Source organism: Microbacterium yannicii PS01 (assembly GCF_000304335.1).
Lineage (GTDB): Bacteria > Actinomycetota > Actinomycetes > Actinomycetales > Microbacteriaceae > Microbacterium > Microbacterium yannicii_A.
Genome location: NZ_CAJF01000010.1, coordinates 1 through 55,869 on the forward strand (window position 1 = coordinate 1; position 55,869 = coordinate 55,869).

Below are 55,869 nucleotides of genomic sequence, written 5' to 3' on the forward strand. Positions count from 1 at the left end.
CCGCCCGCGGGGCCGGCCTGGCTCTGGGCCTACGGCGCGTCGGCCGCGGGGCTCGCGCTGCTGCCGACGGCGGCGTTCGCGGCCGGCGGCGTCGTGCTGGCTCAGGGGATGCGGGGAGCGGCCGATCTCGGCGCCGCTCTGGCGGCCGCGCTCGCGTGGCTGATCCCGGCGACCCTCACGGTCGGCCTCGTCTTCGCCGGTGCGGTGGTGATCCTGGTGAGGCTGCTCTCGCTGCGGCTGCCCGCGGGAACGCACCCTGTGCGCAGCCGAGTCGGATGGCAGGCCTGGACCATCGAGCGCCTGCTCGACTCGGCGCGGACCGTGCTGTTCCCGCTCTACTCGAGCCTCTTCACGCCGGTCTGGCTGCGTCTGCTCGGAGCCCGCGTCGGCACGGATGTCGAGGCATCCACCGTCCTGCTCATCCCGTCGATGACCCACATCGAGGACGGCGCCTTCCTCGCCGACGACACCATGGTGGCCTCATACGAGCTTCGCGGCGGCTGGCTGCGCATCGGAGAGGTGCGGATCGGCAAGCGGGCCTTCCTCGGCAACTCCGGCATGGCCCCTCCCGGGCACAAGGTGCCGCGCGACGGGCTGGTCGCAGTGCTCTCCGCGGCGCCGGTCAAGGCCAAGCCCGGCTCGTCATGGCTGGGCTCGCCCGCCGTGCGGCTGCGGCGTCAATCGAACGGCGGCGATCAGACCCGCACCTATGCACCGCCGATGCGCCTGCGCGTCGCGCGGGCGCTGTGGGAGATCTGCCGCATCGTCCCCGTCTTCATCACGTGCGGGATCGGCCTGCTGGTGCTGTTCGCGCTCGCGGCGCTCGTGCAGACGGCCGGAGTCGTCGTCGCCCTGCTCCTGTCGGGCGTCGTGCTGCTCGTGGCCGGCGCCGTGGGCGCGAGCATCTCGACGGCGGCGAAATGGCTGATCGTCGGCCCCATCCGCGCCGGCGAGCAGCCGCTGTGGTCGAGCTTCGTGTGGCGCACCGAGGTGTCGGACACGTTCACCGAGATGGTGGCGGCACCCTGGTTCGCTCGCGCAGCAGCGGGCACGCCGGCGCTCGCGGTCTGGCTCCGCTCGCTCGGCTCTCGAATCGGGCGCGGCGTCTGGTGCGAGAGCTATTGGCTGCCCGAGCCCGACCTGGTGACCCTCGGCGACGGATCGACGGTCAACCGGGGATGCGTCGTGCAGACGCACCTGTTCCATGATCGAATCATGAGCATGGACACCGTCGAACTCGAGGCCGGTGCGACGCTCGGTCCGCACAGTGTGATCCTGCCCGCGGCGAGCATCGGCGCGCACGCGACGGTCGGTCCCGCCTCACTCGTCATGCGTGGGGAGAGCGTTCCGGTCGGCTCGCGATGGAGTGGCAACCCGATCGGACCGTGGCGCGTCGTCAAGGTGCGCGCCTATCAGTCGACATCGTGAGCGGCCACGATCCGTACGCCCCGCAGAGCGGCGACCCCACCTTCGATGTCCTCTCGTACGACCTCGACCTCGACTACCGCGTTCGCACCAACCGGCTGGACGGCAGGGCCGTGATCAACGCCGTCGCAGCCGAGCGGGTCCGGACGGTCGCACTCGACCTGATCGCTCTGCGGGCGACCCGCGTCCGCGTCGACGGAAACCCGCGGACGACCTTCCGCCAGGGTCCTCGCACGCTCCGGGTCACGCTTCCGCAGCCGGTCGACGCGGGCGAGGAGTTCTCGATCGAGGTCGCCTATGCCGGTGCGCCGGCACCGCGCCGATCGCAGTGGGGGACCATCGGCTGGGAAGAGCTCGAGGACGGCTCGCTCGTCGCGGCGCAGCCCACCGGGGCTCCGACGTGGTTCCCGTGCAACGACCGCCCCGACGACCGGGCGCGGTATCGCATCGCCGTGACGACCGAGTCGGACTACACCGTCGCCGCCACCGGGGTGCCGAGACCTCCGGTCACCGTCGGCGGGCGCCTGCGCTGGGAGTTCGTTTCGGAGGTGCCCACCGCGACGTATCTCGCCGCGGTCCATATCGGCCGGTATCGCGAGCAGCGGATCGGCGCCGCCCGATTCATGCAGCCCGCCACGCTGAGAGCCGAGGTCAAGCGCGCGTTCTCGGACGTGCCCCGCATGCGGGCGTGCTTCGAGGCGGCGTTCGGTCCCTACCCCCAGGAGGAGTGCACATTCGTGGTGACGGCCGATGCGCTCGAGATCCCGCTCGAGGCCCAGGGCCTCATGGTGTTCGGCGCGAATCACCTCGACGACGAGTCGGCCCGGCTGATCCCGCACGAACTGGCTCATCAGTGGTTCGGCAACAGCGTCGGCGTGGGCGTGTGGCGCGACATCTGGCTCAATGAAGGTTTCGCGTGCTTCGCAGAATGGGTCTGGTCGGAGGCGTCGGGAGGACCGACGATCGCCCAGCTCGCGGCTCTGCACCACTCCCGGCTGAGCGGGCTGCCGCAAGACCTCGTGCTCTCGGATCCGGGCTCGGCCATGATGTTCGACGACCGTGTCTACAAACGCGGAGCGCTCCTGCTCGAGGCGCTGCGGCGCACTCTCGGAGGCGACACGTTCGGTGAGCTTGTGCGTCGCTGGGCGCGCATCCATCGCCACTCAGTGGTCTCGACCGAGGACTTCCGTGCGTGCGTCGAGCTGGTGACGGGCGAGACCCATGCGGCGCTCCTCGACGCCTGGCTGGATCAGCCCGCGCTCCCGTCGCTGCCTCCGGCGGGGCCCGGAGACTCGGTCAGGGGCTGACGCCGGAAACGCCGCCTCGACGCACCGCGACACTGATCGTCACGCCCGCGGGTGCCGCGGCATCCCATCCGTCGATCTCTCCGCCCCCGGGCACGCGAGCCGTCCACCCTCGGGACCCGTCCTGGACCTGCACCCGCGCCGGATCGACGCGCAGCCCGCGCCCGTCGGCCTTGAGCGCTGCTTCGACGCGCGTCCATTCGCGTACCGTCGCATCGCCGTCGCCGCCGAGCACGCCGCGCAGCCCTGCCGCGTCGCGACGCCGATCGACGTCGGGCTCGGCGTCCACACCGATCGCGCTGATCTCCTCGGTGCGAGGCGATACCGCGACGACCGCGAGGTCGCCGGCGTACGACACGCTCGCCACGAAGGGCGCGTTCTCGACGATGATCGCGCCGTGCCGGCCGCCGCATCGCACGCACGGGTTGTCCAGTCGTGCACCGGAGGGAAGCATCTCGTACAGCAGCGCCCACGCGACGTGGCGTCGCGGAATGTCCGGCGGTATGCGTCGCCACGCGATATGTACGCCCGGGGGCGGATTCGAGTGGTCCAGCTCAGACCTTGGGTTGATGCGTCTCGATGGCCACGATGCCGGAGCCGGGATTGTCGACCGAGAGGTGCACGACCGAGAACGCCGCCGGATCCAGAGCCGACGCGCTGCCGAGGTAGGAGCCGCGCAGCGTGCCGGTCGCCAGCGCGATCTCGGTGAGGATCTCGGGGAGCACCGGGCCATGGCTGCACAGCACGGCGGCCTTGCGGGCGCGCACGCGCTCACCGACCACGGCGCGGGCGTCCGAGGTGCCGGTCTCCCAGGCGTCCTGACTGATCCGCTTCGTGGTGTGGATCTTGCGTCCGAGGTTGGCCGACAGCGGCTCCAGCGTCTTCACGCACCTGACCGCCGGGCTCGAGATCAGCTTGCGCGCGCCGAAGGCCAGGAGCGGGCCGACGATCGATTGCGACTGCTTCCTGCCCCGCGGGGCGAGGGGCCTGTCGGCATCCTCTCCGTCCCACTCCTCCCTGCCCAGCGCCTTGCCGTGCCGCAGCACGATGAGCGGGAAGGTGCTGAGCACCCCCTCCTCGACGATCCGGACGAAGTTCTCGAGGATCTCCACGTCCACGGGGTAGCTGAGCCGGGCGAGCGCCTTCTTGGGCGTCATCCACTCCAGCGCGGCGATCTCTCTGTTCGGCAGGAACGTCGAGGCGCGGATGGCGTCGTCGGTCGCCTCGGCGGCCCAGTAGTGCACGATCTTCGTGCGCTTGCTCGGCAGGCGGTAGCGCGAGACGCCGACCGGGATGCCGAGCACGACACGGATGCCGGTCTCTTCGTGGATCTCGCGCGCCGCGGTCTCGGCGAGCATCTCGCCGGGATCGACCTTGCCCTTGGGCAGCGTCACGTCGCGGTACTTGGTGCGGTGGATCAGGAGCACGCGGAGCTTGCCGTCGACGAGACGCCAGACAACCCCTCCCGCCGCGTAGACCGCGGTCTCGGTCATCGCACCGCCCGGGCGCGACGCCGCCTCTGGACGTTCGTCATGGTGCGATCCTGCAGGTCGACGAGGAGCTTCCCGTCCTCGCCGACGTTGTGACGCACCCACTCGCCCTCGGGTCCGAGGTGCCACGAGCTGGTCGTGTCGCTCATCGCGAGCGTGAAGAGGTCGTCGAGCTCCTTCAGGTGCGGCGGCGAGACCACGCGCACCAGCGCTTCGACTCGGCGGTCGAGGTTGCGGTGCATCATGTCCGCGCTGCCGATGTAGATCTGTGGGTCGCCGTCGCTGTGGAACGCGAAGATCCGCGAATGCTCCAGATAGCGGCCCAGGATGCTGCGGACGGTGATGTTCTCGCTCAGTCCGGGCACCCCCGGCTTGAGCGAGCAGATCCCGCGCACCCACACCTCGACCTTCACGCCGGCCTGGCTGGCCCGGTACAGCGCGTCGATGATCTGCTCGTCGACCATCGAGTTGACCTTGATGCGCACCCGTGCGGTCTTGCCCGCGAGCGCATTGCGGCGCTCTTTCTCGATGAGGCGGAGAAGTCCCTTGCGCAGGTGCAGCGGGGCGACGAGGAGCCGCTTGAACTTCTTCTCGATGGCGTAGCCGCTGAGCTCGTTGAACAGGCGCGTCAGGTCGCGTCCGACGAGGTCGTCGGCGGTGAACAGCCCGAAGTCCTCGTAGATGCGGCTGGTCTTGGGGTTGTAGTTGCCGGTGCCGATATGGCTGTAGCTGCGCAGCACGCCGCCTTCCTCGCGGATGACGAGTGCGAGCTTGCAGTGGGTCTTGAGGCCGACGAGGCCATAGACGACGTGGACGCCGGCCTTCTCGAGCTTGCGCGCCCAGACGATGTTGTTCGCCTCGTCGAAGCGTGCCTTGATCTCGACCAGGGCCAGCACCTGCTTGCCGGCCTCGGCGGCGTCGATGAGCGCCTCTACGATCGGGCTGTCGCCCGACGTGCGGTACAGCGTCTGCTTGATGGCGAGCACGTGCGGATCCTTCGCAGCCTGCTCGAGGAACGCCTGCACGCTCGTGGCGAAAGACTCGTACGGGTGGTGGACCAGCACGTCGCCCTTGCGGATCGAGGCGAAGATGTCGGCGCGCTCGTTGTTGTCGCCGGGCTGGAAGGCGAGCGCCGTGGTCGGCACGTGCGGCTTGTACTTCAGATCCGGACGGTTGATGCGGGCGAGGTCGAAGAGACCCCGCAGGTCGAGCGGCCCGGGGAGCCGGTAGACCTCCTGCTGAGTGATGTCGAGCTCCTTGAGCAGGAGGTCGAGCGTCACGTCGTCCATGTCGTCGGTGATCTCGAGGCGGATCGGCGGGCCGAAGCGGCGGCGAAGCAGCTCGGCTTCGAGGGCCTGGATGAGGTTCTCGGTCTCGTCCTCCTCGATCACGACGTCCTCGTTGCGCGTCAGGCGGAACGCATGGTGGTCGAGGACCTCCATGCCCGGGAAGAGGTCGTCGAGGTGGTTCGAGATCAGGTCCTCGAGCGGGAGGTAGCGCACCACGCCGTCGACGGGCGGCAGCTCCACGAACCGCGGCAGCATCGGCGGCACCTTCAGGCGCGCGAACTCCTGGCGGCCGGTGCGCGCATTGCGGATGCGGATGGCGAGGTTCAGCGAAAGGCCCGAGATATAGGGGAACGGGTGGGCCGGGTCGACCGCGAGCGGCATCAGGACCGGGAACACCTGCTTCTGGAAGTACTCGTAGAGGTCGGTGCGCTCGTCGCCGTCCAGCGCGTCGTACGAGACGATGCGGATGCCGGCGTCGGCCATCGCCGGCTTGACCATGGTGGTCCAGGCCGCCGCGTGGCGCACCTGCAGCCGGTGGGCTTCGGCCGAGATGTCGCCGAGGACGTCGCCCGGGGTACGGCCCACGTTCGTCGGAACGGCGAGCCCGGTGACGATGCGGCGCTTGAGGCCCGCCACCCGCACCATGAAGAACTCGTCGAGGTTGCTGGCGAAGATCGCAAGGAAGTTGGCCCGCTCCAGGACCGGCAGGTTCGGGTCCTCGGCGAGCTCGAGCACTCGCTGGTTGAACGAGAGCCAACTGACCTCGCGGTCGAGATAGCGGTGGTCGGGCAGCTGCGAGTCGAACGCCTCCGTCACATCGAAGTCGTCGTCATCGGCGTCGCCCAGACCGGCGTCGAGCACCTCGGGTTCGATCATCCCCTCATCATTGCAGGGTCACGTGACGAGAGTGTGAACGAGGGAGCTCAGGCCTGGCTGCGGTCGCGCGGGGCGGGCACCTGATCGTCTTCGTAGACGTTGAACCGGTAGCCCACGTTGCGGACGGTGCCGATGAGCTGCTCGAGGTCGCCGAGCTTGGCGCGCAGGCGCCGCACGTGGACGTCGACGGTGCGGGTGCCGCCGAAGTAGTCGTAGCCCCACACCTCGCTGAGCAGCTGCTCGCGGGTGAAGACGCGCGACGGGTGCGTCGCGAAGAAGTGCAGGAGCTGGAACTCCTTGTAGGTGAGGTCGAGCGGCTTGCCGTGCACCTTCGCCGAGTAGGACGATTCGTCGATCGTGATGCCGGAGGTCTGGATGCGGGTCGAGACCTGCTCGGCCGTCTGACGCCCGATGGCGAGGCGGATGCGCGCGTCCACCTCGGCGGGGCCGGCGGTCACGAGAATGACGTCGTCGACGCCCCAGTCCGTCGACACCGCGGTGAGGCCGCCCTCGGTGACCACGAGCACCAGGGGTGCGTCCAGTCCGGTGGTGTTGAGGATCTTGCACAGCGACTTGGCGCCGACGAGGTCCACGCGCGCATCGACGAAGATGACGTCGGCGCTCGGGGCGTTCACCAGCTGCGCCGGCTCGGCCGGGATCTGGCGCACGCGATGACTCAGCAACTCGAGCGAGGGCACGACGGGGCCTCCGCCCTGCGTCGAGCTCAGTACCAGGAGCTGTGCCAATGCATCGCCTTCCCGCGCGTGAGGGTGCGCGTCGTGACCCCAGTGTAGGGCGTGCGCGCCCGGCGTTCCGTGCCCCGGACGCCCCACGAGACGGCGGTCCGTGCATCGGGGGCGGCATTGCGAGAGGATGGGGGAGTGGCCGTGCCCGAACTCGCTCCTCGTCGCACCATCGGCGGCGTCATCGCCGTGTGGGTGATCGCAGCGCTCATCGGCGTCGTCGTCGGGATCTTCGCGAGCGCCGAGTGGCGGGGTGCGTGGCTGGGTGTCGGGCTCGGCGGATGCCTCATCGCGGCGTTCGCGATCCAGCTCTGGTCGGGGAGGTCGCAGGGGTTCACCGAGCGCGTCGCGGCCAGCGTCCTGGGTGCCGCGGTGGTGATGGGCATCATCAGCCTGGGTTTCGGTCTGGCCTCCATCGTTCCCGGCTAGACTTCCTCTCATGGATCTCGTGGCGCTCGAACTCTTCTACGTGGGCCTGCTGGGCCTCGCTTCGCTCGCGATCGTCTTCGTCTCCGCGGTCGTCGTGAAGAACCTGTACCGCGGCCAGCGCTGACGGGTCGTCTCGTGATCGAGCTGCCGACCGACCTGCCCGCCGACCTCGTGCCGCTGTCGTGGCTTCTCGGCGTATGGGAGGGCACCGGCGTCATCGACTACGGCGACCACGCGTACACCGGTGAGTTCACTCATCGGGTGAGCTTCAGCCACGACGGCGGCGATTACCTCAACTACTCGGCCGAGGCTTGGCTGCACGGTACCGGGGACTCCTCCGAGCGCATCCGCCTGGTCGCCGAGATGGGCTACTGGCGGCTTTCGCGCTCTGCGACCGATGCCGATCCCGGACCGGGGCTCCTTCCGCCGTCGGCGCCGGCGGCCGCCCGTACCGCGGACGACGTCGAGCGTCAGCGCAACCCCGAGGGCGGGTTCGACATCGAAGCCGTGATCGTGCACTCCGACGGGGTCAGCGAGCTGTACCTCGGGCAGATCCGTGGGCCGCGCATTGACATCGCCACCGACGCGGTCGTGCGCACCGCCGGCGCGAAGACCTATGCGGCGGCGACCCGGATGTACGGCCTGGTCGAGAACCACCTGCTGTGGGCCTGGGACATCGCTGCCCTCGGTCACGAACTGGGAGCGCACGCGTCGGCGCGCCTCGCGCGGGCCGAGTGATGGATGTCGGTTCTGCCGCTCCGCCCTTCACCGGGCTTCCGGGCGCCGTCCTCGACGAGGGGGGCCTGCAGCACCTCGGCAGCCCGCTGGTGGAGCAGCGCCGGCTGAGTGCCGGTGAGGCGATCGCGCCACTCGGCGATCGCGCGATCATCGCGGTCGCGGGAGAGGACCGGCTGTCCTGGCTGGACTCGCTGTCGTCGCAGGCGCTCACCCGGCTGACGCCCGGCGTGAGCACCGAGATGCTCGTGCTCGATCCGCAGGGACACGTCGAGCACGCGGCAGCCGTCGTGGACGACGGCGAGACCGCCTGGCTCATCGCCGACCGCGCCGACGCCGAGGGACTGCTCGGCTGGCTGCGCAAGATGCGGTTCCGGCTTCGTGTCGAGCCGCGCTCCGCCGACGACGAGTACGCCGTGATCGGCGGCGCGCCGTCCGCTCTCGATCGCCTCACCCCTGCCGCGCCCGCGGGTGTGCCGCTGGTCTGGACCGACCCCTGGCCCGACGTCGCACCCGGAGGGTACGCCTACGCGGCCGTCGACCCGCATCCGGGGCTCGAGCGTGAGTGGGCCGAGGCGATCGTCACCCGTGACGAGGAGCGCAGGATCGCTGATGCCGCGGCCGCCGGCGACATCGCCCTCGCAGGCCTCGCCGCCGTCGATGCGCTGCGCATCGCGGCCTGGCGGCCTCGCTGGACCAGCGACGTCGACGAGCGGGCGCTGCCGCACGAGCTCGACTGGCTGCGCACGGCGGTGCACCTCGAGAAGGGCTGCTACCGGGGGCAGGAGACGGTGGCGAAGGTGCACAACCTCGGCCATCCGCCCCGTCGCCTCGTTGCGCTGCAGCTCGACGGAAGCGACAGCACGCTGCCCGCACGCGGCGCGGCCGTCCGGGCGGACGGCGACGACGTCGGCATGGTGACATCGGCCGCCCTGCACTACGAGGAGGGCCCGATCGCGCTGGCGATCGTGCGCCGGTCGGTCCCGGTCGACGCGCCGCTGACCGTCGACACCGGCGATGGTCCGATCGCCGCCACGCAGGAGGTCGTCGTGCCCCCCGACGCCGGCAAGGCCGCGAATGTGCCGCGCCTGACGCGGCTCTCGCGTCGCCCGGCGGCGCAGTAGGCGCGCCGTGAGCGGTGACGCCGACTCCGCTCCGGTGACCCGGGCCATCCCCACCGGCTGGCGCGCCCGCCTGGACCTGCGGCCGCCGCTTCTGCGAGCACGCGACTCGGCGATCGCGATCGTGCAGATCGTCGTCGCCGCCACCGCCGCGTGGGCCTTCGCGCACTACGTCCTCGGGCATGGGGCGCCGCTGCTCGCCGCGACCGTCACGATCTCGAGTCTCGGACTGGTGCGCGACGCCCGGCCCCGGCGGGTGATCGAGACTGTGATCGGGATGCTGGTGGGCATCCTGGTCGCGGAGGGCTTCGTGCTCGTCGTCGGACCGGGATGGTGGCAGCTCGCCCTGGCCCTCGGTGCGACCCTGTTCGTCGCCCGGTTCCTCTCGCCGTACCCGCCGTTCGCGATCATGGCTTCGATCCAGGCGGTGATCGTCATGTCGCTCCCCACGACCGAGCCGTTCGCGCGCCTCGTCGACGGGATCGTGGGCGGCGTCGCGGCGCTCGTGGTCACCGCCCTGATCCCGCGCAATCCTCGGCGCGAGGAGGTGCGCGACGGGCGCGCCGTGTTCACGGCCGCCGACGATGCGGCGCGGACGATCGCACAGGGGCTGCGCCGCGGAGACGCGCTGCGCGCCGCGCGGGGACTGGAGAAGGCGCGCGCGATCGCGCCGCACGTCGACAACTGGCGCGCTTCGCTGGACTCCAGCCTTGCGGTCGCGGCGTACTCGCCGTGGCTGCGTCCGCAGCGGGCAGAGCTGCGGCGGCACCGGGCGGTGCTCGATGCGATGGACTTCGCCACGCGCAATCTCCGCGTAGTGGCCCGGCGGGCGGCCTACCTCTCCGACGACGGGGTCCGCAGGCCGGTGCTCGCGGAGCTTCTCGCAGAGCTGATGCGAGCGGCGACGCTCGTCGAGGAGAGCCTCGACGACATCGCGCTGCAGCCCGCGGCGCGCGAGGCTGTTCGCGCGGTCGCCGCGCGGCTCGACCCGCTGGCGATCCTGCCGGACGGGTCGGTGAGTGAGCAGAACCTCATCACCGCGCTGCGTCCGCTTGCGGTCGACCTCCTCACCGCGACGGGGATGACCTCCTCCGACGCCCGCGCCGTGCTGCCGCGCGTCTAGCTGCGCCCGTGACCCTGCGGTCGAGGTGCGACGGCGTCCCACGGCACGGTCACCTCGCCCAGGCGCCAGCGCGCCCGTTCGCGCAGTGGCCAGCCGGACGCCTCGACCGCCTCCAGGGTCGTGCGCCACCGGTGCTCGGGGCCGAAGGGCGACACCGCGGCGGCGCGCTCCCACTCCAGATCGAGCGCGGCCAGGAGCGCGTGCACGCGCTCACCGGGAACATTCCGGTGGATGAGCGCCTTCGGCAGCCGCTCCGCGGCGACGGATGGCCGCTCCATCCCCGCCAGTCGAAGCGAGATCGTGAGTGTGCGCGGCTCCGCGTTCTCGCCGACCGCGACCCAGGTGACGACCCGGCCCAGCTCGTCGCACGTGCCCTCGACGAGAAGGCCGCCCGGCGCGAGCCGCGATGCCATCGCCTGCCAGGCCCCGCCGACATCATCCTCGGAGTACTGCCGCAGGACGTTCATGGCGCGGACGACCGCCGGGCGCCGTCCACCCGGCACCGGAACCTCGAATCCGCCGCGCGCGAACGACACCTTCGCGTCGGCGGCGAAGGATGTCGCACCCGCGCGCACCGCCGTGAGCTGCGCGTCCGCCCGCGCGACGCGCGCGGGGTCGATCTCGAGGCCGAGCACCTCGACGTCGGGTCGCGTCCGCGCCAGCCGCGCATGGAGCTCGAGTGCCGTGACACCGCTCGCTCCGTAGCCGAGGTCGACCACGAGGGGGTCAGGTGCGCGGCGGAGAGCAGAGTGGCGCGCGATCCAGCGATCGACCCGGCGCAGGCGGTTGGTGCCCGTCGTTCCCCGGGTGATCTGCCCCACCACCGGTGCGCGCGCCGAGCCCATCGCTCCATCGTGCCAAACGATGGGCGCGTCCGTCCGTGCACGGGCGGGCCGGCCGTCACGCGGCGGGGACCGCAGGCGCCCCGCCGATATCATGGGGCGCATGACCGCGCCCTACACGCTGATCCTCCTCCGACACGGCCAGAGCGAGTGGAACAAGACCAACCAGTTCACCGGCTGGGTCGATGTCCGCCTCACCGACCAGGGCAAGACCGAGGCCCAGCGCGGTGGCGAGCTGCTCGCCGAGTCCGGCATCCTTCCCGACGTGCTGCACACCTCGGTGCTCAGCAGAGCCATCCAGACCGCCGACATCGCCCTGGACGCGGCTGACCGCCTCTGGATCCCCGTGAAGCGCTCGTGGCGCCTCAACGAGCGTCACTACGGTGCGCTGCAGGGCAAGGACAAGGCGCAGACGCTCGAGGAGTTCGGGCAGGAGCAATTCATGCTGTGGCGCCGGTCGTTCGATGTGCCGCCCCCCGCGCTGCCCGCTGACGACCAGTACAGCCAGGTCGGCGACCCGCGCTACGACGGCATCGACGGCGAGGTGCCCGACACCGAGTCGCTCAAGATCGTGATCGATCGCATGCTGCCCTATTGGCACAGCGACATCGTGCCCGATCTCCTCGCCGGCAAGACGGTGCTGGTCACCGCTCACGGCAACTCGCTGCGCGGCCTCGTCAAGCACCTCGACGGCATCAGCGACGCCGACATCGCCGAGCTGAACATCCCCACCGGCATCCCGCTGGTGTACCGCCTCGACGAGGACCTCAAGCCCGTCCAGCCGGGCGAGTACCTCGACCCGGAGGCCGCCGCCGCCGGGGCTGCTGCGGTCGCCAATCAGGGCAAAGGCTGACAAGCTCCAGGAAACGACAAGAGAGCGGATGCCTACCCCCCGGGGGCATCCGCTCTCTTGTCGTCGGCGCAGCCGCGCCCCGAGTTCGCTAAGCCGGCGAGACGACGTCGATGGCGTCGGTCGTGGCGGTCCACTCTCCCGTCGAGAGGTAGGCCACCTTCTTCGCCACAGAGACGGCGTGGTCGGCGAAGCGCTCGTGGTAGCGGCTGGCAAGTGTTGCGTCGACCGTAGCGGAGGCCTCGCCCTGCCAGCTGTCGCTGAGGACCTTCTCGAACACCGAAAGGTGGAGCTCGTCGAGCCGGTCGTCCGCGTTGCGGATCGACTCGGCCACGGCGAGATCCTGGGTGCGCAGCAGCTCGGCGAGCTGGCGCGAGACCTCGACGTCGAGCTCGCCCATCTTGAGGAAGGTCGACTTCAGGCCCTTGGGGATCGCGCGCTCGGGGAACCTCATGCGGGTGAGCTGCGCGATGTGCTCGGCGATGTCGCCCATCCGCTCGAGCGACGCGCTCATGCGCAGGGCGCTCACCACGATGCGCAGGTCGCGGGCGACCGGCTGCTGGCGGGCGAGGATCTCGATGGCCAGCTCGTCGAGGGCGACGGCCTTCTCGTCGATGACGGCGTCGGCTTCGATGACCTCCTCGGCGAGCGACACGTCGCTCGTGCCGAAGGCCCGCGTCGCCTTGTCGATCGCCACCGTCACGAGCTCGGCGATCTCGACGAGACGTCCCTGGACGTCCTCGAGCGACTGGTGGAACACTTCGCGCATCCGATTCACCTTTCCTGATTCGGGCACGCATCTGCCCCGCGCCTCGGCGATTGTCGCCAGCGAAGGTTAACGAATGGTGCCGCCGTGGTGAATAGTAGTGGGCTTGCGGTCTCCGTCCGGGGAGCACGTTCCGACCGGCCTTCAGCCTGCCCGTACGCTGTTCCCATGAACACGACGCAGCTCGCGCTGCTCGCGCTCGCAGCGGGAATCGTCATCGGCGGCTCGATCGCGGCGGTCATCGTCGCCTCGCTCCGGGCTCGCGATCGCGCACGCGCCGAGACCTCGCTGCATGTCCCCGACGGAGTGCGCGAGGTCCTGCACGGCATGGACGACGCGGCCGTCGTCGTCGACGCGTCGTCGACCGTTCTCGCCGCCTCGGCGGCCGCCGTCCCCTTCGATCTCAGCGAGGGCAGCACCCTTCCCGCCGACGAGCTCCGGACGCTCGCCCGGCGCGTACGGACCGCCGAGACCACGGCGACCGAGACCCTGCGGCTACGCCGCGGCGCACCGCCCGCGGAGCCCCGGGTCGTCGTCGTGCGCGCGAGCCGGATCTCGCCCAGGCTGACCCTCCTCGTGCTGCGCGACATCACCGAGCGCGAGCGCGTCGAGGAGATGCGCCGCGACTTCGTCGCGAACACGAGCCACGAGCTGAAGACCCCCGTGGGTGCGGTGAGCCTTCTTGCCGAAGCCATCGAGTCGGCGGCCGACGATCCGCCGCAGGTGCGCATCTTCGCCGCCCGGCTCTCGGCCGAGGCATCCCGTCTCGCCCTTCTCACGTCGCGCATCATGAACCTTTCGCGCCTGCAGGCCTCCGACGAGCTCACGCAGCGCGACGTGTCGATCGACGAGGTCCTCGCGTCCGCGCTGGACGCCCACGCGATCCAGGCCGACGGCGCCGGTGTCGAGGTGGTGCGCGGCGGCGCGCGCGGCATCTACGTCCGTGGCGACGCGCAGGTGCTGAGCGAAGCGGTCGGAAACCTCATCGCCAACGCCATCGCCTACTCGCCGCGTGGATCGAGCGTGGGGATCGGGGTGCGAGCCGCCGACAACATCGTCGAGATCGCGGTGACCGATCGCGGCATCGGCATCGCCGAGGGCGACCAGGACCGCGTCTTCGAGCGCTTCTACCGGGCTGATCCGGCCCGCGCCCGTCGCACGGGAGGAAGCGGTCTGGGGCTGTCGATCGTGAAGCATGCGGTGCAGCGGCATGGCGGAGACGTGCGACTCTGGTCGCGTCCCGGCCGCGGTTCGACGTTCACGATCCGGCTTCCGCAGATCGAGGCGCCATCAATGACGGAGCCGATCCCCAAGCGCACCCGCAAGAAGAAACGGCCGGTGGCCGGCGCCGGCCCGCGCCCCGTGCCGACCAACCCCGCAGCCGGTATGAACGGAGACCCCGTATGACCCGCGTTCTGATCGTCGAGGACGAGCCCGATCTCGCCGACCCGCTCGCCTACCTGCTGCGGCGCGAGGGGCACGATGTCGAGATCGCCGAGGACGGCCCGGCGGCCCTGACCGCGTTCCGCGAGCGCGGCGCCGACATCGTCCTGCTCGACCTCATGCTCCCTGGGATGCCGGGGACGGAGGTGTGCCGGCAGATCCGCACCACCTCGGCCGTGCCGATCATCATGCTGACGGCGAAGGACTCCGAGGTCGACATCGTGGTGGGCCTCGAGCTCGGCGCCGACGACTACGTCACCAAGCCGTACTCCGCTCGCGAGCTTCTCGCGCGGATGCGCGCGGTCCTGCGGCGGTTCTCCCAGGTCGACGCCGATCTCGAGGATCGTGTGCTGGAGGGCGGACGCGTGGTGCTCGACATCGACCGCCACACGGTCGCGGTGGACGGCGGCGAGATCAACATGCCGCTGAAGGAATTCGAGCTCCTCGAGGTGCTCATGCGCAATGCCGGCCGCGTGCTCACCCGCGGCCAGCTCATCGACCGCGTATGGGGGAGCGACTACTTCGGCGACACCAAGACGCTCGACGTGCACATCAAGCGCATCCGCTCCCGAATCGAGACGAACCCCAGCTCTCCCGAGATGCTGGTCACGGTCCGCGGACTGGGGTACCGCTTCGAAGGCTGACCTCTTTGCGGCGACGAATGCCCCGGACGCGACGAAGGGCCGCCCTCCTGGGAGGGCGGCCCTTCGTCGCGACCGCCGTTCGCGGCTTCGGAGGTCAGGGAGCCAGCGGCGCCAGGTAGTCGAGGGTTCCGTCGAGCACCGGAACCGAGACGAGCACGCCCTCGGCGTCGCCCGATTGGAAGTAGCCGTCGATGTCGGCGCCGGGCAGGGTGTCGAGATCCTCGACGAGGATCGGGTCCTCGCCGTCCGCGCCCAGGCTCAGGGTGGTGTTCGCGGGGACGCGCACCGTCAGCGTGATGTCGGACTCCTCACCGCCGAACTCGATGTTGAGGGTCTGCGATTCGTCGGTGTCGTTGACCAGCGCGGCGACGAAGTTGCCTTCGGATCCGTCCTCGGTGGCGACGATCTGCGCGTTGCGCACGGCGACGGGGCCGGCGCCGTAGACATTCGTCCCCTCCGCCGCCGAGTACTCCAGCGTCGTCGCCTGCGGCGAGACCATGCTGCAGCCGGTGGTGGTCAGGACGAGCGCGGCTCCGATGGCGAGCGACGCGAAGAGGCGCGATTTCACAGGATCTCCCAGGACGGATGACGGCTTCCCATGCATTCTATGGGCTGGCCGTCACCCGCGTGGGACGACGCTGTGAGGCCCGCCCAGGCCTGGGGCGGAGAACCTTAGCGTATTTCTCCTGTGGTATCCTGGAGGTTGCCGAAAGGACATAACTCCATGCTTTTTGAGGTTGGCGAGACGGTCGTTTATCCCCACCACGGTGCGGCGACGATCATCGAGGTCAAAGACCGGATCATCAAGGGCGAGACGAAGAAGTACCTGAAGCTCAATGTCACGCAGGGCGACCTCATCATCGAGGTTCCCGCTGAGAACGTCGATCTCGTCGGCGTTCGCGATGTGATCGGCCAGGACGGACTCGACAGGGTTTTCGAGGTGCTGCGCGCTCCCTTCACGGAGGAGCCGACCAACTGGTCGCGCCGCTACAAGGCTAACCTCGAGAAGCTCGCCTCCGGTGATGTCATCAAGGTCAGTGAGGTCGTGCGCGACCTGTGGCGCCGCGACCAGGACCGCGGTCTGTCGGCGGGCGAGAAGCGCATGCTCGCGAAGGCCAAGCAGATTCTCATCTCCGAGCTCGCGCTCGCGGAGAAGACCGATGAAGAGAAGGCCAGCGTGATCCTCGACGAGGTTCTCGCGAGCTGACGGATCTTCCGCTCTGCAGGCCCCCGCGTCACGGACGTGGGGGCCTCGCCGGTAGCGTGGGACGGTGAGCATCACTCCCGTTCCGCGCATCGGCGTGATCGTCGTCGCCGCTGGCTCCGGCACCCGCCTCGGCGCGGGAGGGCCGAAGGCGCTCGTCGGCATCGACGATCACACGATCCTCCGTCATTCGCTGACGCGGGTCCTCGCGGGTCCTCCGGCGCAGATCGTCGTGGTGGCGCCACCCGGTCGCGAAGGAGATGTGCTCAGCGACGCCCTCGCCGCCTCTGGTGAGCGACGTGATCTGCTGTCGATCGTCACCGGGGGAGCCACGCGCCAGGCGTCTGTCGCCGCCGGCCTGGCCGCACTGTGGGCCGATATCGAGGTCGTGCTCGTCCACGATGCCGCGCGCGCCCTCACGCCTCCCGAGGTGTTCGAGCGGGTCGTCGCGGCGCTCGACGCCGGTGCCGCGGGCGTCGTCCCGGTGCTGCCGGTGATCGATACGCTCAAGCGCGTCGCGGGAGACGAGATCGTCGCCGCCGTGGATCGGTCCGAGCTCTCGGCCGCGCAGACACCGCAGGGCTTCCGGCGTGATGTGCTCGACGCGGCATACGCCGGCGCCGCAACCGACTTCACCGATGACGCCGCCCTGGTGGCGACCGCGGGGCATGCCGTATCGGCCGTGCCGGGGCATCCGCTCGCCTTCAAGATCACCACCGCCGCCGACCTCGATCGAGCCCGGCACCTCGTGGGGGACGCACCCATCCCGGCCACCCCGTCCCACCTCGAGCGGCGGCCGCCCCTTCCCCGGGTGGGAGTCGGCACGGACGTCCATGGCTTCGGCGGTGAGGGCGTGCTCTGGCTCGCCGGTCTGGAATGGCCGGGCGAGCCGGCGCTCTCGGGGCATTCCGACGGCGATGCCGTCGCCCATGCGATCGTCGACGCGCTGCTGGCCGCCGCCGGTCTCGGCGACATCGGCACCCACTTCGGCACCGACCATCCCGAGTACGCCGGCGCGCACGCCGATGTCTTCTTGGCGCACACCCTCGGCATCCTCGGCGCGGCGGGCTGGCGCGTGGGCAATGTGTCGGTGCAGGTGCAGGCGAATCGTCCGCGGTTCGCTGCCCGCCGCTCGGAGGCCGAGCAGGCGCTGTCGGCCGCACTGGGGGGAGCGCCGGTGTCGGTCTCGGCGACGACGACCGATGGCCTGGGCTTCACCGGCCGCGGCGAAGGCGTCGCAGCGTTTGCGGTCGCGCTCGTCGAGAGGGCCTGACCCGGTCGCTGCTTGCTGAGGTCAGAGCGCGCGCGTCAGGAACACCGAGAACGGGTCGAGCACGTAGTCACCGAACGGGCCGCACACCGCGAACCCTTCGCTCTCGTACAGGCGCTGCGCCGGCACGAACTCTTCGGTGTTGCCGGTCTCGAGCCACAGGCTCGTCATTCCGCTCGAGCGGGCGTGCGCCATGATGTGCCGGAGCAGTGCGCGACCGACGCCTGATCCGCGGAAGCGGTCGTCGACGCGCATCGACTTCAGTTCCCCGCGGTCGTCGTCGAGCGCCTTGAGCGCGCCGATGCCGGCCAGTTCGCCGTCGATCCACGCCGACCAGACGGCGATGGACGGATGCCGGAGCGCGTCGATACCGAGCGCGTGCACGCTCTCAGGGGGAGAGGTGTCGTGCATGCCGGCCAGATGGAAGGCCACCAGCCGTCGTGAGGCTTCGGTGGAGAGGTCGTCCGGGCGGATCTCGATGGTGCGCTGCATATCGGTGATCAGTGTTCCACGCTCGCGTTGCAACCGTGTTTCGCCGTCTTGTGCGCGCGCCGAAGAGCGCGGCTCACGCTTCGACGGCGAAGGGGGCGGGGTCGCGCGGCGTGCGTGAGCCCCAGGCCAGGAGCGCGAGGCCCGCGGCGAGCACTCCGAGACCCACGAGCGCCAGCACCGACAATCGCTCGCCGAGCACGGTGATGCCGAGGATGCTCGCCGTGAGCGGCTCGCCGAGGGTCAGGGTCGCCGCGGTGGCGGCGGTCAGGCCGCTGAGCCCCCACGTGAACATGATGTACGCGATCGAGATGGTCGCGAGCCCGAGCCACAGGGCCATGATGAGGCCGCTCGGTGTGCCGAGCCAGCCGACGTCGACGAACGGCAGCGCGAGCGCGCACAGGATCGCCGAGCTCGCTCCCATCCCGCCGACGACGGTGAAGGGGTCCCACCCCTCGTCGAGCAGCCGGCGCTGTGCGTTGGCGATCACGGCGAACGACGCGCCCGCTCCGACAGATCCCAGCAGACCCAGCGGGTCGGTGCCGCCCGAGCCGGTGGCGTCGCCTCCGAAGCCGAGCAGCACCACGCCCAGCGTCGCGAGCGCGGTCGCGCACATCCAGGTGGGCGACGGCATCCGCCGTGTGAGCGCCCACTCGAGCAGCCCGGCGAGGATGGGGGCCGACCCGAGCGCCACGACGGTGCCCACGGCCACGCCGTTGCGGGCGGTGCCGAGAAAGAACAGCGGCTGGTAGACGGCGATGCACACGCCGGTGAGGGTCATGAGCGCCAGAGGCCGGATGCCGCCCGCCGACAAGCGCAGGGACCGCAGGCCCGGAGAGCCCGGGGGCCGGGAGCGGGCGTGACGGGCGGCGAGCACGAACGCGATCGCGGCGAGGCCGGTGCCCCCGATGACCATCCGCATGACGCCGATGGACAGCGGCGTCGTGCCCTCGGGGCCGAGCGCCTGCGACGTACCCGTCGTGCCGAAGAGCACGGCGGCAGCGAGGACGGCGAGGACGTGCAGCACCCTACTGTCTTATACCAATCGGTGGCCCTCGAACTGCCTGGCCCCACTGCCTCCGCGCACCCGGGTCCTTCAGGTGCCCGCCGGTAGGCTGGTGCAGTGACGGTTCAGCTCTATGACACCAAGGCGCAGGCGATGCGCGACTTCGAGCCGCTCGACCCCGGGAACGTCACCATCTACGTCTGCGGTCCGACGGTGCAGTCCGGCCCGCACATCGGCCACCTGCGCGGTGCGCTGAGCTTCGACATCCTTCGCCGGTGGCTGATTCATCGCTTCGGGCGCGTGACCTTCGTGCGCAACGTCACCGACATCGACGACAAGGTGCTCGCCAACGCGACCGCCGCCGAGCCCTGGTGGGCCCTCGCGTACCGCATGGAGCTCGAGTTCACACGCGGCTACTCGGCGATCGGCATCCTCCCGCCCACGTACGAGCCGCGCGCGACCGCCTCCATCCCGCAGATGCTCGACATCATCGAGCGTCTCGTCGAGGCCGGTCACGCGTATGCCGCCCCCGGCGACCCTTCGACGGGCTCAGGGACCGACGGGGCCGGCGACGTGTACTTCGACGTGAGGTCCTGGCAGACCTACGGGGAGCTCACGAGGCAGACGCTCGATGCGATGGAGCCCGCCGCAGACGCGGATCCGCGCGGCAAGCGCGACCCCCGCGACTTCGCGCTGTGGAAGGGCGCAAAGCCGGATGAGCCGTCGTCGGCCACCTGGGAATCGCCGTGGGGAGCGGGCCGCCCGGGCTGGCACATCGAGTGCTCGGCGATGTCGCGCCGCTACCTCGGACCGGAGTTCGACATCCACGGCGGCGGGCTCGACCTCCGCTTCCCGCATCATGAGAATGAGCTCGCGCAGTCCACCGCGTCGGGCGACGCCTTCGCGCGGTACTGGGTGCACAACGGCCTGGTGACGGTCGGCGGCCAGAAGATGTCGAAGTCGCTGTTCAACTTCGTGCTCGCCGAGGACGTCCTCCGCGAACGCGACCCGCTCGTCGTGCGCTACGCGCTCGCCGCGGCGCACTATCGCTCGAACCTCGACATCACGGACTCGTCCTTCGACGAGGCCGAGGCGGCCATCGACCGCATCCGCACGTTCCTCGAGCGCGCGCTGCGCACGCTGCGCGAAGACGCCGAAGACGTCCGAGTGGACGCCGACGTGCCCGAGCGCTTCGCGGCCGCGATGGACGACGACCTCGGCGTGCCGCAGGCGCTCGCCGTCGTGCACGAGAGCGTGCGCGACGGCAACAGCGCCCTCGACGCCGGGGATCGCGAGGGCGCGCTGCGGGCGTTCTCGGAGATCGCGGTGATGACGGGGATCCTCGGGATCGACCCGCTCGACCCGCAGTGGAGATCGGTGGATGCCTCCGCCGAGGCATCCGCTCTGGACACCCTGGTGCAGACGATGATCGTGCAGCGCGCCGAGGCGCGCGCGGCGAAGGACTGGGCGAGCGCCGACCGCATCCGCGATGCGATCGCGGCGGCGGGCATCGCCCTCGAAGACAGCGCGGACGGGACGCACTGGACGTTGTCCGGCGATCGTCCGCAGATGAAGGAGAACTCATGACCAAGCCAGGACGCCCCGGCGCGAGCAAGGGCAAGAAGAAGGGCCCCACGAAAGGCACCGGCGGCAAGAACAAGCGCTCGCTCGAGGGTCGCGGGCCGACCCCGAAGGCCGAGGACCGCGCGTGGCACCCGGCGGGTAAGCGCAAGGCGGCCGCAGAGCGCTACGCCGCCGCCGGCGGCAAGGGAGCGCCGGGATCGGCTCCCGCGCGTTCGTCGCGTCCGGCGAAGAAGGACGACGACACCGAGACGGTCACCGGCCGCAACTCGGTGCTCGAGGCGCTGCGGGCGAAGATCCCCGCCACGGCGTTCTACATCGCACAGCGGGTCGAGATGGACGACCGCGTCAAGGAGATGCTGTCGATCGCCACCCACCGCGAGATCCCGGTGCTCGAGGTCACGCGACCCGAGCTCGATCGCATGGCGGGTTTCGACGGGGTCCACCAGGGCGTCGCCCTCAAGGTCCCGCCGTACGAGTACGCTCACCCGCAGGATCTGCTGGAGCAGATCATCGACCGCGGCCAGACGCCGCTGCTGGTGGCACTGGACGGCGTGACCGACCCGCGCAACCTCGGGGCGATCATCCGCTCCACCGCCGCCTTCGGGGGGCAGGGCGTCATCCTTCCCCAGCGCCGCTCGGCGAGCGTGAACTCCGCCGCCTGGAAGACCAGCGCCGGCGCGGCCGCGCGCGTCCCGGTCGCGATCGCCGCCAACCTCACCGCCATGCTCAAGGAGTTCAAGAAGCAGGGGGTGTTCGTCCTCGGACTCGACGGCGGGGGCGACGTCTCGCTTCCCGCCCTCGAGCTCGCCGACCGCCCCGTCGTGATCGTGGTGGGGTCGGAGGGCAAGGGCCTCTCGCGTCTGGTCACCGAGACGTGCGACCAGATCGTCTCGATCCCGATCTCGGCCTCCACCGAGTCGCTCAACGCGGGGATCGCAGCATCCGTCGCCCTCTATCAGGTCGCGACCACCCGGGCTCAGCGCACGAGCGAGGCGTGAGCCCGTCCCCCGAAGAGTATTCGGGGGAATGAACCGGCACACGCCGGGCTTGCTGTCTTCGTACGTTCGCCCCTCGAAAGGAACATCATGGCTCGCATCGCCGTCATCGGAGGAACCGGCTACGCCGGCAGCAACATCGTCGCCGAGGCGGTGCGGCGCGGTCATACGGTGGTCTCCGTCGCACGCTCAGTGCCCGCTGAGCGGATCGAGGGAGCCACGTACGTCGAGGGCACGCTGCTCGATGTGCCGAGCCTGGTGGCCGAGCTCGAGGGGGTGGACGTCGTCGTCTCGACCGTTCCCGCTCGTGGCGACATGGTCGGCCAGGTGCGGAACAACGTGGCCGAGCTGGTCGCGGAGCTTCCCGAGAACGTGCGTGTCGGCGTCATCGGCGGTGCGGGCGGCAGCCTCATCGCCCCCGATGGCGAGCGACTGATCGACCAGCCGTCTTTCACGGAGGAGTACAAGCCCGAGGCGCTCGAGGCGATCGGCATCCTGGAAGACCTGCAACAGGGCCCCGCGACGCGCGACTGGTTCTACGTGCACCCGGCCGGCGGCTTCGGAGTCTGGAATCCCGGAGAGCGCACCGGCTCGTACCGCAAGGGCGGCGACGTGCTCGTGACCGACGCCGAGGGCGAGTCGTTCATCTCCGGCGCGGATCTCGGTGTGGCGGTCCTCGACGAGATCGAGAACCCCGCGCACTCGCGCGAGCGTTTCACCGTCGGCTACTGATCACGCACCGTCTCGCGAAAGGGGAGGTCGCCGCGCGCGGAGACCTCCCCTTCCACATCGGTGAGCGGGCTGCGACGGATCGGGCTCAGACCAGGTCGCGCCAGTCGATGTCGTCATCCTCGTCGTCGACGACGGGGGTGCTCGCGGTGATGACCGAGAGCGACACGGTCTCGGTGGGCGGTCCCATCAGCGTGGCCTCGTCGCGCCGGTGGCGTAGCACGTCGTCGATGTAGCCCGACAGTGCCTCGGCGAGCGGCACCGACTTGCCCTTCGCCTGCGACAGATACCAGCGGTGCTCGAGCACCTGGTGGAAGACCTCGGCGGGTTCGAGCTTGGCGCGCAGATCCCACGGGATCGCCTTCACCACCGGCTCGAACACCCGGGTGAGCCACTCGTGCGCCACCATCTCTTCGTCGTCGCCGAGCCGTGAGATGCGGGCGCGGAACTCGTCGAGGTCGTTGAGGAGCCGCCGGGCCTGGTTCTCCTCGACGTCGAGCCCGGTGAGACGGAGCAGGCGGCGCTGGTGGTGGCCTGCATCGACGACCTTGGGCTGGATCGACACCTTGGCGCCGTCGGAGGTGGTCTGGATCGACATCTCGCCGATGTCGAAGCCGAGCTCGTTGAGCCGCTGCACGCGCTCGGTGAGGCGCCACGCCTCGTCGGTGCGGAACGTCTCGGTGTCGGTGAGTGCTGCCCACAGCGAGTGGTACGACGAGACGATGCCGTCGGCGACCGCGACGGCGTCGATGCCGCCCTCCAGACGGCCGCCCGCCTCGAGGTCCATGATCTCGCCCGCGATATTCGTGCGCGCGACATCGAGGTCGTGCGCGCGCTGACCGGGTGTGAGCCCGCTCTCGTGCAGCTCGCCCGTCTCGGCGTCGACCAGGTACGCGGCGAAGGCGCCGGCGTCTCGGCGGAAGAGCGTGTTCGACAGCGACACATCTCCCCAGAAGAAGCCGACGTTGTGCAGGCGCACGAGAAGGACCGCGAGGGCGTCGACCAGGCGGGTGGCGGTATTCGGCCGGAGCACCTGCGTGAACAGCGCACGGTAGGGGAGTGAGAACTTGAGGTGCGCTGTCACCAGCACGGCGGGTAGAGGATCGCCCGCGGCATCCTTCCGGCCGGCGATCACCGCCACGCGATCGACGCACGGGACATCCAGGCGTGCCAGGTTGCCGAGCATGTCGTACTCGCGCCGAGCCATGGCCTCGGTCGTCTCCTTGACCGCGACGACCCGGCCCGACAGGTTGGCGAAGCGGACGAGGTGCCGCGAGATGCCCTTGGGCAGGTAGACGATGTGACTCGACGGCCAGTCGGCCAAAGTCGTCGACCACGGCAGGGTCAGCAGGCCCGGGTCGACGCTGCTCGCCGTGATGCTCAGTGCGTCGGGCACGTGACTCCTCGGATTCGGACGGGGCCGGAAAAGCGCAACGGCGCGGGGGGATCTTCTCCCACCCGCGCCGTCGCGATGCTGCGTTACGCCGAGAGGACCGGCTTGTCGTTGAGGCGCTCGCCCGTCTCGAGGTCGAAGGCGTGCACGTGGCCCGACTTCGCGGCCAGCGTGACCGTCTCGCCCGCGTTCGGGTGGCTGCGGCCGTCGACGCGCGCGACGATGTCGGTGCGCTTGCCGGCGATGTCGACGTGACCGTAGAGGTAGCCGTCCGCGCCGAGCTCCTCGACGAGGTCGACGACCACGGGAAGACCCTTGCCGTCAGCGGGGCCGACCTCGATGTCTTCGGGACGGACGCCGATGGTGACCTGGCTGCCGTGCGCACGGCCGACGGTGTCGCGGTCGAGCGGCACGACCTCCGAGCCGAACTGCACGCCGCCCTCGGCGAGGTCGGCGGGGAAGAGGTTCATCGCGGGGGAGCCGATGAAGCCGGCAACGAACACGTTGTTCGGCTTCTCATACAGGTCGCGCGGGGTGCCGACCTGCTGGAGCAGGCCGTCCTTGAGGACCGCGATGCGGTCGCCCATGGTGAGGGCCTCGGTCTGGTCGTGCGTCACGTAGACGGTGGTGACGCCGAGGCGACGCTGCAGCGACGCGATCTGCGTACGGGTCTGGACGCGGAGCTTGGCGTCGAGGTTCGACAGCGGCTCGTCCATGAGGAACACCTGGGGCTGGCGGACGATCGCGCGGCCCATCGCGACACGCTGACGCTGACCACCCGAGAGCGCCTTCGGCTTGCGGGTCAGGTACTCCTCGAGGTCGAGGAGCTTCGCGGCCTCGAGCACGCGAGCGGCGCGCTCTTCCTTGCCGACGCCGGCGATCTTCAGGGCGAAGCCCATGTTCTCGGCGACGGTCATGTGGGGGTACAGCGCGTAGTTCTGGAACACCATCGCGATGTCGCGGTCCTTCGGCGGGACGTCGGTGACGTCGCGGTCGCCGATGAGGATGCGGCCAGAGTTGACCTCTTCGAGGCCGGCCAGCATGCGCAGCGAGGTGGACTTACCGCAGCCCGAGGGGCCGACGAGAACCAGGAACTCGCCATCGGCGACCTCGAGGTTGAGCTTGTCCACGGCGGGGCGCGTGCCCCCGGGGTACAGGCGGGTTGCGTTGTCGAACGTGACGGACGCCATTGCTTCTTCTCCTTCACCGGCAGGTACGTGCCGGACGATCCGTAGTGATGGATAGCGGGGGCTTTCCCGCGCGCCCGCCATCGGGCGCAAGCAACAGTATGACACGGGCTCCACGGAGGTTGCGTCTGGGCATTTCCCAGGGTGGCTGACTAGCATCGAGGACGGTCGCCTTCCGTGCGACCTCCGCCGATCACCGGCCCACGTCCGCCCCGAGAGGTTCCATGTCGAGCGACGAGTCTTCGAACGCCGCGACCAGCGAGCGCCGCGATGCCGTGCGCGAAAAAGCGCTGCAGGTGAAGGCGCGCCAGTCGCGGGCGCGCATCATCCGCCGCGCGTCGCTGGCCATCGGCGTCCTCGCCGTCGTCGCCGTCACCGCCATCGTGGTGACCTGGACGGTCTCGTCGAGCGCCTCGCGCCCGATGATGAGCCCCGCGAACGTCGTGGACGACGGCTTCATGGTGACCGGTGTTACCGGAGTGGGACTCACGACCGAGGACTCCAGCGCGAGCGGTGCCGTGCAGGGATCAGCGACTCCGGCGCCCGACCCCGCTGAGGCCGAGCCGACCCCCACCGCGTCGCCCACGGACGCCGCCGCCGTCGACATCCGCGTCTATGTGGACTATCTGTCGACCGGATCGCGCGAGTTCCAGGTGGCCAACGTCCAGCAGCTGTCGGACTGGGTCGACGAGGGCGCCGCGACGCTCACCTACTACCCGGTGGCGATGCTCACCGCGAAGTCGAACGGAACCAAGTACTCCCTCCGTGCCGCCGGCGCCGCCGCGTGCGTGGCGCAGCACTCGCCCGACTACTTCTTCGCGTTCAACAACGCACTGCTGAAGGAACAGCCCGACGTCGACTCGGACGGCTTCACCGACAGCGCGCTGGCCGACCTGGCGATCGCCACGGGCCTGGATGGCCCCAAGGTCGTGCGTGGATGCATCGAGGATCAGTCCTACGCCACGTGGGCCAAGACCGCGACCGAGCGCGCGCTCGACGAGCTTCCCGGCACCGACGGCGTCGCCCTGACGGGCACCCCGATGGTGCTGGTGAACGGCACCCAGTACGTCGGTGCGCTGGACGATCCCAAGGAGTTCGCGCAGTTCGTGCTCACTGTGGCCAGCGATTCGTACTACAAGTCGACGCCGTCGCCCACGGCCACGCCCACGCCGACACCCGCCTCCTGACGAAGACGGTGCACCGGCGCCGGTAGACTGGGCGCCCTGCCGGCTTGGCGCAATTGGTAGCGCACCGTACTTGTAATACGGGGGTTGCAGGTTCAAGTCCTGTAGCCGGCACAACGAGAGGCGTCGACCCGCACTTGTCACGCGGGGGTTGCAGGTCCAAGTCCTGTAGCCGGCACAACAACGGATCATGCCCTCGGTCGGGACGGCCTACTCGGCGGGCGCGAAGGTGACGGTGACCGGGGTCGCTCCGGTGTCGCGGTCGAACACGAGCTCGCCCGTGACCACGGCCTCCCCGTCAGAGGACGGGCCGATGGTCGCGGTGAAGGTCTCGCCCTCGCCCGACCGGTTGAACTCGGCGAGCTCCGCCTCGAGTCCGTCCAGCTGCGTAGCATCCCAGCCGAACTCCTCGCCCAGCGCCTGCAGGTACGCGACGGCGCCCACCCAGCCGCGCACCACGTCCGGTCGGAGCGTCACCGCGGTCACTCGATCATCGGCCGCGGTGGCGGTGAGCCCCGCGATGTCGTTGAGCACGTGGACCTCTTCGCCGGCCGCGATGATCGCGCGCACGGGACGCCGGAACTCCGCCGTCTTGTCGCCGTCGGCCGGGAGACCGAGCTCGGTCGCCGAGAGGCCGCCGTCGCCCACGCGGACGCGCACCACGCCCTCGACGTTGACGTAGTCGAAACCCGCGTCGGTGAGCATGCTCGACCCGTCGGACGCCTTCTGGTCCGGGGAGGCATCGGGGGCCTCCTCTGTCCACCAGGAGCCCTGGATCGCGAGCGAGGCGACGACCACGCCGCCGATGATGAGCACGAGCAGGGCAGCGGGCAGCCACGCCAGAAGCGTGCGAGTGCGAGCGGAGACGGCCACAGTTCAGGGTAACCGGGCCGATTCGTCCGCGGACTCCTGCCACGGCAGGATAGGCGGGTGACAGCACGCCGACTTCCCGCCGGGCTCGCGCTCGGCGCAGCCGGTGCCATCGGAGTGATGACGGCGGTGCAGGCTCGCATCAACGGCCAGCTCGGAGTGCGCCTCGACGACGGCTTCGCCGCGGCGGTCGTCTCGTTCGGCTCGGGACTGGTCATCCTCATCGTGCTGTCGGCGGTGCTTCCCTCCGGGCGCGCCGGGTTCGCCCGCCTCGTCTCCGGCATGCGGGAGAAGTCCATCCCCTGGTGGATGCTCGCGGGCGGTGCCGCCGGTGCCCTCACTGTGGCGACGCAAGGCCTGGCGGTCGGGCTCATCGGGGTGTCGCTGTTCACCGTCGGCGTGGTCGCCGGGCAGACCGTGAGCGGTCTGCTGCTGGATCGTGCGGGGTTCGGGCCTGCCGGCGTCGTGGCCGTCACCGTGCCGAGGCTGCTCGGAGGAGCGCTCGCGCTCGTCGCCGTCAGCCTCGCCCTGACGGGTGACGGGCTGGCCGGCATCCCGCTGTGGATGGCTGTGCTCCCGGTACTCGCGGGCGCCGGCATCGCGTGGCAGCAGGCGACGAACGGCCGGCTCCGGCAGCGGGTTCAGACGCCGCTCACTGCGACCCTCGTCAACTTCACGGGCGGGACGCTGCTGCTCGGCGTCGCGGCGGCCATCCATGTAGCCGTCGCGGGTCCGCCGGCACCCTTCCCGCTCGACCCGTGGCTCTACGCAGGCGGTGCGATCGGGGTGGTCTACATCGCGCTCGGCGCCGCGATCGTGCAGCACACGGGCGTGCTGCTGCTGGGCCTCGGCGCCGTTGTCGGTCAGCTGGTGACGTCGCTGATCCTGGACCTTGCCTGGCCCGCGCCGGCCGGGCCGGGCCTGGTCCAAGAACTCGCGATGGTGAGTGTGGCGCTCGTCTCGGTCATCGTCGCGGCGGTGCCATGGCGACGGCGGCGACGCGTCTGAGCGTCAGTCCTTCGTCGGCTTCGGCATCCGTGAGACGTGTGTGCGGGCGTCGACGGCCTTGCGGCGCTCGAGGCGGCTGCGCGACGGCTTGCCGCCGACATAGAGCCAGCCGAGCAGCTCTTCGTTCTTCTTCAGCCCGTGCGCCTTCGCGACCGCCTTCGAACGCGTGTAATGGCCGGTGCGCCAGATGACACCCCACCCCGCCTCGTCCAGCAGCAGGCTCAGAGCGTGCGCCACTCCCGAGGCGACGGCCTCCTGCTCCCAGCGCGGGACCTTCTCGCTCTTGCTGTAGGTCGCGACGATCGCGATCAGCAGTGGCGCGCGCAGCGGCTTGGACGACGAGCCCTTGTCGCCCTCGGCCTTGCTGATCGCGCGGCCCAGACGCTCACGGTCGGTGCCGCGCAGCTCGATCAGACGCCAGGGCCGCAGTGACGAGTGGTCAGCGACGCGGCCCGCCGCCGACACGAGCCTCAGCAGCTCATCGTGGGTGGGGGCCTCGTCGGTGACCTTCGACCACGAGCGCCGTGCGCTCATCGCCTCGAGTGCGGAGCCCACGCGCCCGGGAGCCGCACCTGACGCGTCGGCGTGGGGAGCGGGAGGCGGAACCGTCACGCGCTCGCCTCGGGCGTGAAGCCCAGCGAGAGCGAGTTCATGCAGTAGCGATCGCCGGTGGGCGTGCCGAAGCCGTCGGGGAACACGTGGCCCAGGTGCGAGCCGCAGTTCGCGCAGCGCACCTCGGTGCGCACCATGCCGTGGCTGCTGTCGTCGATCAGCTCGACCGCCTCGGGCCGGATGGACTCGTAGAAGCTGGGCCATCCGCAGTGCGAATCGAACTTGGTGCCGCTCTGGAACAGCTCCGATCCGCATGCGGCGCACGTGTAGAGGCCCGCGCGCTGCTCATCCAGCAGCTCGCCGGTCCAGGGACGCTCGGTGCCCGCCTGGCGCAGCACTGCGTACTGCTCCGGGGTGAGTTCTGCGCGCCACTCGGCGTCGGACTTCTCGACGGAGTACGTCATGGCTTCCTCCTCTGCGCCGGTTCGGCCTCGGGGCGGCTCGAACCGGCATACCCCTCTATTCAACCTCAGCGGAGCGGGGCACGCCTCGCCGGGGCTGGGGGTTCGCCGCGAGCGCGGCCGTGCACGAGGATGAGCTGATGGGCATCGAAGAGCGTCCCGCCTCCTGTGCGCACGAGGCGGCTACGGATGCCGCGGCCGTCGTCGATCGCTACGCCCGGTTCGCTCACGACGAGGCGCCGGGCCGTTCTGCGCTCTACGCGGAGTGGGCGGCCGGCGTCGCGGCTGACTCCGCGCTGGCCGACATCCTCGCGGCGATCCCCGCGGACCGGCGGCAGCCGCCGCTGGTGTTCGCGGTGACCCGGATGCTCGGCGCGCCGGAGGCCGGCATCGAGGAATGGGGTCCGTGGCTGCGTGGGCATGCCGATGAGGTCGTCGCCGAGGCATCCGCTCGCCGTCTGCAGACGAACGAGCCGCAGCGCTGCACGGCGCTGCTGCCGGCGCTTGCGGGGGTGACCGGGCCGATCGCGCTGCTGGAGGTCGGCGCGAGCGCGGGACTGTGCCTGTACCCGGACCGGTACTCGTACCTGTTCCGCGACCGCGAGACGGGATGCGAGCGCAGGCTGGATCCCGTCGGCGGTCGGTCGCCGGTGCTGCTCGAGAGCGAGGTCTCGGGGGCGCCGCCGCTGCGCATGCCCGAGATCGTGTGGCGGGCAGGCATCGACCTTGCGCCCCTCGATGCGGCGGATCCCGCCGACCGCGCCTTCCTCACGAGTCTGGTGTGGCCGGGGGAGGCGGGCCGTCGTGAGCGGATCGTCGCGGCGCTCGAGGTCGCGGCGGTGGATCCGCCGATCATGATCACGGGCGATGCGTCCGATCCGGCGCTGCTCCAGGCGGCCGCCGCGCGGGCGCCCCGCGGCGCGACGCTCGTCGTGACGACGCCCGGCGTCCTGCCGCATATCCCGCGCGCGGGACGCGAGCGGCTGATCGGTGCCCTTCGGGCACTGGACGCGGTGTGGATCTCGATCGACCCGCCGGGGCTGCACGAGGCGTGGCGACCACCCGTCGATCCGGACACCTGGGGCGGCTTCGTCCTCGGCCGCGACGGCGTTCCGCTTGCCGCGGTCGACCCACTCGGCGCGTTCGTGGAGTGGCGCGCGGGAGAACCGGATGCCGCGCGTTAGCGTGGCCGCGTGCCCCTCGACGACCGCGACCGCGCCATCCTCGATTTCGAATCGCAATGGTTCGTGGCTCAGTGGCGGCGCCAGGCGGGTGCCAAGGAGGAGGCCATCCGCGCCGACCTCGGGATCTCGCCGGCGCGCTACTACCAGCTGCTGGGCCGCCTGATCGACACCGCCGAGGCGCAGCAGCACGACCCGATGCTGGTCAAGCGGCTGCGACGGCTGCGGGATGCGCGCATGGCGGCCCAGGCCAGCCGCGCCGCCGACGTCCGCTGACCGGCTCGGCCCGGCTCGGCGCGCACGGGCCTCTCCGCTTCGCCCGGTAGCATCGACGGGTGCCGAGATCGACCTTCCCCCGGGATCGCTTCGACGACCTTCCCGAGACGGACCGGGTCGGCGCTCATCGTGCGGAGAACCCCCGCATGCGCGGATGGCTGGTGCTGCTGTGGGCGGCGCTCGCCACGATCGTCCTGATCGCGCTCGGCATCTTCGGCACGCTGCTCGCCTCGGGTCGGATCGAGCTGTTCCCCGAGCCCACGCCTACGGCGACCCCCGCGCCGCAGGTCACCCCGGTGATCGACCAGTCCTACCAGGTGCAGATCCTCAACGCGACTCCGGAGCAGGGGCTGGCGACCCAGATGAAGGACACCATCGTGGGCGCCGGCTGGGCGGACGAGAGCGTGCTCGCCAGCGGCGCCGGCTCGGAGGACTTCCCCGAGACCACCGTCTTCTACGTGAACGACGAGGACGAAGCGGCCGCGGCGGGGCTCGCCGGTGTCATCGGCGGCGCGAACATCGAGCAGAGCGACGCATACCCGCCCGTGGACCCGGCGACGAAGCAGCTCACCGTGGTCATCGGGCTCGATCGCACCGCTGCCGGCCAATCGCCGGCACCTACTCCCTGAGCCGCTTGCCCTCGGCTTTCCGCGTGCGTGTTTCGCGCCGGTAAACGTTTGCGATCCTGCGTGTCAACAAGTGCGGATCCGGCCGGGCGGCCGGATCGGCGGTGCATACGATGAAGCCCAGTACCGCCGGCAACAGGAGATCTCGCATGACCCAGGGCACCGTCAAGTGGTTCAACGCCGAGAAGGGATTCGGCTTCATCACCGTCCCGGACGGCCAGGACGTCTTCGTCCACTACTCGAATATCGACATGAGCGGCTTCCGCGTCCTCGAAGAGGGCCAGACGGTCGAGTTCACCGTCGGCAGCGGCCAGAAGGGTCCGCAAGCAGAGTCGGTGCGGGTGGTCTGACCCCGGACCGGCTTCGATTCGCGAAACGGGATGCCGTGAGGCATCCCGTTTCCGTGCGTTTCGGCATCCGTCACCGCGGCTTGCACTCGATAGGTGCGAGTGCCAGAATGATTTAGCACTCGTGATTGTTGAGTGCTAATACCCAAAAGCCAACGTTCCGGAGGGACGACACACACATGGCAAAGATCATCGCTTTCGACGAGGAGGCCCGCCGTGGCCTCGAGCGCGGCCTCAACATCCTGGCCGATGCCGTCAAGGTGACGCTCGGCCCGCGCGGTCGCAACGTCGTGCTTGAGAAGAAGTGGGGCGCCCCCACGATCACGAACGACGGTGTCTCCATCGCCAAGGAGATCGAGCTCGACGACCCGTACGAGAAGATCGGCGCGGAGCTCGTCAAGGAGGTCGCCAAGAAGACCGACGACGTCGCCGGTGACGGCACCACCACCGCGACCGTGCTCGCCCAGGCGCTCGTGCGCGAGGGCCTGCGCAACGTCGCGGCCGGCGCTGACCCCATCTCGCTCAAGAAGGGCATCGAGAAGGCCGTCGCCGCCATCACCGCCGAGCTTCTCTCCAGCGCCAAGGAGGTCGAGTCCAAGGAGCAGATCGCTGCGACCGCCTCGATCTCGGCCGCTGACCCCGAGATCGGCGCCCTGATCGCCGAGGCCATCGACAAGGTGGGCAAGGAAGGCGTCGTGACCGTCGAGGAGTCGCAGACCTTCGGCACCGAGCTCGAGCTCACCGAGGGGATGCGTTTCGACAAGGGTTACATCAACCCCTACTTCGTCACCGACCCGGAGCGCCAGGAGGCGGTCTTCGAGGACGCCTACATCCTCATCGCGAACCAGAAGATCTCGAACATCAAGGACCTTCTGCCGATCGTCGACAAGGTGATCCAGGACGGCAAGGAGCTCGTCATCATCGCCGAGGACGTCGAGGGCGAAGCGCTCGCGACCCTGGTGCTGAACAAGATCCGCGGCATCTTCAAGTCGGTCGCCGTCAAGGCTCCCGGCTTCGGTGACCGTCGCAAGGCGCAGCTGCAGGACATCGCGATCCTCACGGGTGGCCAGGTCATCACCGAGGAGGTCGGTCTCAAGCTCGAGAACGCCACCCTCGACCTGCTCGGCCGTGCACGCAAGGTCATCGTCACCAAGGACGAGACCACCATCGTCGAGGGTGCCGGCGACGCCGCTGCCATCGACGGTCGCGTGACCCAGATCCGTCGCGAGATCGACAACACCGACAGCGACTACGATCGCGAGAAGCTCCAGGAGCGTCTCGCCAAGCTCGCGGGCGGCGTGGCCGTCATCAAGGCGGGTGCGGCGACCGAGGTCGAGCTCAAGGAGCGCAAGCACCGCATCGAGGACGCCGTTCGCAACGCGAAGGCGGCCGTCGAGGAGGGCATCGTCCCCGGTGGTGGCGTCGCGCTGATCCAGGCCGGCAAGGTCGCGTTCGAGGGCCTCGAGCTCTCGGGCGACGAGGCGACCGGTGCGAACATCGTTCGCGTCGCGATCGAGGCACCGCTGAAGCAGATCGCCCTCAACGCGGGTCTCGAGCCCGGTGTCGTGGCGAACAAGGTGGCCGAGCTCGAGCCCGGTTTCGGTCTCAACGCCGCAACCGGCGAGTACGGCGACCTCTTCGCGCAGGGCATCATCGACCCCGCCAAGGTGACTCGTTCGGCTCTGCAGAACGCCGCGTCGATCGCCGCGCTGTTCCTCACGACCGAGGCCGTCGTCGCCGACAAGCCCGAGAAGGTCGCGGCTCCGGCCGGCGACCCGACCGGTGGCATGGACTTCTGATCCAGAAGCCGTAGCGCGACTCGCGTCAGAATGATGGGCCCCTCCTTCGGGAGGGGCCCATCGTCGTCTCAGCGGAACAGGCTGGTCGCGGCGAGCTCCGTATCGGCGTACTGACGACCGGCGGCCGCCAGAGCGGCGTTTATGCCGGCGAGCGACTCCTCGACCTGCCGCTGGGTCGCGCGCCACTGGTCGACGACGCCGTGGAACGCGATCGAGGCCGACCCCGTCCAGGTCGACTGCAGCTGGGTGAGCTGCGACATCATCGCTGCGGACTCGGCCTGCAGGCGCTCGATCGTGCCGCGGACGGTCGCCGTGCCGGCGAGGACGGCGTCGCTGTCGACGGAGAAGACGGCCATGGTGCTCCCTTCGAGGGGCGGGACGGATGCCGCGCCTCCTTCTCACGCCACGCTAGAGACGGACGAGACCGGTCCGGCCTGCCCTTTGCGGGTCGGTGGATGAGCGGCTTCGGGGCATGCGTGGGGAGGAGCCGGCGTCACTCGATCGGACGTGTGCCGGACGTGCGCTGGCGCGACATGGGCTGGGTCTGAAGGTCGAGGTGCTCGTCCGGGCTCCGGCCCTCGGCCAGGGGCAGCGAGACGCGGAAGGTGGCACCGCCGCCAGGCGTGTCCACCACGTCGACGCCGCCGTGCAGAGCCTCGACGATCGAGGCCACGATCGACAGGCCGAGGCCCGAGCCGCCGGTTTCGCGGGTGCGCGACGTGTCGGCCCGCCAGAACCGCTGGAAGATCTTGTCCTTGATCTGGTCGGGCACCCCTTCGCCGTGATCGATGACCTCGATCCAGCCCATGCGGGAGGGTACATCGACTCCCACACGCAGCTCGATGGGGGAGTCCGCCGCTGTGAAGCGCCGTGCGTTTCCGAGAAGATTCGTCACGACCTGCCGGATGCGATTCTCGTCACCGAGCACAATCGGCGGCAGCGGATGGCTCGTCTCGACCGCATCCGCGGAGGGAAGCGCCGAGGACTGATCCTGCGGGTCCGAGCCGTCCACGTCGGAGGCCGGAAGAGGCTTGGGGCGCCGCCGCAGCAGAGACCGTCCCGTCGCCCGGGAGATGGCGGTGGTCCCGGTGCGTCGCTTGGGCTCCTTCTCCGTCGACTCGGCACGGACGACCGGGACGAGGGCTTCGTCCGTCGTGTCGATGACGGCGACCGGACGCAGTGGCGATGTCGCGCGGACGTCCATCGCGGCGTCCCTCGCGACCGGGCGCAGATCGACCGGGCCGATCACGACATCCCGGCGCTCGTCGAGTCGTGCGAGCGCGAGAAGGTCCTCGACCAGCAGCCCCATGCGGATCGCCTCCTTCTCGATGCGGTCCATCGACTGCGAGATGTCCTCCTCGCCGCGGACGGCCCCCATGCGGTACAGCTCCGCGTAGCCGCGGACGGTGACCAGCGGGGTTCGCAGTTCGTGGCTCGCATCACCGATGAAGCGGCGCATCTGGCGCACGGTCGAATCACGCTGCGAGATGGCGGCGTCCACGCGGTCGAGCATGGCGTTGATCGCCGTCTTGAGGCGCCCGACCTCGGTCGTGGTCGGCTCGATATCGGTCATGCGCTGGCTGAAGTCGCCCTTGGCGATGGCGTCCGCAGTCGACTCCACCTGTCCCAGGCTGCGGAAGGTCAGCGTCACCAGGAACCGGGTGGCGACGGCGCCGGCGACGAGGATGAGGAGGGCGAGGATCGAGTAGATGCCGACGTAGTTCGCGATCGTCCGGTTCACGGTCGACAGCGGCGCCGCCACCAGCTGGGGGTAGAGAATGCTCGCGCCTTCGTACTGCTGATTCGACGCGGTGGCCAGGAATGTCACCTCGCCGTCCGCGGAGGTCAGCTCGGTGATCTGCAGCTCCTGGGTCTGCGCGGTCTGCAGCGTGAGCACCTCGGGAACGACGGGTGCCGGACCTCCGCGTCCACCGACCACGGCGAGCAGATTGCTCTCGTGCAGCTCGGGATCGTGGATCGGGTCGTAGACCGCGACGAAGTAGTCGACGGCGGGCGCGTCTTCCTTCTCTCGAACGTTCAGCTCGCCGTCGCGCACGGTGAAGTCCAGCAACGGGGCGCCGGCTTCACTGCGAGCAAGCGCCACGATCTGAGTCTCGACGCCGTCGATGAGCGAGTTGCGAAGGAACACGGCGGTGCCGAACCCGGCTACGATCAGCCCGACCGCGAGAAGCGCGACGATGACCCCGGTGACCTTCGCGCGCAGGCTCGTGCCGCGCCACCACCGGGTGACCGCATCGGGCTTGTGCGCCAGTTCGCCCCCCTCGTACGCCGCCGGGTCAGGCGGTCTTGCCGGCCTTCAGCATGTAGCCGAAGCCGCGCTTGGTCTGGATGAGCGGCTCGGTCGAGTGCGGATCGATCTTGCGCCGCAGGTAGGAGATGTAGCTCTCCACGATGCCGGCGTCGCCGTTGAAGTCGTACTCCCACACATGGTCGAGGATCTGCGCCTTCGACAGCACCCGGTTCGGGTTGAGCATGAGGTAGCGGAGCAGCTTGAACTCGGTCGGGCTCAGGTCGATCGAAGCCTCGCCCACCTGCACGTCGTGCGTGTCCTGGTCCATCGTCAGCTCGCCCGCACGGATCACGGACTCCTCGTCGGCCTGCATGGTGCGGCGGAGGATCGCCTGGATGCGCGCGACGATCTCATCGAGGCTGAAGGGCTTGGTGACGTAGTCGTCACCGCCGGCGTTGAGTCCCGTGATCTTGTCCTCGGTCTCGTCCTTGGCGGTGAGGAACAGGATCGGCGCGGTGTAGCCGGCGCCTCGCAGGCGTTTGGTCACGCTGAACCCGTTCATGTCGGGAAGCATGACGTCGAGGATGATGAGGTCCGGCTCCTCCTCCAGGACGGCTGAGATGGTCTGGGCACCGTTGGAGACGGCCCGGACCTGGTATCCCGCGAATCGCAGGCTGGTGATCAGCAGATCGCGGATGTTCGGTTCGTCGTCCACGACGAGAATGCGCGGTGCGGTCATGCCCTCATTATGTCGGCGGATCCGATGCGATGTCTGGATATCCGTCGGTTCGCCGGTGATGGGCGACTCAGGCCATCAGGCAGCCGCGCACGGCGACGTCGACGCTCGTCCGCACGGGCGCGCGCGGGTCGACGCTCAGACGGTGCAGGATGATGCCGTCGCCGAATGCCATGAACGCGTGCAGCGCAACGTCCGGGTGCGCGGCGCCGAGCGTGACGAGCAGGCTCCTGGCCCAGGCCGCGATGCCTTCGCGCTGCGCGCGGAGCGGCGCGAAGAGCTCCGGGTCGGAGGCCGCCTCCAGAAAGAGGGCATACCGGGCCCGGGTCCTCACGGCGTGCGGTCCGGTGAGCAGCTCGATCACGGAGCTGAAGACATCGATGAAGCCGTCGAGGTCGTCGAATCGCCGTTCGAGAACGCCACCGAGGTCGCGGGTCTCATGTTCGGCGATCCATGACGACACGCCTGCTGTCAGTGCGGCGCGTGTGCGGAAGTGATTCGATGTCGAGCCGCGAGGGAGGCCGGCTTCGGCATCCACCCGTACATGCGTCAGCGCGCGGATGCCCTGCGTCCCCACCAGCTGGACCGCCGCGTCGAGGGCTCGTTCCCGGGTGCTCGTCATCTTCCCGACCCTAGATCTCCGCTGATACTACGAATGTAGTGACACGCTACTACGAACGTAGTATTCTCGTGTCATGACCGACATCACCGGCATCCGCTCGCGGACGGTCACCGCCAACGGACTGCGCATGCATGTGACCCGGGCCGGTTCGGGAGCGCCGGTGCTGATGCTTCACGGCTTCCCGGAGAGTTCTCGGGAATGGGCGAAGGTCATGCGCTTGCTGTCCGACCGAGCTCATCTGATCGCGCCCGACCTCCGCGGAGCGGGTGACACCGAAGCGCCCGACTCCGGATACGACTCGGCCACCGTCGTCGGCGACATCATCGCGCTCCTGGATGAACTGCAACTCGATCGCGTCGACGTGGTGGCCCATGACTGGGGCGCCCTCGTCGGCTTCGACCTCTGTCTGGATCACCCCGACCGCGTCCGCCGGTACGTTTCGATCGCGGTGCCGGCGCCGTACCTGCGGATGAATCGGGCGCTCGCCATCGGCCTGCTCAGGGCCATGCCCCACCTGTGGTTCCAGTGGGTCGTCGCTGCGCCCGGCCTCGGGCCGCGCCTCCTTTCTCGAGGGCGCCAGCGGCTGGCACATTTCATCATCCATGCCTACGAGGTCTCGCCGAAGGACGATGCCGACGTGGCGGCCTACCTCTCCGCGCTTCGCGAGCCCGCTCGTGCACGGGCGGCGTCGAGGCTCTACCGCGCCCTCATCCTCCCCGGTTTCATGAAGGTGGTGAGAGGCGCGTACAAGGGGCGCGTCCTCCGCACTCCCACGCTCGTTCTCTTCGGAGCAGACGATGCGCTGCTGCCGAGGGACGCGCTCGAGGTCAGCCGCGAGGACGCGCCGAATACGACGGTGGGATTCGTTCCCGGTGGAGCGCATTACCTCGTCGACGACAATCCGGACGAGGTCGCCCGACGCATCGCGGAATTCCTCTTCACCGAGGCGTGATCCGGCTCGGCGTCACGCATCCCGCCGACCAGTCGTTCGTGCTCCGTCGCCCCGGCGGTCAGGCTCTCGCCGGGCCGAGCGACGACGTCTCGACCGTGAACCGGTGCTGTCGCAGGCGTTCGGCGAGCGCGTCGCCCATGGCCACCATCGGTGTGAGCACGCCCGCGCGCTCGGGAAGATCGTCGAACGCCAGGCTCAAGGCGGACTGCCCGAGCATCACGGCGGTGCCGCGGTAACCCGGGTCGTAGGGCGCCGCGAACCGGGTGCGCACCGGCGCCCCGGTCACTGGATACACATCGACGTCGATCGCGAATCGACCGGCGTTCATCGTCTTCTCCGAGGGCCCTTCGCCCGGCGCAGGCAGAGCACGATCGAGGAGCGCCCGAGTCGGAGGGAACAGCAGCCCGGCGACGAGCGCGTCACTCGCCGTCGCGACGCCGGCGGCCTGAAGTCTGCCCCGCAGGCCGCTCTTCGTGTCGACCACCTCGCGGTACCGCATCAGCTGTCCGTAGCTCCAGCCGGTGAGAAAGCTCGACCGCTGCACGATCTGCTGGTTGTATCCGGCCATGACGAAAGGCGCCTGCCACCTGCCGCTGCTGTCTTGACGAAGTCCCCGCGGTCGGCTGCTGCGCGGGAGCCGCACAGAAGGTCCGCCGGTGAGCGAGAAGGGGTCTGCCATCGTCTTTCGCAAGGAGGGGTCCGACTGAGCCGCCGCGAGCTGCTGCCGCAGGGAGTCGACCGTCCCCCCGCTGATCCCGCCGCGGAGCGAGCGCACCTGCACCGTCGCCTCCACGAGTGGCACTGCTCCCGCTGCGGCATGGGCGAGGCCCACGCCCAGGTCCGATGGCACGGAGTCGAACCCGCACGAGTGGACGATACGGGCACCGGTGCCCTGGGCGAGCTCGTGTGCGCGCTCGATGCTGCGCGCGACGAAGACGCTCTCGCCCGAGAGGTCGGCGTACGACGTCCCGGCTGCGGCACACGCCTCGACGACAGGGAGGCCGTGACGGAGATAGGGGCCGACCGTCGTGGCGACGACGGCGGTCGATTCGGCGAGGCGGCGGACAGCGCCGCCGTCTGTCACGTCCACCTCGACGGTGGGCCAGGCGACCCCCAGGTGGTTCCGCAGCTGCTCCAGGCGCTCGGTGGAGCGCCCTGCGATCGCGATGCGTGCACCGTCCGGTGCCGCGTCGGCCATATGTTCGGCGGTCAGGCGACCGACGAAGCCGGTCGCCCCGAGGAGTACGACGTCGAAGGTCCTGTCGGAGGGTGCCATGAGCGCGAGCCTACGCACGCACCGCCCGTCCGACCCGGGGCTTGACGTCAGGCCGCGAGCGAGTGGGCGTCGAGGATCGTGTAGGCGTAACCCTGTTCGGCGAGGAAGCGCTGCCGGTTCTGCGCGAAGTCCTGGTCGACCGTGTCGCGCGCGATGAGGGTGTAGAAGCTGGCGGTGTTGCCCGACTTCTTCGGGCGCAGCAGGCGTCCGAGCCGCTGGGCTTCCTCCTGGCGCGAACCGAACGATCCCGACACCTGGATGGCGACGGATGCCTCGGGCAGGTCGATCGAGAAGTTCGCGACCTTCGACACCACGAGCACCGAGATCTCGCCCACGCGGAACGCCTGGTAGAGCTCCTCGCGCTCGTCGACCGGGGTCTGGCCGGTGATCTTCGGTGCGTTCAGCGCATCGGCGAGCACGTCGATCTGGTCGAGGTACTGGCCGATGATGAGGATGCGCTCGCCCTCGTGCCGCTCGACCAGCTGCCGCACGACGCCGATCTTCGCGGGCGCCGTGGCGGCGAGCCGGTAGCGCTCGTCGTCGGCGGCCGCCGCGTACTCGAGCCGATCGCCGGCGGGAAGATCCACCCGCACCTCGTAGCAGACGGCGGGGGAGATGAAGCCCTGCGCTTCGATCTCCTTCCACGGCGCGTCGAACCGCTTGGGACCGATCAGGCTGAACACGTCGCCCTCGCGACCGTCCTCGCGTACGAGGGTCGCCGTGAGCCCGAGGCGCCGGCGGGCCTGCAGGTCGGCGGTGAGCTTGAAGACCGGCGCGGGCAGCAGGTGGACCTCGTCGTAGACGATCAGTCCCCAGTCGAGGGCGTCCAGCAGCGCGAGGTGGGCGTACTCGCCTTTTCGCTTCGCGGTGAGGATCTGGTACGTCGCGATGGTGACCGGCTTGATCTCCTTGGCCTGACCGGAGTACTCGCCGATCTCCTCGGGAGTCAGCGACGTGCGGCGCAGCAGCTCGTCGCGCCACTGCCGCGCGCTCACGGTGTTGGTCACGAGGATGAGTGTCGTGGTCTTCGTCTCGGCCATGGCGGCCGCGCCCACGAGCGTCTTGCCGGCGCCGCACGGCAGTACCACGACGCCCGAGCCGCCCTCGGTGAAGATGTCGACGGCCTGTCGCTGGTAGGGGCGCAGCGTCCACTCCGCACCCTCGCCCTCTTCGGCGAGGTCGATGGGGTGGGGGGTGCCGGGCGTGTAGCCGGCGAGGTCTTCGGCGGGCCAGCCGATCTTCAGCAGCTCCTGCTTGATCTGACCGCGCGCCCACGCATCGATGACGTACGTGTCAGGGGAGGGGTGGCCGATGAGGAGTGGCTGGATCCGCTTGTTCTTCGACACCTCGGCCAGCACCGCGGCATCCGTCGACCGCAGGATCAGCTCGCCCTCTCCGCCGTCCTCGACGCGGTTGCGATCGATGACGAGCCGCCCGTAGCGGCCGACGGTCTCGGCGATGTCGATGGAGACCGAGGGCGGCACCGGAAAACGCGACCAGCGCTCAAGGGTGGCGAGCATGTCGGCGGCGTCGTGCCCGGCGGCGCGGGCGTTCCAGAGACCGAGCCGCGTGACGCGGTAGGTGTGGATGTGCTCGGGAGCACGTTCCAGCTCGGCGAAGATCGCCAGCTCGTGCCGCGCGCTCTCCGCGTCGGGGTGCGCGACTTCGAGCAGCACAGTGCGATCGCTCTGAACGATGAGGGGGCCGTCAGCCATAACGGGCAATTCTACCGGGGCTCGAAGGCGGCCGGATCGTGCCGGTGGCAATCCGCCGATCGCAGCGCCGCTTCTTACAGCGCGCGCACGCTCACGATGCTCGACACGGGAAGAGTGCGTTCGATGTCGGCGGCGCGGTCGCGACCCCGCAGCCTGCCACCGCCGAGCCCGGCGGCCTCGAGGGTCAACGCGCGCTCCGAGCCGTCCGGCATTCGCACGACGACCTGGATCTCGGCCCGCGCACGGACCGCCTGCTCGAGCTCGCGCTCGAGCCACCCCGCCTCGCCGTCGGTGCCGTGACCGCCGCGGAGAGTCGCGATCAGTCGCGCGTACGTCTGTGCGGGTGCGCCGGTGGCGGCGGTCGGCGCGAGGGTCACCCGCCGATGAACCGACTCGGCGGCGCCCGAGTCGTCGACCGCCACGACGGGGTAGCGCGCGTCGGCCAGGGTCCAGTAGACGGCGTCGCGGGCGACTCGCGACGTCAGCCCTCCCTCGGCGGGAAGCAGACCGAGCGGGCGAAGCGACTGGTCGACGGCGATCGTCTCGAGCAGGGAGGGATCGGGGCTCTCGACAAGGGTGCGGCCGGCGGCTTCATCGGCGCGTACGCGCACCAGGCCGTGGCGGGCGGCCGTGCTCTCGATCAGGTACTGAAGAGGCTGCGGGATGCCGGTGAGCGAGAGTCCTGCGAGGAACTCGCGCACCGAGTCCGCCGTCTCGCCTTCGGTCATGCCCGCGCCCAGCGACGCCGCGGTGAATCGGTACGTCGAGGCTTGGGCGCGCGATTCCCGGAGGGCGATCGAGCGGAGCCGCAGGTCGAGGGAGGGTGCCAGCGGTCCCGGGGCGATCGCGGTGAGGTCGGCCTGCAGGTAGACGCGGTCGATCTCGGCGGGCAGGTGCTCGGCGATCGCCGCGGCATCGGCCGGAGCGCCCGAGCGGAGGGACGCCGTCCACGGGAACTCCTCGCCGCCCTGGCCGATCAGACCCCAGCGCGCCGCGATCCGCCGCAGCCCGGCAGCACGATCCGGCCAGTCGGGGTCGAGAGGATAGGCGTCCGGCCACACGACCGACGGGATGATGCCGCCCTCGGGGGTGCGCAGTCCAGGGGGCAGGTGCGAGCGGAAGCCATCGGCGATCTGCGCCCACCGCTGCGGGGTCGGCGTCTGGAGCCACTCCTGGCCGGCGTCGGTCACCGCCCACTCGCGATCGCGGGCGTCTGCCAGACGCGCGGCCTCGGCCGAGGCGAGCAGATCGTCGAGGTCTTCCGGCGCCGCGATGGCCCCGGCATCCGTCAATCGCCGACGATCGGCGGCGCTCACGGTTCCCGATCCGGTGCGGCCGAGGGGCGCGTGCAGGCAGGCGAGCAGGACGTCGGCTAAGGAGCCGGCCGTGTTGAACGCCCGCTCGGCGGCCGCAGCGACCGCCTGGGGGTCGGCGGGTGCGTGCTCGTGCGGATGGTCCGCCGGCACGAACGCCTCCGGCCTCGCCGCTGCGGCCGCATCGAGACGCTCGCGGACTGCTCCGAACGGACGGCCGGAGTCGTCGACCAAGGCGAGCTGTGCCGCGGTGCCGTCGGGAGCGGCGGCGCCTGTCGCGAGTGCGATCAGTTCCCCCCGCGCGAGGCGGGTGAGGGCCCGGTCCACCGATGACGGCTCGAGCAGCCCTTCAGCGGCGTCGAAGAGGTCGTGCCACCCGCTGGAAGCCGACACCCCTCGGGAGGCCAGCGCGGCTGCGAGCGCGACGTCGTCGCGAGCTGCGAGCCACGTCGCGAGAGCGCGCGCGTCGGAGGCCAACCGGTCAGCCCCCTCGGTTCGCCCGCGCCCTTCGCACGAAGCTCATGATGAGAACGGCCAGGAGCAGCGCGAACGCCACGATCGGCGCGATGTACACCAGGACGCCGACGAGGGGCCAGATGCCGGATCTCATGTCCGCGTCCGCGGCAGAGGCGATCATGATCGCGAAGAAGCTCACGATCGAGAGCACGAGCAGGCCGAGCGACATGAACGCAAGAATGCGGTCGATGCGGCGGACGGGAAGGTCCTCGCCGGGAGACTTGGTGCTCATCGGGCTCAGCCTACCGGCTGAGTGCTCCCTCTCGAACGGGCGCGCGGCGAGGCGAGACGCCGCGTGCGACTTCATGGGCCGGTGCCGGATGCCGAGCCGGTAGGCTGGAGGAGTGGGAATCACCCACGTTCGTCATGCAGTTTTTCCGCCCGCGCCCGTTCGCGAGCGCCGTCATCAGCGAGGTTCGGATGCCCACCGGCAAGGTCAGGTTCTACGACGAGGAGAAGGGGTTCGGCTTCATCGCGTCCGATGACGGCCAGGACGTCTTCCTGCACGCCACCGCCCTTCCCGCCGGCACACCTGCGCCCAAGCCGGGTGCACGGCTCGAGTTCGGCGTCGCAGACGGCAAGCGCGGCCCGCAGGCTCTCTCGGTGCGTGTGCTCGAGGCGCCGGTGAGCCTGGCGAAGAAGTCGCGCAAGCCCGCCGACGACATGGCGATCATCATCGAGGACCTCGTCAAGCTGCTCGACAGCATCGGCGGAGACCTGCGCCGTGGCCGGTACCCGAGTGGCGCTCACGCCAAGAAGGTCTCGGCCGTTCTGCGCAAGGTGGCCGATGAGCTCGACGCCTGAGCCGGCCGAGAGTGCCGCCGACGCCGCTCCCGCCGAGTTCGAAGCTCCTGATTTCGGAGCCGCTGATCTGAGCGCCTCGGACTCCGAGCCGACGGTGACGGATGCCGCGGCTGCCGCCGATTCCACGCCCGAGACGCCTCGAGCGGAGTCTGACGCCGAGCCCGAGGCGACGGATTCCGCCGCTTCCGCAGACGCCGGCTCGATCGAGACCGACGCCGACGCCGACCCCGAGGCATCCGCGGCTCCTGATGAGACCGACGTGATCGACGAAGACTTTGTCGAGGCGACTCCGGTCGAGCCCGACCCGGCTCTGCTGGAGTCGCGCGACCTCGCCCTCGCGGCGCTGCACGAGATCACCCCCACGTGGACGGTCGGTGATCCCGCCGACTACCGCGTCGAGCGCGACGGCGTCGTGTCGCTGCGCTTCGCGAACCGCCTGCCCGGCTACCCGGGCTGGCTCTGGACGGTCAGCCTCGCTCGCGTCGAGGGCGCCGAGCCGACCGTGCTCGAAGTCGAGCTGCTTCCCGCAGACGGCGCGCTGCTCGCGCCGGACTGGGTGCCGTGGGCAGAGCGCCTCGCCGACTATCACGCGGCGCAGGCGGCGCTCGCCGAAGCGGCGCACTTGGCCGGCGAAGAGGCGGCCGACCAGGACGTCGACGACGAGGACGATGAGGATCTCGACGACGTCGACGACCTCGACGCCGCGGACTTCGACCAGGACGGGTCGCGCATCCTGCACGCTGGCGATGTCGACGGTGTCGACATCGACGAGCTCGCCGATGACGACGCGGAGGACGACTTCGACGACTCGGACGTCGACGACTCCGACGAGGACGACTCCGACGATGACTCTGATGACGATTCCGACGACGAGGACTTCGACGACGACGACGATTCCGACGACGAGGACTCCGACGACGACGATTCGGACGACGAGGACGACGAGGACTCCGACGACGAGGACGACGAGGACTCCGAAGACGGCGGCTCGGATGAGGACGACGACGACCGCGATGAGGACGATGACGACTCGGACGATGACGACGAGGACCGTTCGGGCGCCTAGTTCATGACTTCTCGCCAGGGCGGACCGGCATCGAGTCGCGCTCTACATCGCTCTCGCGCCATCTGACCTCGACGGGACCGAGGCAGGCCGTAACCCGCTGCGACGAGGATCACTCTGTGTGTGAGCCGCTCGCTGATGGCGCCGGTGCCCTCGCCCTTGCGTGAGCGCCGGCGTGCCTCTCAGCCGAGGCGCTCGACGGTGTAGTCGATGCAGCGGATGAGCTGCCGCACGTCGTCCGGGTCGATGGAGACGAACGTCGCGATGCGCAGCTGGTTGCGGCCGAGCTTGCGGTACGGCTCGGTGTCGACGATGCCGTTGGCGCGCAGGCTCTTGGCGACAGCTGCGGCATCCACCGCATCGTCGAAGTCGATGGTCACGACGACGCGGGAGCGGTCCGCAGGGTCGGCGACGAACGGCGTGGCGAAGGCGGATGCCTCGGCCCACCTGTACAGCTGCTGCGACGACTCGCGGGTGCGGGCGTCCGCCCACTGCAGGCCGCCGTTGCCGTTGATCCAGGTGAGCTGCTCGTTGAGCAGGAACAGCGTCGCGAGGGCAGGCGTGTTGAGCGTCTGCCTCAGGCGGGAGTTGTCGAGCGCCTGCTTCAGGCTCAGGAACTCGGGGATGTAACGCCCCGACGCGGCGATGCGCTCGATGCGCTCGATCGCCGCCGGCGAGACCAGCGCGAACCACAGGCCGCCGTCCGAGCCGAGGTTCTTCTGCGGGGCGAAGTAGTACACGTCCGCCTCTCGAGCCGAGAAGTCGATGCCGCCCGCGGCGCTCGTGGCGTCGATCACGGTGAGGGCTCCCTCGTCTCCGTGCACCCGCTGCACAGGGGCGGAGACGCCGGTCGAGGTCTCGTTGTGCGGCCAGGCGTACACGTCGACGCCCGCCGTCGCCTCGGGAGAGGTTCCCGTCCCGGCGGGCACCTCTCGGACATCGGGGGCTTCGAGCCAGGGAGCCTTCGCCGCCTTGGCGAACTTGCCGCCGAACTCGCCGAAGACGAGGTGCTGGCTGCGCTTCTCGATCAGGCCGAATGCCGCCGCATCCCAGAAAGCGGTGGAGCCGCCGTTGCCGAGGATGACCTCGTAGCCCTCGGGGAGGCGGAACAGGTCGCCGAGTCCGGCGCGCACGTGGCCGACGAGGTCCTTGACCGGAGCCTGCCGGTGCGACGTGCCCATCAGTGCCGCTCCGCGGCTCGCGAGCGCCTCGAGGTGGGCCGGGATGATCTTGGCCGGGCCGCACCCGAACCGACCGTCGGCGGGGAGGATCTCGCGGGGCAGGATGACGGAGGGCGGCGCGATGTGGGACATGCGTCGATTCTAGAGAGCGGGCGTGGCCACCCTTCGCGCGTGACGTGCCGTGACGCCCGGCATCCGCTCTCGTCCTCTCTTCGGTGCCGGCGGCTCGGTGGGCGTGCCCGTCAACAGGTCAACCGGCGCTCCGCAGGAGGGATATGCGCGCGAACCTCCTGCGAAAGGCTGGTGGACCTGTTGCCGCGCGGACGGGGGAGCGAACAGGCGGTCTCCGCTGTCGCCATCCGTTTCCCCTCATCCACACCCCGCCCGCCCTTCAACAGGTCAACCGGGGTTCGACAGGAGGAATGTGCGCGCGAACCTCCTGCGGAAGGCTGGTTGACCTGTCGGGCGCAGGTTCCTCTACAGCCGCTACGCCACGCGCGTTGTCCACCGATAAGGGTTCCGCGGTCCGGCACAGCCCGCGCGCATCCCACGATTGCTGCGTGCAGGATCTGATGAAGGCAGTCGGGGCCGCGGGCGGCATCGTGCGAGTATCCGTGCTGGTCGACGCCGGGGTCGGCCGACGCGCGATCTCGCAGGCCGTGGCGCGCGGATGGCTCACCATCCCGAAGCGTGGATGGGTCGCCGACAAGGCCGCCGATCCCTCTCTCGTCGCCGCCGCGCGGGCCGGGGTCGTGCTGACCTGCATCACCCAGGCGAAGCGACTCGGACTGTGGGTGCTCCAAGAGGACCGTCCGCATGTCGGCGCGGCGTCGTCCGCCTCGCGGCTGGCGCTGCCCGATGTCAGAGTGCACTGGAGTCTGCCGGTCGTGCCGTGGGCTCCCGGCACGCTGGAGGACGGCATCCTGAACACGCTCCTCCTGGTGGCGAGCTGTCAGCCGTACGAATGCGCGCTCGCCGTCTGGGAGTCGGCGCTCAACCGTGGACTCGTCGCCAAGGAGGAGCTGGCACGACTCCCGTTGCGGCCTCGTGCTCGACGCCTGCTGGGCGACGCCTCGCCCTTCTCGGACTCGGGTCTCGAGACGATCGTCATCGTGCGCTTGAGGTGGTTGCGGGTCCCGATCCAGCCGCAGATCTGGATCACTGGGCACCGCGTGGACTTCCTGATCGGCGACCGGCTCGTGCTGCAGGTGGATGGCGGACATCACGTCGGGCTGCAGCGGGCGGAGGATGTCGCGCACGACGCGGCGTTGACCCTGCTGGGCTATCACGTGATCCGGGTCACCTACGTCCAGGTGGTGGAGCGTTGGCACGAGGTGCAGGACCTCATCACGCGAGCCATCGCGCAAGGGCTGCATCGTGCGGCATGAACTGGAGGTTCAGCAGGTCAACCGCGGTTCCACAGGAGGATGCCGCGGCCGAACCTCCTGCGAAAGGCTGGTTGTCCTGTCGAGCAGCCGTCCGAACCGCGGGCCGCACACCCCAAGGCCCTTGCCCCGCACACCGCGCGCCGCCTGGGGGTCAGTGGCGGAAGATAGGCTGTCCTTACCCTTCCGAGCATCGAGGACACCGCGACATGACAGACCTGATCGACACCACCGAGATGTACCTGCGCACGATCCTCGAGCTCGAGGAGGAGAACATCGTGCCGCTGCGGGCTCGCATCTCGGAGCGCCTGGGCCACTCCGGTCCGACGGTGTCGCAGACGATCGGGCGCATGGAGCGCGACGGGCTCGTGGTGGTGTCAGAGGACCGCACGCTCGAACTGACCGATGCCGGGCGTCAGAAGGCCGTCGACGTGATGCGCAAGCACCGTCTCGCCGAGCGGCTCCTCTCCGATGTCATCGGCCTGGACTGGGCGTACGTGCACGAGGAGGCGTGCCGCTGGGAGCACGTCATGAGCGAGCAGGTCGAGCGCCGCCTCGTCGAGCTGCTCGGCCACCCCACCGAGTCGCCGTACGGCAACCCGATCCCCGGGCTCGATCAGCTCGGCGATCTGCCGGCGAACAACTTCGAGCAGGGCGTGGTGGGCCTCGTCCGCCGCCTCAACGACGCGGGCGAGCCGATCACCGGCACTGTCCGCCGCCTCGCCGAGCCGGCCCAGGTCGACCCCGAGCTGCTCCAGCAGCTGAAGGGTGCAGGCGTCATCCCGGGCGCGACCGGAGACTACCGCTACAACGAGGGCTACGTGCTCGTGCAGATGCACGGGAACGACGAAGGGCTGGAGCTTCCGGTCGAGGTCGCGTCGCACATCTTCCTCGTCGACGAACTGCGCTGACGATTGCGGATTCCTCGGCGCTCAGCATCCGTCACCGTCTCGTCCAGGGGACTGCCAGGCGCCCAGCGTGACATATTCGTTACCTTCGGGTAGCCTCGGAAAGTCCACCAGGCGAGAAGCTCGCCGACCGGACCCCGTGTGAATTGCCTCTCCGGCTCGTCGTTCACGCGGTGAAGCCCGCATATCGTGCCCCGAACATCGAGTGCTGACGAGCCAGGCGCCCTCGGCGCAGAGGCGCCGGAGGACAAAAGTTTGGCTGAAGAGATCGAGTCGCCCGCGAACGAGCAGGACGTCACCCGTCTTTCCCGTCGCACGCGACACCGGGAAACCGCAGCGCGCCGCCCCCGAGCCGCTGCACCCGCGAAGACCGCACCCGCCACGACGACCGCCCGATCGGCGTCGTCGCCGGTCAAGGCCCCGAACCGCGCGATCAAGCCGTTGCGCAGCCTGGTGATCCTGAGCATGGTCGGCGGACTCGTCGCCACGGTCGCGATTCCGGCGTTCGCCGCGGCGCGCCCCACCGACGAAGCCGTCACCATCCAGCAGATGGCGGCCGACGACGCTCAGTCGTTCGTCGCCGCATCCGACGCGAACGCCACGCAGCTGTCGCGTGAGAGCTACTCGGCCACGACCGCCGAGGAGATCGAGAAGAAGAAGGCAGCCGAAGCCGCTGCTGAGCGGGCCCGCCTCGCGGCGCAGGCCGCAGCCGCGTCGGCATCGCGCCCCGGCATCAAGGTCGACCTCAGCATGGTCGCTCCCGGAACCGGTGCGGTGCGGTGGCCTCTGACGAACTTCACCATGGGTGAGGGATTCGGCACACGCGGCGGCGCCCACATGGGCATCGACATGCTCGCCTCCGGCGGAACGCCGATCTATGCCGCCGCCGCCGGTGTCGTGAAGGTGTCGCAGGAGAGTTACGGCGGCTACGGTGTCGCGGTCACGATCGACCACGTCATCAACGGTCAGCGCGTCGGCACCCTGTACGGCCACATGACCTACGGCAGCCGTCAGGTCGTCCCGGGCCAGACGGTCGAGGCGGGTCAGATCATCGGTCTCGTCGGCAGCACCGGCCGCTCGACCGCCAACCACCTGCATTTCGAGACGTACCTCAACGGCTCCAACATCGACCCGCTCGCCTGGCTGCAGCAGAACGCCGGCTGACGAGGCGCACAGTCACAGCAGAACGGATGCCGCAGCCCATCGGGTGGTGGGCCCACGCGCCCCGAGGCTCCGCGCAGCGCGCCAGCGCTGTGTGGAGAGGGCGTGGGGAGCATCCGTTCGCTGGCGCGCAACGCGCCGTTCACGATCGTTTCGGCCTTCTTCGTTGCACCGTGGGTTACCCTGAATCTCGACGCTGAGAGAAGCGGAGGGAGCTGATGGACTGCCAACCACGCATCCGAACCATGGATGCGCTTGGACGACTCGTCCTTCGGCATTGCACGAACGGATGCCGCGGCTCTGCCGTGGCGCCCAGGCGCTGTCTGTAGACAGCGCCTTTTTTCATACCCCTGCGCGCCTCGAATCGTCGAAGTCGAATCACCGGGAAGCCGTCCCGGCCGTTCGAGAGGATGATCAATGCGCACTCTGGTGCTGAATGCGGGCTATGAGCCGCTCGCCGTCGTGTCGTTCAAGCGGGCCCTTGTGCTCGTGATGAACGAGAAGGCCACTGTGATCGAGCACACCGAGACGGAACCGGTGTGGGGCACGAGACGCGCGTATGAGCGCCCGGCGGTGATCATCCTGACGCGGTATGTGCGCGTTCCGGGAGGCCGCCGCGTGCCGGTGACGCGGCGTGGCGTGCTGCGTCGCGACAATCACCGCTGCGCGTACTGCGGAAAGGCCGCCTCGACGATCGACCACGTGCTGCCACGCTCGCGCGGGGGAGCGGACTCGTGGGAGAACCTCGTGGCCTGCTGCCTGCGCTGCAACAACATGAAAGGCGACCGCACGCCGCAGGAGATGCAGTGGGAGCTGCGCTTCACCCCGCACCCGCCGCGCGGGGGGCAGTGGACGGTGCGCGGCACCGAGCGCACCGACCCGCGGTGGGAGCCGTATCTCGCGCTGGCGGCCTGATCGCTCCGCTCCACGACCCCCGTTCAAGACGCCTGGCCGCTGCCGGCTGCTTCAGGCCTCCGCCTCCGTCGTCACTTCCCGCGCGGTGTCGGACGGCGCCTTCTCGGCGCGGCTGAGCAGGATGAACGGCACGGCGACCGCCGAGATCACACCGCTCCAGATCATCGAGGCGCCGTAACCGCCGACATCCGCGACGCGTCCCAGCACCGGCTGGAAGACGACCCCGCCTCCTGAGCCCATGAGCGAGTCGAACGAGAGCACGGTTGCGCGCTGCTTCGACGGGATCATGTCATTGAGGTACGCGCGGTGGACGGGGTCATCGATCGCCGAGCAGATGCCCCACAGGGCTACCAGCGCGAGGGCGAACCAGAAATCGCGCACCAGCCCGAGACCGATCAGGACGGCCGCACTCGAGATGGCGGCCAGCAGGATCGCCGATGTGCGGCGACGGAAGAGTCTGCGCACCCAGGGCGCGAGGGCACCGCCGAGAATCGACGCACCCGACAGCAGTGCGGCCGCCAGACCTGCGATGGAGTATGCCGTCTCGTCGCCCCACAGCTCCAGCAGATAGGGCTGCAGGGCGTAGAACACGTAGATTCCCACGCCCGCCGTGAAGGGGCTGGTGAGCATGAGCCAGCGCACCGGTCGATTGCCGAGGCCGTAGCGGATGGATGCGCGGAAGACGGTGCGTGTCGCCTGCAGCGGTTTCTGCTGGCGGTCCGGCGTGAACCCGAGGTCGCGCATCAGCAGGAGTGCGACGACGAACATCACCAGCAGGATGCCGCCCCGAATCAGGAAGGGAACGCCGAGATCCGTCAGCTGGGCGATGACGCCGCCGAGTACCGACCCCGAGAGCATCGCGATGCCGCCGACGATCTGAGCCCGCCCGAACACCGTCTCGAGGCTGCCTCGGTAGCCGGTCGCCTTCAACGCGTCGACGAGCCAGGCATCCACGGCGCCCGAGAAGAACGTGAACCCGAGGCCGAGAAGCACCGACACGACGGCCCAGGCCCAGAACGGCGATTCCCACACCCAGAGCAGCCAGTACAGAACGGTCGTCGCCGCCAGCGTCACCGTGCCGAGCAGGTACGACGCGCGCCGCCCGACGGTATCAGCCACCACGCCCGTCGGGATCTCGAAGATCAGCATGCCGGCGGTGAAGAACGCATTCGCCGCGAACGCCTCGAGATTCGAAAGGCCGGCGTCCAGCAGGAACAGCGTGTTGATGCCCCAGATGAACGACGCGGCGAGCGTGTTGCCGAGCATCAGCGTGTAGTAGGTGCCCTGCACGCGGCGCGGCGTGGGCAGCGCGGGCGCGGGCTTGGGGGTGGCGATGGCGGCTCCGTCTCTTCCATGAGATCGTCGACACCGCGACAGTATCCCGTCCGTGCGACACCGTCGACCCGTCGCTCATTCCCTCGGCACCGAACACGCGACGGCAAGCCGTTCGCCCTCTCGTTTCTCGAACATAACTGTCGGAACCGAGAGGTAATCTCATTACCTGCGGTTGAAGGCATAGAACACATGTTCTATTCTGGGGAAATGAGGGCGGTTGTGCAGCTCACGGCACAGCAGGTGCACGAATCGGCCGAACCCGGGCGCATGGAGTCGATCTCGGGGTCGATCAGTTCAGCGCCGACCGGCTCCGCGCCGGTCAGCTCAGCGCCGATCAGCACCGTAGCGCGGCTGCGTGCTCAGGTCGAGCGCGTGCAGGGCCGCCGCCTCGATGCGTCGGTGCTGCCGGTGCACCCGGCCCTGTCGTCGCTGCTTCCGGGCGGCGGTCTGCGCGCCGGGTCGGCGTACTCGCTGCCGCGCTCGACCTCGCTGCTCCTGGCGCTGCTCGCACAGCCCACGCAGGCCGGCTCGTGGTGCGGTGTGGTCGGGATGCCGCGGCTCGGCGCCGAGGCGGCCGAGGGACTGGGTGTCGATCTGTCGCGGCTCGTGCTCATCCCCGATCCGGGTGCGCGCTGGCTCGCTGTGACCGCGACCATCGCCGAGGTGCTGCCGGTGGTGGCCGTCCGTCCCGCCGGACGTGCGGCGGACGGCGAGATCTCGCGCCTGGCGGCGCGGCTGCGGGATCGCGGTGCCGTGCTGCTCGTGCAGGGCCCGTGGCCGCAGGCCGAGGCGGTGCTCGAGGTCGGCGACCCGGTGTGGGAGGGAGTGGGGCGCGGGCACGGGTATCTTGCGGGGCGCGAGGTCACCCTCACCGCGTCGAGCCGGCGCTGGCCCCGACCGCGGCGTACCCGCGTGATGCTCCCCGATGCGGCGGGGCATGTCTCCGCCATGGAGTCGGCGCGCGGAGTGCAGCCGGTGCGTGCCGGGGCCGACATGGATCAGGGCGTCTTCCCTCTCGAGGCGCGGGCGGTCGGCTGATGACGCTGAGGTCTCCGGTGCGCAGTCTCGTGCTGTGGTTCCCCGATTGGCCGGTCACGGCGCTGACCCGCGAGGGCACCCCACCGCTCGACCCGTCGCGGGCGATCGCCGTCGTCGAGCGCAATCTCGTGGTCGCGTGCTCGGCGGCCGCGCGCGTCGACGGCGTGCGCCGGGGTCAGCGCCGCCGTGACGCGCAGGCCCGGTGCCCGGGACTGACGGTGGTGCCCGCCGACGCCGTGCGCGATCATCGCGCGTTCGCGCCGATCGTGTCGCTCATCGAAGAGAAGGCGCCCGGTGTGCAGCTGGTGCGCGCGGGACTGTGCGCGCTGCGCGCCCGCGGACCCGCCCGGTACTACGGCGGCGAGACCGAGGCGGCGCACGTGCTGATCGAGTCGCTGCGCGGCCTCGGGCTCGCCGATGTGCGGGCGGGCATCGCCGATGGGCCGTTCACGGCCGAGCAGGCGGCGAAGGCCGCGAACGCGCGGGATCCGGTCTTCGCCGTGCCCGCCGGGGGCGCCGGCGGTTTTCTCGCGCCGCTGTCGGTCGCGGTGCTCGATGCCTCATCGTTCCCGGGCGCCGAGACCACTGACCTCGTGGGCCTCCTCGCCCGCCTCGGCGTGCAGACCCTCGGCGCATTCGCTGCGATGGAGCCCGACCGGGTGCGCGAGCGCTTCGGAGAGCGCGGCATCCGTCTGCACTCCCTGGCCGCCGGACGCGACTCGCAGCCCGTCGAGCCGCGCACCCCGCCACCCGAGCTGGAGCGCGAGGTCGCGTTCGAGCCGCCGCTCGAGATCGCCGACCAGGTCGCCTTCGCGATGCGTCTGACCGCCGACGACTTCATCACGGGGCTCGGCGCGATGGATCTGGTGTGCACCGAGCTGCGCGTCGAGCTCGTCGGCGACCGGGGCGAGCGCAGCGAGCGGGTGTGGCTGCACCCGGGCTCGTTCGACGCGGCTGCGGTCGTGGACCGAGTGCGCTGGCAGCTCGCCGAAGACCAGGAGGGGCTGCGCAGCGGGGTCGCGCTGGTGCGGATCTCTCCCGAAGCGGTGGACGCGGCATCCCATCACGCCCCAGCCCTGTTCGGCGGCGGGCCTGAAGAGCGCGTGCACCACGCACTGTCGCGCGTGCAGGCGATGCTCGGCCATCGCGGCGTGCTGACCCCGGCGATCGGCGGAGGCCGCTGGCTTTCCGAGCGGCAGGTGCTCAGTTCCCTGGGGCGACCGGCACGCGAAGGGGCCCGAGGGTCTCGCGGCGCAGCGCGCCCGCCCGTGGCCGGGAAGCCTGCCCGAGCCGCTGCCCACGACGGTGTTCGCCGATCCGGTGCCGGTCGACGTGCGCGCACTGGGAGGCGAGCTCATCGACGTCGATGAGCGGGGGAGCGTCTCGGCGGTGCCCGCCTATCTCGTCGAGAGCGGTCGCCGACGCGGCATCGAAGCGTGGGCGGGGCCGTGGCCGGTGGTCGAGAGGGGATGGGATGCCGCGCGTGCGCGTCGTGCGCACCGGTTCCAGGTCGTCGACGCCGACGGTGGCGCCTGGCTGCTCGTGTGCGAGGGCGACGTGTGGACCGCGGAGGCCACCTATGACTGACAGCCGGTCCCTGAGCCCGCACTGGCCGCCGAGCCCGTGCCGGTCCCTGACCTCGTGCCGGTCCCTGAGTCCGCGCCGGCCTCCGAGCCCGCGCCGGTCCCTGAGCCCGCACCGGCCCCTGAGCCCGCGCCGGCCCCCGAGCCCGCGCCGGTCCCTGAGCCCGCGCCGGTCCCCGAGCCCGCGCCGGTCCCTGACCCCGCGCCGGTCCCTGAGCTTGTCGAAGGGCCGCTTCGACAAGCTCAGCGACCAGCCGGATGAGCTCAGCGACCGGCCGGATGAGCTCAGGGACCGGCCGGATGAGCTCAGCGACCGGCCGGATGAGCTCAGCGACCAGCCGGATGAGCTCAGCGACCGGCCGGATGAGCTCAGCAACCCGTCGGGGCTGTGCTGATGGGGTTCAACAATCCCGGGGTGCCGTGGTCCGAGATGGAGCGCGTGCTCAGTGGCCGACGCCGACCCGACGTGCGGCCCGCGGGCGCCGACGGCGGCGACAGCCCGGCGTGGTCGCATAAGCGAGGCCCTTATGTTCCGCCCGCCATCTCACGCCCGGCCGAGGTCATCCCGTACGCCGAGCTGCACGCACACTCGTCGTTCTCGTTCCTCGACGGCGCGTCCTCTCCCGAAGAGCTGACCGAAGAGGCCGAACGGCTCGGGCTGCACGCGCTGGCGATCACCGACCACGATGGCTTCTACGGCATCGTGCGGTTCGCCGAGGCCGCCGAGTCGCTCGAGCTGAAGACCGTGTTCGGCGCCGAGCTGTCGCTCGAGCTTCCCAAGCCGCAGAACGGCGAGCCCGATCCGGTGGGGTCGCACCTGCTGGTGCTCGCGCGCGGCGAAGAGGGCTACCACCGGCTGGCCGCCGCGCTCACGCACGCGCAGTTGCAGGGCTCAGAAAAGGGGAGGCCGCGCTACGACCTCGACGAGCTCGCCGCGCAGGCGGCCGGCGAGTGGGCGATTCTCACCGGCTGCCGCAAGGGCGCGGTGCGGCGTGCGCTGGCGTCGGCGCCGGGAACGGCGGGAGCGGATGCAGCGGCGAGGGAGCTCGACCAGCTTGTGAGGCTGTTCGGGCGCGACGCCGTGCACGTCGAGCTCATGGACCACGGCAATCCGCTCGACACCCGCGACAACGACGTGCTGGCCGGGCTCGCGCGCGAGCGCGGTCTGCCGCTGCTCGCGACGAACAACGTGCACTATGCGGTGCCGCGGCGGCAGCTGCTGGCCGCCGCAGTCGCGGCGGTGCGCGCCAACCGTGGGCTCGACGAGCTCGACGGGTGGCTGCCGTCGCACGCCGGCGCCCACCTGCGCTCGGGTGCCGAGATGGCGGAGCGGTTCGTGAGATACCCCGATGCCGTGGCCCGCACCGTGACGCTCGCCGATGAGCTCGCCTTCCCGCTGCGTCGTGCCAAGCCCGCGCTGCCGAAGCAGAAGGTTCCCGAGGGGCACACGCCGATGTCGTGGCTGCGGCACCTGGTGTGGGAGGCGGTGCCCCGCAAGTACCCCGATCTGCGACCCGAGGACCGCGACCGCATCGAGCGCGAGCTCGGGGTGATCGAGCTGAAGGACTTTCCCGGGTACTTCCTGATCGTCTACGGCATCGTGCAAGAGGCACGGCGCCGCGGCATCCTGTGCCAAGGTCGCGGCTCTGCCGCCAACAGTGCGATCTGCTACCTGCTCGACATCACCGCGGTGGACGCGATCGCCTACGGTCTGCCGTTCGAGCGGTTCCTGTCGAGCCTGCGTGAGGAAGAGCCCGACATCGACGTCGACTTCGACTCCGACCGCCGTGAAGAGATCATCCAATGGGTCTACGCGACCTATGGGCGCGAGCGCGCGGCGCAGGTCGCGAACGTGATCCAGTACCGGCCCAAGA

General features: G+C 70.1%; 55 protein-coding genes, 1 tRNA gene and 1 pseudogene (1 of these 57 only partly in view). 33 read left to right on the forward strand and 24 right to left on the reverse strand.

The window, feature by feature from the left end:
- Both WYM_RS07380 and WYM_RS07385 read left to right on the forward strand, forming a co-directional pair.
- Positions 1–1,428 (forward strand): Pls/PosA family non-ribosomal peptide synthetase (locus WYM_RS07380; protein ID WP_019180192.1); only part of this gene is annotated, 1,428 nt, incomplete at its 5' end.
- On the forward strand, positions 1,425–2,732 hold the full coding sequence (locus WYM_RS07385) for a M1 family metallopeptidase (protein WP_019180193.1): 1,308 nt from the start codon (positions 1,425–1,427) through the stop codon (positions 2,730–2,732). The genes WYM_RS07380 and WYM_RS07385, both read left to right, overlap by 4 nt.
- Here the strand turns inward: WYM_RS07385 and WYM_RS07390 are convergent.
- The 4 genes from WYM_RS07390 to WYM_RS07405 form a co-directional block, all read right to left on the reverse strand.
- Positions 2,722–3,183 (reverse strand): hypothetical protein, encoded by a 462-nt coding sequence (locus WYM_RS07390; RefSeq protein WP_019180194.1) that lies wholly within the window; start codon positions 3,181–3,183, stop codon positions 2,722–2,724. The genes WYM_RS07385 and WYM_RS07390 overlap by 11 nt on opposite strands.
- Positions 3,184–3,283: 100 nt before the next feature.
- Positions 3,284–4,222: an NUDIX hydrolase gene (locus WYM_RS07395; RefSeq protein WP_019180195.1), complete on the reverse strand. Its 939-nt coding sequence runs from the start codon at positions 4,220–4,222 to the stop codon at positions 3,284–3,286.
- Positions 4,219–6,384 carry an RNA degradosome polyphosphate kinase gene (locus WYM_RS07400; RefSeq protein WP_019180196.1) on the reverse strand — a complete coding sequence of 722 codons (2,166 nt, stop codon included), beginning with the start codon at positions 6,382–6,384 and terminating at the stop codon, positions 4,219–4,221. The genes WYM_RS07395 and WYM_RS07400 overlap by 4 nt, the downstream gene beginning before the upstream one ends.
- Positions 6,385–6,431: 47 nt before the next feature.
- Positions 6,432–7,130 carry a response regulator transcription factor gene (locus WYM_RS07405; protein WP_019180197.1) on the reverse strand — a complete coding sequence of 233 codons (699 nt, stop codon included), beginning with the start codon at positions 7,128–7,130 and terminating at the stop codon, positions 6,432–6,434.
- 135 nt (positions 7,131–7,265) lie between these two features.
- Between WYM_RS07405 and WYM_RS07410 the strand changes: the two genes are divergently transcribed.
- The 4 genes from WYM_RS07410 (at position 7,266) to WYM_RS07430 (ending at position 10,535) form a co-directional block, all read left to right on the forward strand.
- Positions 7,266–7,556, forward strand: coding sequence for a hypothetical protein (locus tag WYM_RS07410; protein WP_019180198.1), 291 nt, complete (start codon positions 7,266–7,268; stop codon positions 7,554–7,556).
- 135 nt (positions 7,557–7,691) lie between these two features.
- Positions 7,692–8,294: an FABP family protein gene (locus tag WYM_RS07420; protein WP_019180200.1), complete on the forward strand. Its 603-nt coding sequence runs from the start codon at positions 7,692–7,694 to the stop codon at positions 8,292–8,294.
- Positions 8,294–9,415, forward strand: coding sequence for a YgfZ/GcvT domain-containing protein (locus WYM_RS07425; RefSeq protein WP_019180201.1), 1,122 nt, complete (start codon positions 8,294–8,296; stop codon positions 9,413–9,415). Before WYM_RS07420 ends, WYM_RS07425 begins: the two co-directional genes overlap by 1 nt.
- 7 nt (positions 9,416–9,422) lie before the next feature.
- Positions 9,423–10,535 (forward strand): FUSC family protein, encoded by a 1,113-nt coding sequence (locus WYM_RS07430; RefSeq protein WP_019180202.1) that lies wholly within the window; start codon positions 9,423–9,425, stop codon positions 10,533–10,535.
- Here WYM_RS07430 and WYM_RS07435 read toward each other — a convergent pair.
- Positions 10,532–11,380 (reverse strand): class I SAM-dependent methyltransferase, encoded by an 849-nt coding sequence (locus WYM_RS07435; protein WP_019180203.1) that lies wholly within the window; start codon positions 11,378–11,380, stop codon positions 10,532–10,534. The genes WYM_RS07430 and WYM_RS07435 overlap by 4 nt on opposite strands.
- Positions 11,381–11,480: 100 nt before the next feature.
- Here WYM_RS07435 and WYM_RS07440 point away from each other — a divergent pair, with 100 nt between their 5' ends.
- Complete coding sequence (locus WYM_RS07440) at positions 11,481–12,230, forward strand: phosphoglyceromutase (protein ID WP_019180204.1); 750 nt, start codon at positions 11,481–11,483, stop codon at positions 12,228–12,230.
- Between the two features lie 88 nt (positions 12,231–12,318).
- On the opposite strand, the gene phoU is transcribed toward WYM_RS07440, so the two are convergent.
- Positions 12,319–12,996, reverse strand: coding sequence for a phosphate signaling complex protein PhoU (gene phoU / locus WYM_RS07445; protein WP_019180205.1), 678 nt, complete (start codon positions 12,994–12,996; stop codon positions 12,319–12,321).
- Between the two features lie 165 nt (positions 12,997–13,161).
- On the opposite strand from phoU, the gene WYM_RS07450 reads away from it, so the two are divergent.
- Positions 13,162–14,400 (forward strand): sensor histidine kinase, encoded by a 1,239-nt coding sequence (locus tag WYM_RS07450; RefSeq protein WP_019180206.1) that lies wholly within the window; start codon positions 13,162–13,164, stop codon positions 14,398–14,400.
- Entirely contained in the window at positions 14,397–15,080 is a 684-nt protein-coding gene (locus WYM_RS07455) for a response regulator transcription factor (protein ID WP_019180207.1), read from the forward strand. Before WYM_RS07450 ends, WYM_RS07455 begins: the two co-directional genes overlap by 4 nt.
- A gap of 94 nt (positions 15,081–15,174) precedes the next feature.
- Here WYM_RS07455 and WYM_RS07460 read toward each other — a convergent pair whose 3' ends face one another.
- Positions 15,175–15,648 (reverse strand): hypothetical protein, encoded by a 474-nt coding sequence (locus WYM_RS07460; RefSeq protein ID WP_019180208.1) that lies wholly within the window; start codon positions 15,646–15,648, stop codon positions 15,175–15,177.
- A 156-nt stretch (positions 15,649–15,804) separates the two neighbouring features.
- On the opposite strand from WYM_RS07460, the gene WYM_RS07465 reads away from it, so the two are divergent.
- Positions 15,805–16,287 (forward strand): CarD family transcriptional regulator, encoded by a 483-nt coding sequence (locus WYM_RS07465; protein WP_019180209.1) that lies wholly within the window; start codon positions 15,805–15,807, stop codon positions 16,285–16,287.
- Positions 16,288–16,351: 64 nt separating this feature from the next.
- Positions 16,352–17,557 carry a bifunctional 2-C-methyl-D-erythritol 4-phosphate cytidylyltransferase/2-C-methyl-D-erythritol 2,4-cyclodiphosphate synthase gene (locus tag WYM_RS07470; RefSeq protein WP_019180210.1) on the forward strand — a complete coding sequence of 402 codons (1,206 nt, stop codon included), beginning with the start codon at positions 16,352–16,354 and terminating at the stop codon, positions 17,555–17,557.
- Positions 17,558–17,578: 21 nt separating this feature from the next.
- On the opposite strand, the gene WYM_RS07475 is transcribed toward WYM_RS07470, so the two are convergent.
- Positions 17,579–18,046 carry a GNAT family N-acetyltransferase gene (locus tag WYM_RS07475; protein WP_019180211.1) on the reverse strand — a complete coding sequence of 156 codons (468 nt, stop codon included), beginning with the start codon at positions 18,044–18,046 and terminating at the stop codon, positions 17,579–17,581.
- Between the two features lie 73 nt (positions 18,047–18,119).
- On the reverse strand, positions 18,120–19,070 hold the full coding sequence (locus tag WYM_RS07480) for a DMT family transporter (RefSeq protein WP_019180212.1): 951 nt from the start codon (positions 19,068–19,070) through the stop codon (positions 18,120–18,122).
- Between the two features lie 96 nt (positions 19,071–19,166).
- Here WYM_RS07480 and cysS point away from each other — a divergent pair, with 96 nt between their 5' ends.
- From cysS to WYM_RS07495, 3 genes are all read left to right on the forward strand, one after another.
- The gene (gene cysS / locus WYM_RS07485) at positions 19,167–20,636 is read left to right on the forward strand and encodes a cysteine--tRNA ligase (RefSeq protein WP_019180213.1); all 1,470 of its coding nucleotides are present in this window, start codon (positions 19,167–19,169) and stop codon (positions 20,634–20,636) included.
- Complete coding sequence (gene rlmB, locus WYM_RS07490) at positions 20,633–21,631, forward strand: 23S rRNA (guanosine(2251)-2'-O)-methyltransferase RlmB (RefSeq protein WP_019180214.1); 999 nt, start codon at positions 20,633–20,635, stop codon at positions 21,629–21,631. Before cysS ends, rlmB begins: the two co-directional genes overlap by 4 nt.
- 87 nt (positions 21,632–21,718) lie before the next feature.
- Positions 21,719–22,360: an NAD(P)-dependent oxidoreductase gene (locus tag WYM_RS07495; RefSeq protein ID WP_019180215.1), complete on the forward strand. Its 642-nt coding sequence runs from the start codon at positions 21,719–21,721 to the stop codon at positions 22,358–22,360.
- A gap of 85 nt (positions 22,361–22,445) precedes the next feature.
- On the opposite strand, the gene WYM_RS07500 is transcribed toward WYM_RS07495, so the two are convergent.
- Together WYM_RS07500 and WYM_RS07505 are read right to left on the reverse strand one after the other, a co-directional pair.
- The gene (locus WYM_RS07500; protein WP_019180216.1) at positions 22,446–23,753 is read right to left on the reverse strand and encodes a DUF4032 domain-containing protein; all 1,308 of its coding nucleotides are present in this window, start codon (positions 23,751–23,753) and stop codon (positions 22,446–22,448) included.
- An 83-nt stretch (positions 23,754–23,836) separates the two neighbouring features.
- Positions 23,837–24,940, reverse strand: coding sequence for an ABC transporter ATP-binding protein (locus tag WYM_RS07505; protein ID WP_019180217.1), 1,104 nt, complete (start codon positions 24,938–24,940; stop codon positions 23,837–23,839).
- 221 nt (positions 24,941–25,161) lie between these two features.
- Here WYM_RS07505 and WYM_RS07510 point away from each other — a divergent pair, with 221 nt between their 5' ends.
- Together WYM_RS07510 and WYM_RS07515 are read left to right on the forward strand one after the other, a co-directional pair.
- Entirely contained in the window at positions 25,162–26,124 is a 963-nt protein-coding gene (locus WYM_RS07510) for a DsbA family protein (RefSeq protein ID WP_019180218.1), read from the forward strand.
- Between the two features lie 38 nt (positions 26,125–26,162).
- Positions 26,163–26,235 (forward strand) — tRNA-Thr (locus WYM_RS07515).
- Between the two features lie 96 nt (positions 26,236–26,331).
- Here the strand turns inward: WYM_RS07515 and WYM_RS07520 are convergent.
- Entirely contained in the window at positions 26,332–26,994 is a 663-nt protein-coding gene (locus WYM_RS07520; protein WP_019180219.1) for a hypothetical protein, read from the reverse strand.
- Positions 26,995–27,051: 57 nt separating this feature from the next.
- On the opposite strand from WYM_RS07520, the gene WYM_RS07525 reads away from it, so the two are divergent.
- Positions 27,052–27,999 (forward strand): DMT family transporter, encoded by a 948-nt coding sequence (locus WYM_RS07525; protein ID WP_019180220.1) that lies wholly within the window; start codon positions 27,052–27,054, stop codon positions 27,997–27,999.
- Between the two features lie 3 nt (positions 28,000–28,002).
- On the opposite strand, the gene WYM_RS07530 is transcribed toward WYM_RS07525, so the two are convergent.
- Positions 28,003–28,533, reverse strand: a complete 531-nt coding sequence (locus WYM_RS07530; RefSeq protein WP_019180221.1) for a nitroreductase family protein — start codon at positions 28,531–28,533, stop codon at positions 28,003–28,005.
- Between the two features lie 74 nt (positions 28,534–28,607).
- Positions 28,608–29,015 carry a peptide-methionine (R)-S-oxide reductase MsrB gene (msrB, locus tag WYM_RS07535; RefSeq protein ID WP_019180222.1) on the reverse strand — a complete coding sequence of 136 codons (408 nt, stop codon included), beginning with the start codon at positions 29,013–29,015 and terminating at the stop codon, positions 28,608–28,610.
- Between the two features lie 137 nt (positions 29,016–29,152).
- On the opposite strand from msrB, the gene WYM_RS07540 reads away from it, so the two are divergent.
- The 5 genes from WYM_RS07540 to groL all read left to right on the forward strand — a co-directional run bounded on the left by WYM_RS07540 (position 29,153) and on the right by groL (position 33,241).
- Complete coding sequence (locus tag WYM_RS07540) at positions 29,153–30,196, forward strand: DUF2332 domain-containing protein (RefSeq protein WP_019180223.1); 1,044 nt, start codon at positions 29,153–29,155, stop codon at positions 30,194–30,196.
- Between the two features lie 9 nt (positions 30,197–30,205).
- On the forward strand, positions 30,206–30,469 hold the full coding sequence (locus tag WYM_RS07545; RefSeq protein ID WP_019180224.1) for a DUF3263 domain-containing protein: 264 nt from the start codon (positions 30,206–30,208) through the stop codon (positions 30,467–30,469).
- Between the two features lie 59 nt (positions 30,470–30,528).
- Complete coding sequence (locus tag WYM_RS07550) at positions 30,529–31,098, forward strand: LytR C-terminal domain-containing protein (RefSeq protein WP_019180225.1); 570 nt, start codon at positions 30,529–30,531, stop codon at positions 31,096–31,098.
- A gap of 146 nt (positions 31,099–31,244) precedes the next feature.
- Positions 31,245–31,445 carry a cold-shock protein gene (locus WYM_RS07555; protein WP_019180226.1) on the forward strand — a complete coding sequence of 67 codons (201 nt, stop codon included), beginning with the start codon at positions 31,245–31,247 and terminating at the stop codon, positions 31,443–31,445.
- A gap of 176 nt (positions 31,446–31,621) precedes the next feature.
- Positions 31,622–33,241, forward strand: a complete 1,620-nt coding sequence (gene groL, locus WYM_RS07560; RefSeq protein ID WP_019180227.1) for a chaperonin GroEL — start codon at positions 31,622–31,624, stop codon at positions 33,239–33,241.
- A gap of 68 nt (positions 33,242–33,309) precedes the next feature.
- On the opposite strand, the gene WYM_RS07565 is transcribed toward groL, so the two are convergent.
- The 4 genes from WYM_RS07565 to WYM_RS07580 all read right to left on the reverse strand — a co-directional run bounded on the left by WYM_RS07565 (position 33,310) and on the right by WYM_RS07580 (position 36,850).
- A complete protein-coding gene (locus tag WYM_RS07565) occupies positions 33,310–33,597 on the reverse strand; it encodes a WXG100 family type VII secretion target (protein ID WP_019180228.1) in 288 nt (95 codons plus the stop codon).
- Between the two features lie 137 nt (positions 33,598–33,734).
- Complete coding sequence (locus WYM_RS07570) at positions 33,735–35,390, reverse strand: sensor histidine kinase (protein ID WP_019180229.1); 1,656 nt, start codon at positions 35,388–35,390, stop codon at positions 33,735–33,737.
- A 148-nt stretch (positions 35,391–35,538) separates the two neighbouring features.
- Positions 35,539–36,231 carry a response regulator transcription factor gene (locus WYM_RS07575; RefSeq protein WP_019180230.1) on the reverse strand — a complete coding sequence of 231 codons (693 nt, stop codon included), beginning with the start codon at positions 36,229–36,231 and terminating at the stop codon, positions 35,539–35,541.
- A 67-nt stretch (positions 36,232–36,298) separates the two neighbouring features.
- Positions 36,299–36,850 (reverse strand): TetR/AcrR family transcriptional regulator, encoded by a 552-nt coding sequence (locus WYM_RS07580; RefSeq protein WP_019180231.1) that lies wholly within the window; start codon positions 36,848–36,850, stop codon positions 36,299–36,301.
- Between the two features lie 73 nt (positions 36,851–36,923).
- On the opposite strand from WYM_RS07580, the gene WYM_RS07585 reads away from it, so the two are divergent.
- On the forward strand, positions 36,924–37,802 hold the full coding sequence (locus WYM_RS07585; RefSeq protein ID WP_019180232.1) for an alpha/beta fold hydrolase: 879 nt from the start codon (positions 36,924–36,926) through the stop codon (positions 37,800–37,802).
- Between the two features lie 58 nt (positions 37,803–37,860).
- On the opposite strand, the gene WYM_RS07590 is transcribed toward WYM_RS07585, so the two are convergent.
- The 4 genes from WYM_RS07590 to WYM_RS07605 form a co-directional block, all read right to left on the reverse strand.
- Positions 37,861–39,078 (reverse strand): saccharopine dehydrogenase family protein, encoded by a 1,218-nt coding sequence (locus tag WYM_RS07590; protein WP_019180233.1) that lies wholly within the window; start codon positions 39,076–39,078, stop codon positions 37,861–37,863.
- Positions 39,079–39,125: 47 nt separating this feature from the next.
- Positions 39,126–40,793: a DNA repair helicase XPB gene (locus tag WYM_RS07595; RefSeq protein WP_019180234.1), complete on the reverse strand. Its 1,668-nt coding sequence runs from the start codon at positions 40,791–40,793 to the stop codon at positions 39,126–39,128.
- Positions 40,794–40,867: 74 nt separating this feature from the next.
- Positions 40,868–42,583, reverse strand: a complete 1,716-nt coding sequence (locus WYM_RS07600) for a helicase-associated domain-containing protein (protein ID WP_019180235.1) — start codon at positions 42,581–42,583, stop codon at positions 40,868–40,870.
- Positions 42,584–42,587: 4 nt separating this feature from the next.
- Positions 42,588–42,854 carry a hypothetical protein gene (locus WYM_RS07605; protein WP_019180236.1) on the reverse strand — a complete coding sequence of 89 codons (267 nt, stop codon included), beginning with the start codon at positions 42,852–42,854 and terminating at the stop codon, positions 42,588–42,590.
- Positions 42,855–43,042: 188 nt separating this feature from the next.
- On the opposite strand from WYM_RS07605, the gene WYM_RS07610 reads away from it, so the two are divergent.
- Both WYM_RS07610 and WYM_RS21070 read left to right on the forward strand, forming a co-directional pair.
- Positions 43,043–43,426, forward strand: coding sequence for a cold-shock protein (locus WYM_RS07610; RefSeq protein ID WP_026059653.1), 384 nt, complete (start codon positions 43,043–43,045; stop codon positions 43,424–43,426).
- Positions 43,410–44,492: a DUF3027 domain-containing protein gene (locus tag WYM_RS21070; RefSeq protein WP_019180238.1), complete on the forward strand. Its 1,083-nt coding sequence runs from the start codon at positions 43,410–43,412 to the stop codon at positions 44,490–44,492. The genes WYM_RS07610 and WYM_RS21070 overlap by 17 nt, the downstream gene beginning before the upstream one ends.
- A gap of 179 nt (positions 44,493–44,671) precedes the next feature.
- Here WYM_RS21070 and serC read toward each other — a convergent pair whose 3' ends face one another.
- The gene (gene serC, locus WYM_RS07620; protein WP_019180239.1) at positions 44,672–45,802 is read right to left on the reverse strand and encodes a phosphoserine transaminase; all 1,131 of its coding nucleotides are present in this window, start codon (positions 45,800–45,802) and stop codon (positions 44,672–44,674) included.
- A 428-nt stretch (positions 45,803–46,230) separates the two neighbouring features.
- Here serC and WYM_RS07625 point away from each other — a divergent pair, with 428 nt between their 5' ends.
- The 4 genes from WYM_RS07625 to WYM_RS07640 all read left to right on the forward strand — a co-directional run bounded on the left by WYM_RS07625 (position 46,231) and on the right by WYM_RS07640 (position 50,039).
- Complete coding sequence (locus tag WYM_RS07625; RefSeq protein ID WP_019180240.1) at positions 46,231–47,058, forward strand: endonuclease domain-containing protein; 828 nt, start codon at positions 46,231–46,233, stop codon at positions 47,056–47,058.
- A 206-nt stretch (positions 47,059–47,264) separates the two neighbouring features.
- Positions 47,265–47,966 carry a metal-dependent transcriptional regulator gene (locus WYM_RS07630; RefSeq protein WP_019180241.1) on the forward strand — a complete coding sequence of 234 codons (702 nt, stop codon included), beginning with the start codon at positions 47,265–47,267 and terminating at the stop codon, positions 47,964–47,966.
- Positions 47,967–48,218: 252 nt separating this feature from the next.
- Entirely contained in the window at positions 48,219–49,127 is a 909-nt protein-coding gene (locus WYM_RS07635; protein WP_019180242.1) for a M23 family metallopeptidase, read from the forward strand.
- A 414-nt stretch (positions 49,128–49,541) separates the two neighbouring features.
- Positions 49,542–50,039, forward strand: coding sequence for an HNH endonuclease (locus WYM_RS07640; RefSeq protein ID WP_019180243.1), 498 nt, complete (start codon positions 49,542–49,544; stop codon positions 50,037–50,039).
- Positions 50,040–50,090: 51 nt separating this feature from the next.
- On the opposite strand, the gene WYM_RS07645 is transcribed toward WYM_RS07640, so the two are convergent.
- Positions 50,091–51,305 carry an MFS transporter gene (locus tag WYM_RS07645; RefSeq protein ID WP_051008096.1) on the reverse strand — a complete coding sequence of 405 codons (1,215 nt, stop codon included), beginning with the start codon at positions 51,303–51,305 and terminating at the stop codon, positions 50,091–50,093.
- A 276-nt stretch (positions 51,306–51,581) separates the two neighbouring features.
- Between WYM_RS07645 and WYM_RS19665 the strand changes: the two genes are divergently transcribed.
- The 4 genes and pseudogenes from WYM_RS19665 to WYM_RS07665 form a co-directional block, all read left to right on the forward strand.
- Entirely contained in the window at positions 51,582–52,412 is an 831-nt protein-coding gene (locus WYM_RS19665) for a hypothetical protein (RefSeq protein WP_237739348.1), read from the forward strand.
- A pseudogene (locus WYM_RS19670) lies at positions 52,412–53,999 on the forward strand (DNA polymerase Y family protein). Before WYM_RS19665 ends, WYM_RS19670 begins: the two are co-directional and overlap by 1 nt.
- Positions 54,000–54,213: 214 nt before the next feature.
- Positions 54,214–54,390, forward strand: coding sequence for a hypothetical protein (locus WYM_RS21705; protein ID WP_019180246.1), 177 nt, complete (start codon positions 54,214–54,216; stop codon positions 54,388–54,390).
- On the forward strand, positions 54,390–55,869 hold the 5' portion of the coding sequence (locus WYM_RS07665; RefSeq protein WP_019180247.1) for an error-prone DNA polymerase. 2,129 nt of this gene lie beyond the right edge of the window; 1,480 of the gene's 3,609 nt are visible here — the first part of the coding sequence; its start codon is at positions 54,390–54,392; its stop codon lies beyond the right edge, outside the window. Before WYM_RS21705 ends, WYM_RS07665 begins: the two co-directional genes overlap by 1 nt.

Excerpts from the sequence above, each read along its gene's own strand:
- WYM_RS07390 (WP_019180194.1), bottom strand. The coding sequence starts at position 3,183 with ATGCTTCCCTCCGGTGCACGACTGGACAACCCGTGCGTGCGATGCGGC.
- WYM_RS07395 (WP_019180195.1), bottom strand. The coding sequence starts at position 4,222 with ATGACCGAGACCGCGGTCTACGCGGCGGGAGGGGTTGTCTGGCGTCTC.
- WYM_RS07400 (WP_019180196.1), bottom strand. The coding sequence starts at position 6,384 with ATGATCGAACCCGAGGTGCTCGACGCCGGTCTGGGCGACGCCGATGAC.
- WYM_RS07425 (WP_019180201.1), top strand. The coding sequence starts at position 8,294 with ATGGATGTCGGTTCTGCCGCTCCGCCCTTCACCGGGCTTCCGGGCGCC.
- WYM_RS07435 (WP_019180203.1), bottom strand. The coding sequence starts at position 11,380 with ATGGGCTCGGCGCGCGCACCGGTGGTGGGGCAGATCACCCGGGGAACG.
- WYM_RS07440 (WP_019180204.1), top strand. The coding sequence starts at position 11,481 with ATGACCGCGCCCTACACGCTGATCCTCCTCCGACACGGCCAGAGCGAG.
- phoU (WP_019180205.1), bottom strand. The coding sequence starts at position 12,996 with ATGCGCGAAGTGTTCCACCAGTCGCTCGAGGACGTCCAGGGACGTCTC.
- WYM_RS07450 (WP_019180206.1), top strand. The coding sequence starts at position 13,162 with ATGAACACGACGCAGCTCGCGCTGCTCGCGCTCGCAGCGGGAATCGTC.
- WYM_RS07455 (WP_019180207.1), top strand. The coding sequence starts at position 14,397 with ATGACCCGCGTTCTGATCGTCGAGGACGAGCCCGATCTCGCCGACCCG.
- WYM_RS07465 (WP_019180209.1), top strand. The coding sequence starts at position 15,805 with ATGCTTTTTGAGGTTGGCGAGACGGTCGTTTATCCCCACCACGGTGCG.
- WYM_RS07475 (WP_019180211.1), bottom strand. The coding sequence starts at position 18,046 with ATGCAGCGCACCATCGAGATCCGCCCGGACGACCTCTCCACCGAAGCC.
- rlmB (WP_019180214.1), top strand. The coding sequence starts at position 20,633 with ATGACCAAGCCAGGACGCCCCGGCGCGAGCAAGGGCAAGAAGAAGGGC.
- WYM_RS07495 (WP_019180215.1), top strand. The coding sequence starts at position 21,719 with ATGGCTCGCATCGCCGTCATCGGAGGAACCGGCTACGCCGGCAGCAAC.
- WYM_RS07505 (WP_019180217.1), bottom strand. The coding sequence starts at position 24,940 with ATGGCGTCCGTCACGTTCGACAACGCAACCCGCCTGTACCCCGGGGGC.
- WYM_RS07510 (WP_019180218.1), top strand. The coding sequence starts at position 25,162 with ATGTCGAGCGACGAGTCTTCGAACGCCGCGACCAGCGAGCGCCGCGAT.
- WYM_RS07530 (WP_019180221.1), bottom strand. The coding sequence starts at position 28,533 with ATGAGCGCACGGCGCTCGTGGTCGAAGGTCACCGACGAGGCCCCCACC.
- msrB (WP_019180222.1), bottom strand. The coding sequence starts at position 29,015 with ATGACGTACTCCGTCGAGAAGTCCGACGCCGAGTGGCGCGCAGAACTC.
- WYM_RS07540 (WP_019180223.1), top strand. The coding sequence starts at position 29,153 with ATGGGCATCGAAGAGCGTCCCGCCTCCTGTGCGCACGAGGCGGCTACG.
- WYM_RS07555 (WP_019180226.1), top strand. The coding sequence starts at position 31,245 with ATGACCCAGGGCACCGTCAAGTGGTTCAACGCCGAGAAGGGATTCGGC.
- groL (WP_019180227.1), top strand. The coding sequence starts at position 31,622 with ATGGCAAAGATCATCGCTTTCGACGAGGAGGCCCGCCGTGGCCTCGAG.
- WYM_RS07565 (WP_019180228.1), bottom strand. The coding sequence starts at position 33,597 with ATGGCCGTCTTCTCCGTCGACAGCGACGCCGTCCTCGCCGGCACGGCG.
- WYM_RS07575 (WP_019180230.1), bottom strand. The coding sequence starts at position 36,231 with ATGACCGCACCGCGCATTCTCGTCGTGGACGACGAACCGAACATCCGC.
- WYM_RS07580 (WP_019180231.1), bottom strand. The coding sequence starts at position 36,850 with ATGACGAGCACCCGGGAACGAGCCCTCGACGCGGCGGTCCAGCTGGTG.
- WYM_RS07585 (WP_019180232.1), top strand. The coding sequence starts at position 36,924 with ATGACCGACATCACCGGCATCCGCTCGCGGACGGTCACCGCCAACGGA.
- WYM_RS07590 (WP_019180233.1), bottom strand. The coding sequence starts at position 39,078 with ATGGCACCCTCCGACAGGACCTTCGACGTCGTACTCCTCGGGGCGACC.
- WYM_RS07595 (WP_019180234.1), bottom strand. The coding sequence starts at position 40,793 with ATGGCTGACGGCCCCCTCATCGTTCAGAGCGATCGCACTGTGCTGCTC.
- WYM_RS07605 (WP_019180236.1), bottom strand. The coding sequence starts at position 42,854 with ATGAGCACCAAGTCTCCCGGCGAGGACCTTCCCGTCCGCCGCATCGAC.
- WYM_RS07610 (WP_026059653.1), top strand. The coding sequence starts at position 43,043 with ATGCCCACCGGCAAGGTCAGGTTCTACGACGAGGAGAAGGGGTTCGGC.
- WYM_RS21070 (WP_019180238.1), top strand. The coding sequence starts at position 43,410 with ATGAGCTCGACGCCTGAGCCGGCCGAGAGTGCCGCCGACGCCGCTCCC.
- serC (WP_019180239.1), bottom strand. The coding sequence starts at position 45,802 with ATGTCCCACATCGCGCCGCCCTCCGTCATCCTGCCCCGCGAGATCCTC.
- WYM_RS07630 (WP_019180241.1), top strand. The coding sequence starts at position 47,265 with ATGACAGACCTGATCGACACCACCGAGATGTACCTGCGCACGATCCTC.
- WYM_RS07640 (WP_019180243.1), top strand. The coding sequence starts at position 49,542 with ATGCGCACTCTGGTGCTGAATGCGGGCTATGAGCCGCTCGCCGTCGTG.
- WYM_RS07645 (WP_051008096.1), bottom strand. The coding sequence starts at position 51,305 with ATGCTCGGCAACACGCTCGCCGCGTCGTTCATCTGGGGCATCAACACG.
- WYM_RS19665 (WP_237739348.1), top strand. The coding sequence starts at position 51,582 with ATGAGGGCGGTTGTGCAGCTCACGGCACAGCAGGTGCACGAATCGGCC.